General features: G+C 39.8%; 43 protein-coding genes (1 of these 43 running past the window's edge). 34 read left to right on the top strand and 9 right to left on the bottom strand.

Annotation, left to right across the window (positions count from 1 at the left end):
- Positions 1 to 89 precede the first annotated feature (89 nt).
- The 11 genes from MKX73_RS19060 (at position 90) to MKX73_RS19010 (ending at position 12,888) form a co-directional block, all read left to right on the top strand.
- A complete protein-coding gene (locus MKX73_RS19060; protein ID WP_340718814.1) occupies positions 90 to 434 on the top strand; it encodes a hypothetical protein in 345 nt (114 codons plus the stop codon).
- Positions 435 to 510: 76 nt separating this feature from the next.
- Positions 511 to 2,046: a tRNA (N6-isopentenyl adenosine(37)-C2)-methylthiotransferase MiaB gene (gene miaB, locus MKX73_RS19055; protein ID WP_340718813.1), complete on the top strand. Its 1,536-nt coding sequence runs from the start codon at positions 511 to 513 to the stop codon at positions 2,044 to 2,046.
- Complete coding sequence (locus MKX73_RS19050; protein ID WP_339172056.1) at positions 2,043 to 2,480, top strand: RicAFT regulatory complex protein RicA family protein; 438 nt, start codon at positions 2,043 to 2,045, stop codon at positions 2,478 to 2,480. Before miaB ends, MKX73_RS19050 begins: the two co-directional genes overlap by 4 nt.
- Positions 2,481 to 2,634: 154 nt before the next feature.
- Positions 2,635 to 4,824 (top strand): bifunctional diguanylate cyclase/phosphodiesterase, encoded by a 2,190-nt coding sequence (locus MKX73_RS19045; protein ID WP_340718812.1) that lies wholly within the window; start codon positions 2,635 to 2,637, stop codon positions 4,822 to 4,824.
- 223 nt (positions 4,825 to 5,047) lie between these two features.
- Positions 5,048 to 5,635: an outer spore coat protein CotE gene (gene cotE, locus MKX73_RS19040; protein WP_340718811.1), complete on the top strand. Its 588-nt coding sequence runs from the start codon at positions 5,048 to 5,050 to the stop codon at positions 5,633 to 5,635.
- A gap of 182 nt (positions 5,636 to 5,817) precedes the next feature.
- Positions 5,818 to 8,430 (top strand): DNA mismatch repair protein MutS, encoded by a 2,613-nt coding sequence (gene mutS / locus MKX73_RS19035; RefSeq protein WP_340718810.1) that lies wholly within the window; start codon positions 5,818 to 5,820, stop codon positions 8,428 to 8,430.
- Between the two features lie 17 nt (positions 8,431 to 8,447).
- A complete protein-coding gene (mutL, locus tag MKX73_RS19030; protein WP_340718809.1) occupies positions 8,448 to 10,361 on the top strand; it encodes a DNA mismatch repair endonuclease MutL in 1,914 nt (637 codons plus the stop codon).
- Positions 10,362 to 10,384: 23 nt separating this feature from the next.
- The gene (locus tag MKX73_RS19025) at positions 10,385 to 11,302 is read left to right on the top strand and encodes an alpha/beta hydrolase (protein ID WP_340718808.1); all 918 of its coding nucleotides are present in this window, start codon (positions 10,385 to 10,387) and stop codon (positions 11,300 to 11,302) included.
- Positions 11,295 to 12,203 carry a tRNA (adenosine(37)-N6)-dimethylallyltransferase MiaA gene (gene miaA / locus MKX73_RS19020; RefSeq protein ID WP_340718807.1) on the top strand — a complete coding sequence of 303 codons (909 nt, stop codon included), beginning with the start codon at positions 11,295 to 11,297 and terminating at the stop codon, positions 12,201 to 12,203. The genes MKX73_RS19025 and miaA overlap by 8 nt, the downstream gene beginning before the upstream one ends.
- A 78-nt stretch (positions 12,204 to 12,281) precedes the next feature.
- Entirely contained in the window at positions 12,282 to 12,506 is a 225-nt protein-coding gene (gene hfq / locus MKX73_RS19015) for an RNA chaperone Hfq (protein WP_340718806.1), read from the top strand.
- 79 nt (positions 12,507 to 12,585) lie between these two features.
- On the top strand, positions 12,586 to 12,888 hold the full coding sequence (locus tag MKX73_RS19010; RefSeq protein WP_340718805.1) for a rhodanese-like domain-containing protein: 303 nt from the start codon (positions 12,586 to 12,588) through the stop codon (positions 12,886 to 12,888).
- A gap of 50 nt (positions 12,889 to 12,938) precedes the next feature.
- On the opposite strand, the gene MKX73_RS19005 is transcribed toward MKX73_RS19010, so the two are convergent.
- On the bottom strand, positions 12,939 to 13,547 hold the full coding sequence (locus MKX73_RS19005) for a trimeric intracellular cation channel family protein (protein ID WP_340718804.1): 609 nt from the start codon (positions 13,545 to 13,547) through the stop codon (positions 12,939 to 12,941).
- A gap of 117 nt (positions 13,548 to 13,664) precedes the next feature.
- Here MKX73_RS19005 and MKX73_RS19000 point away from each other — a divergent pair, with 117 nt between their 5' ends.
- The 3 genes from MKX73_RS19000 to glnA all read left to right on the top strand — a co-directional run bounded on the left by MKX73_RS19000 (position 13,665) and on the right by glnA (position 16,853).
- Entirely contained in the window at positions 13,665 to 14,912 is a 1,248-nt protein-coding gene (locus MKX73_RS19000; protein ID WP_340718803.1) for a methionine gamma-lyase family protein, read from the top strand.
- 163 nt (positions 14,913 to 15,075) lie between these two features.
- Entirely contained in the window at positions 15,076 to 15,456 is a 381-nt protein-coding gene (locus MKX73_RS18995) for a MerR family transcriptional regulator (RefSeq protein ID WP_340718802.1), read from the top strand.
- 62 nt (positions 15,457 to 15,518) lie between these two features.
- Positions 15,519 to 16,853 carry a type I glutamate--ammonia ligase gene (gene glnA / locus MKX73_RS18990; protein ID WP_340718801.1) on the top strand — a complete coding sequence of 445 codons (1,335 nt, stop codon included), beginning with the start codon at positions 15,519 to 15,521 and terminating at the stop codon, positions 16,851 to 16,853.
- Between the two features lie 117 nt (positions 16,854 to 16,970).
- On the opposite strand, the gene MKX73_RS18985 is transcribed toward glnA, so the two are convergent.
- A complete protein-coding gene (locus tag MKX73_RS18985; RefSeq protein ID WP_340718800.1) occupies positions 16,971 to 17,387 on the bottom strand; it encodes a gamma-type small acid-soluble spore protein in 417 nt (138 codons plus the stop codon).
- 247 nt (positions 17,388 to 17,634) lie between these two features.
- On the opposite strand from MKX73_RS18985, the gene MKX73_RS18980 reads away from it, so the two are divergent.
- The 3 genes from MKX73_RS18980 (at position 17,635) to MKX73_RS18970 (ending at position 19,776) form a co-directional block, all read left to right on the top strand.
- A complete protein-coding gene (locus MKX73_RS18980) occupies positions 17,635 to 18,342 on the top strand; it encodes a DNA alkylation repair protein (RefSeq protein ID WP_340718799.1) in 708 nt (235 codons plus the stop codon).
- 78 nt (positions 18,343 to 18,420) lie between these two features.
- Complete coding sequence (locus MKX73_RS18975) at positions 18,421 to 18,966, top strand: 5' nucleotidase, NT5C type (RefSeq protein ID WP_340718798.1); 546 nt, start codon at positions 18,421 to 18,423, stop codon at positions 18,964 to 18,966.
- Between the two features lie 114 nt (positions 18,967 to 19,080).
- Positions 19,081 to 19,776, top strand: coding sequence for a gamma-glutamyl-gamma-aminobutyrate hydrolase family protein (locus tag MKX73_RS18970; RefSeq protein WP_340718797.1), 696 nt, complete (start codon positions 19,081 to 19,083; stop codon positions 19,774 to 19,776).
- A 193-nt stretch (positions 19,777 to 19,969) separates the two neighbouring features.
- On the opposite strand, the gene lexA is transcribed toward MKX73_RS18970, so the two are convergent.
- The gene (gene lexA / locus MKX73_RS18965; RefSeq protein WP_340718796.1) at positions 19,970 to 20,593 is read right to left on the bottom strand and encodes a transcriptional repressor LexA; all 624 of its coding nucleotides are present in this window, start codon (positions 20,591 to 20,593) and stop codon (positions 19,970 to 19,972) included.
- A gap of 160 nt (positions 20,594 to 20,753) precedes the next feature.
- On the opposite strand from lexA, the gene yneA reads away from it, so the two are divergent.
- From yneA to MKX73_RS18935, 6 genes are all read left to right on the top strand, one after another.
- On the top strand, positions 20,754 to 21,101 hold the full coding sequence (gene yneA, locus MKX73_RS18960; protein WP_340718795.1) for a cell division suppressor protein YneA: 348 nt from the start codon (positions 20,754 to 20,756) through the stop codon (positions 21,099 to 21,101).
- On the top strand, positions 21,088 to 21,744 hold the full coding sequence (locus tag MKX73_RS18955) for a YneB family resolvase-like protein (RefSeq protein WP_340718794.1): 657 nt from the start codon (positions 21,088 to 21,090) through the stop codon (positions 21,742 to 21,744). The genes yneA and MKX73_RS18955 overlap by 14 nt, the downstream gene beginning before the upstream one ends.
- A gap of 64 nt (positions 21,745 to 21,808) precedes the next feature.
- The gene (locus MKX73_RS18950) at positions 21,809 to 22,045 is read left to right on the top strand and encodes a DUF896 domain-containing protein (protein WP_340718793.1); all 237 of its coding nucleotides are present in this window, start codon (positions 21,809 to 21,811) and stop codon (positions 22,043 to 22,045) included.
- A 139-nt stretch (positions 22,046 to 22,184) separates the two neighbouring features.
- The gene (gene tkt / locus MKX73_RS18945) at positions 22,185 to 24,179 is read left to right on the top strand and encodes a transketolase (RefSeq protein WP_340718792.1); all 1,995 of its coding nucleotides are present in this window, start codon (positions 22,185 to 22,187) and stop codon (positions 24,177 to 24,179) included.
- Between the two features lie 229 nt (positions 24,180 to 24,408).
- On the top strand, positions 24,409 to 24,972 hold the full coding sequence (locus MKX73_RS18940) for a DNA helicase (protein ID WP_340718791.1): 564 nt from the start codon (positions 24,409 to 24,411) through the stop codon (positions 24,970 to 24,972).
- 13 nt (positions 24,973 to 24,985) lie between these two features.
- Entirely contained in the window at positions 24,986 to 25,633 is a 648-nt protein-coding gene (locus tag MKX73_RS18935; RefSeq protein WP_340718790.1) for an alpha/beta hydrolase, read from the top strand.
- A gap of 23 nt (positions 25,634 to 25,656) precedes the next feature.
- On the opposite strand, the gene MKX73_RS18930 is transcribed toward MKX73_RS18935, so the two are convergent.
- The 3 genes from MKX73_RS18930 to MKX73_RS18920 all read right to left on the bottom strand — a co-directional run bounded on the left by MKX73_RS18930 (position 25,657) and on the right by MKX73_RS18920 (position 28,837).
- On the bottom strand, positions 25,657 to 27,840 hold the full coding sequence (locus tag MKX73_RS18930) for a sensor domain-containing protein (protein ID WP_340718789.1): 2,184 nt from the start codon (positions 27,838 to 27,840) through the stop codon (positions 25,657 to 25,659).
- 201 nt (positions 27,841 to 28,041) lie between these two features.
- Positions 28,042 to 28,242, bottom strand: a complete 201-nt coding sequence (locus MKX73_RS18925; protein ID WP_339172000.1) for a CsbD family protein — start codon at positions 28,240 to 28,242, stop codon at positions 28,042 to 28,044.
- Between the two features lie 103 nt (positions 28,243 to 28,345).
- Entirely contained in the window at positions 28,346 to 28,837 is a 492-nt protein-coding gene (locus MKX73_RS18920; protein ID WP_340718788.1) for a 23S rRNA methyltransferase, read from the bottom strand.
- 540 nt (positions 28,838 to 29,377) lie between these two features.
- On the opposite strand from MKX73_RS18920, the gene MKX73_RS18915 reads away from it, so the two are divergent.
- The 11 genes from MKX73_RS18915 (at position 29,378) to MKX73_RS18865 (ending at position 41,103) form a co-directional block, all read left to right on the top strand.
- Positions 29,378 to 30,424, top strand: coding sequence for a DmpA family aminopeptidase (locus tag MKX73_RS18915; protein ID WP_340718787.1), 1,047 nt, complete (start codon positions 29,378 to 29,380; stop codon positions 30,422 to 30,424).
- Between the two features lie 309 nt (positions 30,425 to 30,733).
- Entirely contained in the window at positions 30,734 to 31,528 is a 795-nt protein-coding gene (locus tag MKX73_RS18910) for a M55 family metallopeptidase (RefSeq protein WP_340718786.1), read from the top strand.
- A 12-nt stretch (positions 31,529 to 31,540) separates the two neighbouring features.
- Positions 31,541 to 32,626: a dipeptide epimerase gene (locus MKX73_RS18905; RefSeq protein ID WP_340718785.1), complete on the top strand. Its 1,086-nt coding sequence runs from the start codon at positions 31,541 to 31,543 to the stop codon at positions 32,624 to 32,626.
- Between the two features lie 54 nt (positions 32,627 to 32,680).
- Positions 32,681 to 34,459: a peptide ABC transporter substrate-binding protein gene (locus MKX73_RS18900; protein ID WP_445783332.1), complete on the top strand. Its 1,779-nt coding sequence runs from the start codon at positions 32,681 to 32,683 to the stop codon at positions 34,457 to 34,459.
- A 173-nt stretch (positions 34,460 to 34,632) separates the two neighbouring features.
- Positions 34,633 to 35,577, top strand: a complete 945-nt coding sequence (locus MKX73_RS18895; RefSeq protein WP_340718783.1) for an ABC transporter permease — start codon at positions 34,633 to 34,635, stop codon at positions 35,575 to 35,577.
- On the top strand, positions 35,577 to 36,563 hold the full coding sequence (locus tag MKX73_RS18890) for an ABC transporter permease (protein WP_340718782.1): 987 nt from the start codon (positions 35,577 to 35,579) through the stop codon (positions 36,561 to 36,563). The genes MKX73_RS18895 and MKX73_RS18890 overlap by 1 nt, the downstream gene beginning before the upstream one ends.
- A 15-nt stretch (positions 36,564 to 36,578) precedes the next feature.
- Positions 36,579 to 37,625 (top strand): ABC transporter ATP-binding protein, encoded by a 1,047-nt coding sequence (locus MKX73_RS18885; protein WP_340718781.1) that lies wholly within the window; start codon positions 36,579 to 36,581, stop codon positions 37,623 to 37,625.
- Positions 37,618 to 38,562, top strand: coding sequence for an oligopeptide/dipeptide ABC transporter ATP-binding protein (locus tag MKX73_RS18880; protein WP_340718945.1), 945 nt, complete (start codon positions 37,618 to 37,620; stop codon positions 38,560 to 38,562). Before MKX73_RS18885 ends, MKX73_RS18880 begins: the two co-directional genes overlap by 8 nt.
- A 3-nt stretch (positions 38,563 to 38,565) precedes the next feature.
- Positions 38,566 to 39,504 (top strand): S66 peptidase family protein, encoded by a 939-nt coding sequence (locus MKX73_RS18875; RefSeq protein WP_340718780.1) that lies wholly within the window; start codon positions 38,566 to 38,568, stop codon positions 39,502 to 39,504.
- Position 39,505: 1 nt separating this feature from the next.
- Complete coding sequence (locus MKX73_RS18870) at positions 39,506 to 40,294, top strand: serine hydrolase (RefSeq protein ID WP_340718779.1); 789 nt, start codon at positions 39,506 to 39,508, stop codon at positions 40,292 to 40,294.
- A complete protein-coding gene (locus tag MKX73_RS18865) occupies positions 40,291 to 41,103 on the top strand; it encodes a C40 family peptidase (RefSeq protein ID WP_340718778.1) in 813 nt (270 codons plus the stop codon). The genes MKX73_RS18870 and MKX73_RS18865 overlap by 4 nt, the downstream gene beginning before the upstream one ends.
- Before the next feature lie 75 nt (positions 41,104 to 41,178).
- Here the strand turns inward: MKX73_RS18865 and MKX73_RS18860 are convergent, their stop codons facing one another.
- From MKX73_RS18860 to MKX73_RS18850, 3 genes are all read right to left on the bottom strand, one after another.
- Positions 41,179 to 41,754 carry a 5' nucleotidase, NT5C type gene (locus tag MKX73_RS18860; RefSeq protein ID WP_340718777.1) on the bottom strand — a complete coding sequence of 192 codons (576 nt, stop codon included), beginning with the start codon at positions 41,752 to 41,754 and terminating at the stop codon, positions 41,179 to 41,181.
- An 18-nt stretch (positions 41,755 to 41,772) separates the two neighbouring features.
- Positions 41,773 to 42,882 (bottom strand): flavodoxin-dependent (E)-4-hydroxy-3-methylbut-2-enyl-diphosphate synthase, encoded by a 1,110-nt coding sequence (ispG, locus tag MKX73_RS18855; RefSeq protein WP_340718776.1) that lies wholly within the window; start codon positions 42,880 to 42,882, stop codon positions 41,773 to 41,775.
- A 127-nt stretch (positions 42,883 to 43,009) separates the two neighbouring features.
- A protein-coding gene (locus MKX73_RS18850; protein ID WP_340718775.1) for a hypothetical protein crosses the window boundary here: on the bottom strand, positions 43,010 to 43,083 show its 3' portion. 262 nt of this gene lie beyond the right edge of the window; 74 of the gene's 336 nt are visible here — the last part of the coding sequence; the start codon falls outside the window, past its right edge; its stop codon occupies positions 43,010 to 43,012.

The raw sequence follows: 43,083 nt of genomic DNA, 5'->3' as shown, positions 1-43,083 counted from the left end.
TTTTGTAAAAGGCAGATAGAGCAATCTTTCTGCCTTTTATTTTTAGATGCTGATTTACTGAAATGTTTTTTAAAAATGAGGTAGAAAATATGACCGATATTTTAAATTTTTTGCAATATAAAAATGAAAAACTGGAAAGTGAATTGAATAAATTGTTTGAACGTGCCAACTCTCCCGGAAGCCGGGTAGATGCACTGCTGGAAAACAAAGCATTGCAACTGGAGGACCATAAGCTGTTTTTGGCGTTTTTAGCGTATTTAGCACAGCAAAACATTGAAGCTAAACAACTTTTTCAAGATGTTCTGCGCCTGCCGAAGCATCAATTCGAAATGAAATATGAAATGAACTGGGCACAAGTCATCAAATTGAGTGTCACATTTTTTACAATTTTACGCGCTAATGACCTGAATAGTTACAAACAATTTATCGACTAGCTTGTAACAACCAGTAACAGTTCGCTATAATGATGAAATGAATAAAGGTAATAAATGATAGGGGGGCAAGTAGTCGATGAATGAAGAACAACGACTAGCTAGTCAGCAGATTAAACAACCTAAAGAAGAAAAAGACTATAGTAAATATTTCGAGAAAGTATTTACGGCTCCTTCACTAAAAGACGCGAAAAAACGCGGTAAAGAAGAAGTAAAATATCATAAAGATTTTGATATCGAAGAAAAGTTTTTAGGAATGGGACAGGATCGTAAGTTTTATATTCGAACGTACGGCTGTCAAATGAACGAGCATGATACTGAAGTAATGGCTGGTATTTTCATGCAGCTTGGCTATACACCGACTGAAATGATAGAAGAAGCGGATGTCGTTTTACTAAACACGTGCGCAATCCGTGAAAATGCGGAAAATAAAGTATTCGGTGAGCTGGGCTTCCTGTTAAAATATAAACGTAAAAATCCGGAAATGCTGATCGGTGTCTGCGGATGTATGTCGCAAGAAGAATCTGTCGTGAACAAAATATTAAAACAGTATCAGCATGTCGATATGGTGTTCGGCACACATAATATCCACCGATTACCGAATATTTTACACGATGCTTATATGTCTAAGGAAATGGTTGTCGAAGTATGGTCAAAAGAAGGCGATGTCATCGAAAACCTTCCGAAAAAACGTATTGGTTCGATTAAAGCCTGGGTGAATATTATGTACGGCTGTGACAAGTTCTGTACATATTGTATCGTTCCATATACACGAGGCAAGGAACGTTCCCGCCGTCCTGAAGAAATTATCCAGGAAGTGCGTGAATTGGCAGCACAAGGCTATAAAGAAATTATGCTGTTGGGTCAAAATGTAAATGCATACGGAAAAGACTTTGATGATATTGAATACCGACTAGGTGATTTAATGGATGAACTCCGTAAAATCGATATTCCGCGTATTCGCTTTACGACAAGTCACCCACGCGACTTCGATGATCAATTAATCGAAGTATTGGCAAAAGGCGGAAATCTCGTCGATCATATCCATTTACCGGTACAGTCGGGTTCAAACGAAATATTGAAGATTATGGCACGTAAATATACACGTGAACATTTCCTGCAATTAGTAGACAAGATTAAAGCGGCAATTCCGGGAGTAACATTGACAACGGATATCATTGTTGGCTATCCGAATGAAACAGAAGAGCAATTCCAGGAAACGCTGGATTTGTACCGTCAAGTTGGCTTTGATATGGCGTTCACGTATATTTATTCGCCCCGTGAAGGAACACCGGCTGCTAAAATGGTCGATAATGTAACAGAGGAAGAAAAGAAAGACCGTCTGCACCGTTTGAATGAGGTTGTCGGAGAGTATTCTGCAAAAGCGCTCAAAGACTTGGAAGGTCAAACAGTAGAAGTTTTAGTTGAAGGCAGCAGTAAAAGACGCGATGATGTGTTAGCTGGCTATACGCGCAAAAACCGTCTAGTTAACTTTAAAGCAGATCCAAAATATATTGGAAAGCTTGTAAATGTAAAAATTTTAGAAGCAAAATCATACTCTTTAATGGGTGAGTTTGTAGAAGAAGTGACAAAAGAGGGGGAGTTCGTAAGATGACAACAAAATTGTATACAAAAGATGAGATTGTAGAAAAAGCAAAAGAAATTGCCCACATGATTGCGAATACAGAAGAAGTGGAATTTTTCAAAAAAGCGGAAGAACAAATTAACGAAAACCAATTCGTACGCGAAAAGATCGCTTCATTGAAAGCACTGCAAAAGCAGGCCGTTAATTTCCAGCACTTAGGGAAAGAAAAAGCGCTTAAAATGATCGAAGGTAAGATTACAGGAATTGAAACAGAAATCGACGAATTACCAGTCGTTCAACAATTTAAACAATCACAGACTGAAGTAAATGAACTGCTGCAATTAGTATCCAACGCCATTGCGAATAATGTCACAGATGAAGTCATTGCTTCTACAGGCGGCGATCTGCTAAAAGGCGAAACAGGATCGAAAGTACGTAATAGTACACCGGGCTCATGTTCTTAAATGGATTTAAAAAGATATCCTTCATGGATATCTTTTTTGTTTAGGTTTAATATTCTTAAATGCTTAACAGGATGTGTAAATAATGGTGTCGATATTACTAGTTGGTTTTGTTATAATTTAAGTTAGTTAGGACTACTTAGGAAGGACTTTGGCTATGAACGAATTTGACAATCTAAGTGTAAGTGATGAAGGGATGTACGTTTGGTTATGTCAGATGGCCCGGCAGATTGATGCGGCAATAGCAATTATCAACCCGAATAAAGGTTATACAATTGACTTTGTAAACCAGCTCTTTCTGCAAACAACCGGATATGATGAAGATGATGTGATCGGGTCAACATTTTCATTACTACAGGGGCCTCTTACCGACATGTTGAATGAGAATTCGATTCAGGAAAGTATTAAACATGGACTTACTTTTAAAACTTCATCATTCCATTACCGAAAAGATGGTTATGCATTCTGGAACGAAGTCCGTCATTTACCGATGTTCAATCAGCAGGGGATACTCCAATATTGTGTAATCATAATGAAGGATGTCACAGACTCCATGAATATCGAATCGTTGATTGAGCTGGAACGTGAAGTCTACTTTAGTCTGGAAACAGGGCATCCGCTTGAAAATGTATTACGCAATATTTGCAGATCGGTTGAAATAACCTTCGGAAAGAAATGCCACTGTTCCATCGTCCTTGTTGATGAAAATGACCGGATGATTAATATTTACGGTGAAATGTGGAGAGACCTGAAAAAGCTCGATGAGAATATTTTATTAATGGATATCGAAGACAAAAGTAAAATCAATAAACCGCTCATTATAAAAGATTTGGAGCAATCGGTCTATCATGAAGCATATCGGCCGATTATTGAAAAGTATCATTTAGTTTCAATGTGGAGTCAGCCGATTTTAAATACAGAAGGGAAAACGATCGGCTTATTTACAATGTATTTTGAACAACGTGCGGAACCAAAAACGATTGAAATCAAATATATGAATCGAGTTGCACCAATTGTTACACTCGCATTAAAATATTTTGATCAGAAAAGTGCCATTCGCCGTCTTGCTTTTCGGGATGTTGCATCCGGATTAAATAATTATGAACGCTTTAAAATCATTTTAAATGATTGGGCTGCTGAACAGTCAAGAGGGCATTTATATATTATAGAACCGGGAGAATATCAGAAAATAATTGATTTATATGGCCGACAAGGCGGGGATGAGGTATTGCGTCAGCTTGCGAATCGAATTCAGAATATCTCGACATTCGGGGATTCAATCATTGCAAGATATACACATTCAGCGATTATTGTAGCGACACGCCTGTCATTACACGAAATGAATATTCCTCAATTTGAAGGTGAACAGGTTTTATCCGAGCCATATTATATTGATGGAAAAGAAGTGTATTTAACATTAAAAATAGGAACTTCGTCTTTTAGTTCCGGTATTAACTACATAGAAGCAGTCCGCCAGGCGGATAATGCATTATCAAGCGCGCTTAAAGTAACGGGCAGTGTTATTAAAAACTTTAATATGGGTTTAATTGAGTCGGTCGAACAGGAAATGAATATACTGGCCCATTTTACACGCGCTCTAAAAAATAGCGAATTTTTCCCGATGCTCCAGCCGAAAGTGAATATGGTGACAGGAGAAATCGAAAGTTTTGAAGCGTTGGCGCGCTGGAATTCGGCGGAATTAGGTTTTGTCTCGCCAATGTTATTTATTCCGGTTGCAGAAAATACCGGCAACATTTATAAAGTGGATCTCGAAATTTTCAAAAAGGTGCTCCAGTGGCAAAAACAACGACAAGATGCGGGTATGAAATTGTATCAAGTATCGATCAATATTTTACCGAGCCATTTTTATAATCCGGCATTTGTGGAAAGTTCCATTGCCCTTATTGAAAGCTATAATATCAATCCGAAATTTATCAAATTTGAAATAACCGAAAGTGTCGAACTGGAAGACGTCTTAAGGGCCAAAAAAATAATCGATGAGCTGCAGCGGTTTGGGATTGAAACTTCGATTGACGATTTTGGTGTTGGTTATTCCTCGCTCAGTTATTTGCAGGAACTGCCGTTTAAAGAAATAAAAATCGATAAAAGTTTTGTCGATGATTTAGCGAACCCTCGGATGAATGCGGTCATCAAAACCATTATTCAGCTTTCGGATAACTTGAACATGATGTCGGTAGCAGAAGGGATCGAAACAGAAGCACAGCATCTCGAGCTGAAGCGATTAGGCTGTCAGATTGGACAAGGTTATTATTATTATAAACCACTGCCAATTCAACAAATTAATGAATTGCTGGATAATAAAATAAAAATTTCTTTCAGCAAATGAAACTCTCAGTGAAATAAATTACGTGCTAAACCTCAAAACACTTTGTAGGCCATATCCCGTATAGGAATAAAAATGCACTGAGGAACATTTGAGCGAAGCAATAGCAAAAGCGCTACTACAATAAAGGATTGTAGTAGTTTTTTCTTTTCTAAAAACTCATTTCACCCTTTAGGCACCTGCCGCATACAATAAGTCGAGCAGTTGAAGAAAGGAGAGATGTTCGGTGAAGCGTTTACGTCAAATTGTGACGAAAGCAGTTATTGCGAAAGGAAAGAAGCGTACCGAATGTGTAGAAACGCTCTGTCCACCGAATGCACCAACGAGCATATTAGGTTGTTGGGTAATCAATCATCAATACCAGGCGAAACGTAATGGTAAATTTGTTGAGGTGACAGGGAAGTTCGATGTGAATGTTTGGTATGCATATAACAATCATTCAAAAACGGCAGTGCATACAGAGACTATTTCCTATAAGGATCGTGTCAAGCTGTCATTCCGTGATGGAGAAGAAGTAGAGTCAAATGATGTGAAAGTCCGTGTATTACAAGCGCCGAATTGTATTGAGGCAATCATTACGAAACAAGGCGACAAAATCCAGGTAACGGTTGAGCGTGAATTTTTAGTGGAAATCATTGGGGAAACGACAATTGTCATTAATGTACACCCGATCGATTTTGAAGATGAATGGTCGTTTGAAGAAAGTTCACAACAGCCATCCAGCAGTTCTTCATCTTCGTCATCATCCTCATCTTCGTCCGATTCCGGAGGCAAAGGTTTTGGCAAAGATTATGATTCCTCATCATTTTCATAAGAGCCTCTATCTTTTAACAGGAAATGATTAGTCATAAAAATATTGTAAAGCTCTATCATAAACAGTTGGGAATTGTTTGAAGATTACTTTCAGACAATTCCTTTTCTTTGCGTTTGCAAGGCAAAATGCAAGTCAAATGGTATAATACTTGTACAAGTTTTAGCAAGTGAGGGAAATAAACTATGACTACATATACACCGATGATGCAACAATATTTGCTCGTAAAACAAGATTACAAAGATGCTTTTTTATTTTACCGTTTAGGCGATTTCTATGAACTGTTTTTTGATGATGCGATTAAAGCGTCGCAGCTGCTGGAAATTACATTAACAGCTCGCGCAGGTAATACAGATAATCCAATACCGATGTGTGGTGTGCCGCATCACTCTGCGCAGGGATATATCGAAACACTTGTCGCAAAAGGTTTTAAAGTGGCGGTATGTGAACAGACGGAAGATCCAAAGCATGCAAAAGGTGTAGTGAAACGTGAAGTCGTACAAGTAATTACACCGGGTACGATTACAGAAGGAAAAGCAATTGACGGGAAATCGAATCATTTTATTGCAGCGGCTGAAAGCAATGAAGATGATGAAATCGTATTTGCCTATTTGGACGTATCGACTGGCGAAGCAAACTGTTCGGTTATTGAAGGAAGTGCAAAGCAGTTAATTCAGCAAGTACAAGCATATGCAATAAAAGAACTTATTGTGACGGAACAGCTGCAGTTGCTGCTTGCCGAGTATGCGGAAGCGGGCGGTATCGTTCTGTCACTTGAAACGGAAGAAATGGATACGGTTAAGGCAGATCAGTATATTGCACATTTGCCGGTTCGGCTGCAAGGTGTGGCAAAGAGACTACTGCAATATGTGGAACGTACTCAAATGCGCTCTTTATCGCATATTCAGCCTTTTGCCTATACTGAAGCTGATAATTTCCTTCGTATCGATACGAATTCCAAACGTAATTTGGAGTTGATCCAATCGATACGCGGCGGGGATTCGAAAGGTACATTGCTTTGGCTTTTGGATGAAACAGTAACAGCAATGGGAGGGCGAAAACTGAAACAGTGGATGCATCAGCCGCTCGCAAAGAAAAATGCGATTGAAGCGCGGCAGACGATTGTAACAGAGTTGCTGGAAGACTTCTTTTTACGCGATGAATTAACGGCACTGCTGAAAAATGTCTATGATTTAGAGCGTCTGGCAGGGCGTGTAGCGTTTGGTTCTGTTGGTGGACGCGATCTGGCACAGCTGCGCGAATCATTACGGCAAGTACCAATGATTCAGCAAAAGCTTGTAAACAGCGGTTTGGAAAAATGCATGGCGCTTGGTCAAAAGCTGGACGTATGTACCGATATTGAACAATTGCTGGCAGAAGCAATTACCGATCATCCGCCAATTTCGATCAAAGAGGGAGATGTCATTCGCGATGGCTACAATGCACAGCTGGATGAATACCGTGATGCTTCCCGAAACGGGAAAGACTGGATTGCCCAGCTTGAGCAGAAAGAACGTGAACTGACAGGGATTAAAAATTTAAAGATCGGCTATAACCGGGTGTTTGGCTACTATATTGAAATTACAAAGTCCCATTTGAATAATACAGACCTGGCACGTTTTGAACGAAAACAAACTTTGGCGAATGCCGAGCGTTTTATTACGGAAGAATTAAAAGAAAAAGAAGCACTGATTTTGAATGCAGAAGAGCAGAGCCTTGCTTTGGAATATGATTTATTTGTAGCATTGCGGGAACAGCTAAAAGGGTATATACCTCGTGTCCAGGCATTGGCTGCCCAAATCAGTGAGCTTGATGTTCTGATGAGCTTTGCGGCGGTAACGGACAAATACCGTTTTACAAAGCCGGTATTCCATGAAGGGCGTGCACTGAAAATTATTGAAGGAAGACATCCGGTCGTAGAAAAAATGCTCAATAAACAAAGTTATGTACCGAATGATTGTGTGCTGACGGATGATAAAAATATGATGCTGATTACCGGTCCGAACATGTCGGGTAAAAGTACGTATATGCGCCAAGTTGCACTAATTGTCGTTTTGGCACAAATGGGGTGCTATGTACCGGCCGATGAAGCGGTACTACCGATTACAGACCAGATTTTCACACGAATCGGTGCAGCCGATGATTTAGCGGCAGGCCAATCGACATTTATGGTGGAAATGCTTGAATCACAGCATGCCATTACACATGCAACCAAAAACAGTTTGCTGTTATTTGATGAAATCGGACGAGGTACTTCAACATATGACGGGATGAGTCTGGCACAAGCAATGATGGAATATATTCATGATGAAATCGGGGCGAACACATTATTTTCAACTCACTATCACGAATTGACGGATTTGGAAAACGAGCTGGCAAGACTGCAAAATGTCCATGTCAGTGCCACCGAGCAGGACGGCCGAGTGGTATTTTTGCATAAAGTGAAAAAGGGTGCCGCAGATAAAAGCTACGGTGTGCATGTGGCGGAACTTGCGGAAATGCCGGAAACGATTTTACAGCGTGCCCGTATATTACTGGAGCAGTTTGAAGCAACGAATGCTGAAAAGCCGCAAGCTCTCAATTATGAACAGCAACCACCCAAAACTCCGCAAATAGCGGAACAGGTGGCGGAGGACGATTTGCAGCTTTCATTGTTTACAATGGAGGAAGCGCCATCAATCGCACCGGAACAACAAGAAGTGCTCGATGCATTGAAAAAACTGAATGTGATGGGTACAACACCAATGCAGGCAATGACATTATTGCATGAACTGCAGCAAAAATTATTAGGAAATTAATAAAGGAGGGAACGGCTTTGGGAAAAATTCACATAATGGATGAGTGGCTATCGAATAAAATTGCAGCCGGTGAAGTAGTAGAACGTCCTTCATCTGTTGTAAAAGAGCTAGTAGAAAATGCAATCGATGCGGGCAGTACGTCAATCGAAATTTTCCTGGAAGAAGCTGGCCTTCATTCAATACAAGTCATTGATAACGGAAGTGGTATGGACGAGGAGGACGCGCTTAAATCCTTTTCGCGCCATGCCACATCAAAAATAGAAAAAGAACAGGATCTGTTCCGCATTCGCACACTTGGTTTCCGTGGTGAAGCATTGGCATCGATTGCTTCGGTTTCCAAATTAACATTACGCACATCCGACGGGAATGGCGGTGTCCATTTGTATATGGAAGGCGGTCATTTGAAGGAACATCAGCCGACCGCACTGCGTAGGGGAACAGATATTACTGTTGCACAGCTGTTCTTTAATACACCGGCACGACTGAAATATTTAAAAACGATTCAGACCGAGCTTGGGCATACAATCGATTTTGTTAACCGGATTGCACTTGGCTATCCTACGATTGCGGTTAAACTTGTGCATAATGGGCAAACATTATTGCAAACGAACGGGCGCGGCCAAGTTCAGCAAGTATTGGCAGCCATTTACGGTGCACAAAATGCGAAGAAAATGCTGCCGTTTGAAGGTCAAAATCAGGATTATAAAATTCATGGTTTTGCAAGTTTGCCAGAAGTGACGCGTGCTTCGAAAAACTATATGTCCCTTTTCGTCAATGGACGCTGGGTCAAACATTTTGTGATTCAGAAGGCAATTACAGATGCCTATCATACGTATTTACCGATAGAGCGTTTTCCGATTGTACTTTTGTATGTTGAGGGAGATCCGCAATTAACTGATGTCAATGTGCATCCTGCGAAGCATCAGGTCCGCTTAAGTAAAGAACCGGAACTGCTGAAGCTTATTGAAGATACGATCCGTACTGCAATCCGTGATGTTATTCGCATTCCACTCGCTGAAAAAAAGGAGAAGCCGATCCGGACGCCGACTGAACAGATGAATATTTGGAACCCGGTAGCTGCACCTTCAACACAGCCGACATTCAATGAAGAAAAGTTGTCGACAATTGTTGATCGATTATCAAGTGAAGCCTCTGTTGTAAAAGAACCATATGCGCCAGTACCGACTTCGACTAAGCAACAACCGGAAATGCATCCAGTTTCAACCGTTCAGGAAAGCAGTGAACAGCCTAATCGGTCCGATTTCGATGATCTACCAACTGTTGAAGAGGAAACCTATCAAACCTATCCGCAAGAAACAATACAGGTAGAAGCCGAATCAAAAAGGCATTTCCCGCAAGTTGAAATTGTCGGTCAGATTCACGGGACGTATATTGTGGCCCAAATGGAAGACGGATTTTATTTAATTGACCAGCATGCAGCACAGGAGCGGATCAAGTATGAGTATTTCCGTGATAAAGTCGGGGAAGTGAATGCGAACGAACGGCAGACACTCCTTATGCCATTGACATTCCATTATGCGGCAGATGAGGCTTTGCGATTAAAAGAGTCGAAGGAGGCACTTGAAGAAGTAGGTGTTTTCCTGGAAGAATTCGGACTTTCTTCATTTGTTGTCCGCGAATACCCGACTTGGTTCCCGAAAGGTGAGGAACAGGAAATTATCGAGGAATTGATCGAGCAAGTGTTAAGTGCAAGGAAAACCGATATAAAAAAATTACGAGAAGACGCGGCCATTATGATGAGCTGTAAAAAGTCGATTAAAGCGAATCATTATTTGAATAAAGAGCAGATGGAAAGACTGATCCATGATTTACGAAATGCCGACAATCCGTTCACATGTCCACATGGACGACCTGTATTAATCCATTTTACGTCATATGAAGTGGAAAAAATGTTTAAACGTGTAATGTAATTCATAAACGAGGGGATGGTTTTATGGAGCAACGGTCATTTTTTGTCACAATGTCAGACGGTCACGATATTTTCGTCCGTACTTATTCACCAAGTAAAAAGCGAATTGGACATGTTCATATTTTGCACGGGATGTCGGAACATAGCGGGCGTTATGAAAATTTCGCGGAAAAGCTATGTGATGAAGGGTATTTTGTAACAGCCCATGATCATCGCGGACATGGTTATACAGCGCAAAAAAATGGCATGTTCGGCTATTTCGGACCTGAAGAGGGTTTTGAACTTGTTGTTGATGATGTTGTAGAAGTGCTCTCTTTTTTAAAGAAAGAAACAACGGAACGGCCTATTTTATTCGGTCACAGTATGGGGTCGTTTATAGCGCGCCGTTTTATTCAACAGCATAGCGATAAAATTGAACGGCTGATTTTATCGGGGACGGGATCACCGACATTGCTTCATAAGGCAGGGCATATTATCGCGAAGCAGCTGGTAAACCTGCAGGGGGCACAAATTCAGAGCGATTTCATGAATGATCTTAGTTTTAGCAGTTTTAACCGAAAAATTAAGGATGCGAAAACAAATTTTGACTGGCTTACTACCGATGAAGAAGAAGTACAGAAATATATCGATGATCCATTTTGCGGATTGATTCCGACAAATCAATTTTTCGTTGATCTAACGGGTGGCATGCTTAAGATGGAAGATGAACAGGCCAATGCGCGCATACGCTCTGATCTAAAAATACTCGTTGCAAACGGGACATATGATCCGATCGCCGGACCTGAAGCTGAAGGAGCGCTTCGGGTAGGGAAACTGCTTGCACGTGCCGGTGTGGAGCATGTGAAGGTGCATATATTTGAAGGAATGCGCCATGAAATTCTGAATGAAAAAAAGAAAGAACAAGTAAGAGAAATAATTGTACGGTGGTTAAAAGATGAATAATAAAATCGATGTCGTGGCCATTATCGGTCCTACTGCATCCGGAAAAACAGCGCTAAGTATCCGCTTGGCAAAAGAGATTGACGGCGAAATAATAAACGGAGATTCCATGCAGATCTATCGTCATATGGATATTGGAACGGCCAAAATTACCGAAGCCGAAATGGAAGGTGTTCCACATCACTTGCTCGATATTAAGGAACCGACGGAAGGATTTTCGGTTGCGGAATATCAGCAGCTTGTTCGCGGGAAAATTGAAGAGATCCAAGCTCGAGGTAAAATGCCGATTATAGTTGGAGGAACGGGGCTATATGTACAATCTGTCCTGTATGATTTTCAATTTGCGAAACAGGAAGTCGATGAAGCAGCACGCGAAAACTATTATAAAGAACTTGAAGTATTAGGCCCGGAAGCGATGCATGCAAAACTTGTGCAAATCGATCCGGAAACTGCTGCAACCATCCATCCGAATAATACAAGACGTGTTATTCGAGCATTGGAAATGGCGGAACTTTCAGGGGTTTCTCGAGCAGAAGAACAATTCAATCGAGGGGACATTCCGTTATATAACCATTTAATCATCGGGTTGGATATGGACCGTGAAAAGTTATATGAAAGAATTAACTTGCGTGTGGATTTGATGATGAAAGCAGGTCTTGTTGAAGAAGTACAGGCATTGTATGATGCAGGGATACGTGATGTCCAGGCGATAAAAGCAATCGGCTATAAAGAATTGTATGCTCATTTTGATGGACTTGTGTCACTTGATGAAGCAGTGGAGCAGATTAAACAAAACTCCAGACGCTACGCGAAACGCCAGCTTACCTATTTCCGTAATAAAATGGATATTGCATGGATCGGAAATGATTGGAGTAAAATAAAAAGTTTATTTGAAAAGCATTAAAAATTAAAGGGAAATTTTGTCCGAATAACGAATAGGTAACTATTGCATGTATTTTATGGTAAGGGAGATTGAACGACGATGAAATCGATTAATTTGCAAGATACTTTTTTAAACAATTTACGTAAAAATAATGTTTTTGTAACAGTATTTTTGTTAAATGGTTTCCAATTAAAAGGACTTATAAAATCATATGATAATTTTACCGTACTTTTGGAGTCGGAAGGAAAACAGCAGCTTATTTACAAGCATGCAATTTCTACTTTTGTACCGTCCAAAACTGTATCTTTATCGGAAGAAGAGTAACAACACAGCCAAACTTGTAGCGAATTTTGGTCTGATTGATTATAATGACTAAGATGTTATAAGTATTGGAGGATTTTTGATGAAAACGATGACAACAGATGAACTGATCAATTTACTCGATGCAAATGAAGATTTAAATGTAATCGATGTTCGTGAAGATTTTGAAGTGGAACACGGAATGATTCCAGGTGCTGTACATATTCCACTTGGCTCAATCCCTGAACGTACTAATGAATTGGACAATTCAAAATCCTATATTGTCGTATGTAAAGGCGGCGTACGTAGTGCAAATGCATGCGAATATCTGGAAGAACAAGGTTTTGATGTAACGAATTTAGATGGCGGAATGATGGCCTATGATGGAGAGTTAGAATTTAAATAACGTCCAAGAGAAAGGGAGTGTCGATCTGTTCGACGCTCCCTTTATTTATGCTATTTATTATAATGGATTTTTTTCGATGGCAGTCTCCAGCCTTTTGTGTAGGAACATATGCGCAAGAAGGTAATGATAATAAATAATATATATAAAAACAGATCGCCTGCAAAAATTTCAAGGCCGATTAAAAATCCTGCACTGGCCGCCCACACCCCATAAATTTCATGCCGTAGTACAATGGGTTTTCTACCGGCAAGCAAGTCGCGAACAACCCCACCTCCGGCACCTGTCAACACAGCCGCTACAATGACGGCTACAATCGGTAAATCCTGATGGACCGCATGCATTGCCCCTTGAATGGCAAACGCGGATAAGCCGATTGCATCGGTCATATTACCCCAGCGGTTCCAATGTTTAATTAAATGATGAGGAATCAGAAAGAAAATCGTAATCGCCAAAAGGGCAATCTGAAACAGAAACTCCTGGTTCCATAATGTCGAGACAGGAAGGCCGATCAAAATATTCCGGATGGCCCCGCCTCCAAAAGCTGTAACAATTCCTAATATGTACACCCCAAATAAATCATACTCTTCTTCCATTGCCACAATGGCCCCGGAAACGGCAAAGGCAATGGTTCCAATCAAACTGAAGACTTCCCAAGCCATACACATCTCTCCCTTAATGTCCTTTCGACCATGACAATAGCAGTTTTTCAAACATTCGTCAAAACTATTTTTTTTCATGTATAATGGATACAGTTTGAACAGAATGGAGTAGTAAAAATGGCATTTCAATCAATTTTAACAGCTGAAACATTAACACTTGTAGAAAAAGTGGAAGATAAAGTCCGCACTTATCATCAGGAAGTGGATAAACGTGCATTTTATAATCAGCAAAAGGTGCTTGCAGCTTTTCGTGAACATCAAGTTAGTGACTTTCATCTGCATCCTTCAACAGGGTATGGTTATGATGATGAAGGCCGTGATAACCTAGAGCGTGTATATGCGCAAACATTCGGGGCGGAGGCGGCTATCGTACGTCCCCAAATCATTTCAGGTACACATGCAATCACATTAAGTTTATTCGGTGTATTACGACCGGGTGATGAATTGGTCTATATTACAGGTAAGCCATATGACACACTTCAGTCAATCGTTGACGGTGGCGAAAAGGATACAGGTTCTTTAAAGGACTTTAAAATAGGCTACGCCCATGTCGATTTAATAGATAATAAGGAAATCGATTGGGAAGGTGTAAAACAGGCTGTAAACGAAAATACCAAGATGATTGCGATTCAGCGGTCAAAAGGCTATGCGACGCGCCCGTCGTTTACGGTTGAACAAATTGCCGAAATGGTTGTAAAAATACGGACAATCGCGCCAGACGCCGTTATTTTTGTTGATAACTGCTACGGGGAATTTGTAGAATTGCTTGAGCCGACAGAAGTGGGTGTCGACCTAATGGCCGGTTCATTAATTAAAAATCCGGGTGGAGGCTTTGCGAAAATCGGCGGATATATTGCAGGTCGCGCGGATTTGGTGGAAAAATGTGCATACCGTATGACGTCACCTGGAATCGGTGCGGAAGCAGGGGCTTCTTTAAATACGTTAGCGGATTTTTATCAGGGTTTCTTTATGGCGCCACATATCGTTGCACAAAGTTTAAAAGGTGCAATTTTTACATCGGCAATGCTTGAAGAAATCGGTATGACAACATCACCGCATTACACGGATGTCCGCACGGATCTTATTCAATCAGTTTCATTCCAAACGGCTGAACAAATGGTAGCATTTTGTCGTGAAATTCAAGCTGCTTCTCCTATTAACGCACACTTTGCGCCGGAGCCTGCCTATATGCCGGGCTATGAGGATGATGTCATAATGGCGGCAGGTACGTTTGTACAAGGTTCAAGTATTGAATTAACAGCGGATGGCCCAATTCGCCCTCCCTTTACCGCATTTATCCAAGGTGGTTTAACATATGAGCATGTAAAATATGCCATTTGTTCTGCTGTTCAAAAACTGAAGTAACATCTAAAGAATCGCCCATTTTATGGGCGATTTAATTTATGTGTAAAATTCGCTTTATTCTGTCAATTATTTGCTCACTTAAAAAAGTTATGTTAGTTTTTCTGACATACATTTGACATTGTAAATAACAAGTCGTAATATAGCGGTAAGGGAGGTGAATTAAATGAGTAGTGAAATTCGACGTTCAATGCCACTATTATCGATAAGTATCGTCATGCAATTAACGGATCTGACAGCAAGACAAATCCGTTATTATGAAGAGCATGATTTAATTCAGCCGCACCGGACAGAAGGAAATCGACGCATGTTTTCTTTAAATGATGTCGATACTTTACTGGAAATCAAAGATATGCTTGAACAGGGCATTAATATGGCAGGAATCAAAAAAGTATTTGCTTTGAAAAATGATCCGGCAGCCCAACAGGCTAGTAAAGATATTTCAGATTCGGACTTACGCAAAATTTTACGTGAAGAAATGCGTCAGGCACAACGCATGCAGAAAACATCGTTACGTCAAGGGGATTTATCGCGCTTTTATCAATAGCGCGTAAATTATAAAAGGTCGAGTAAAATCGGTACTGAACAAATTTAGGAGTGTGGAATTTAGTGGGCAAATATACAAAAGACGATATTAAACGTCTAGTAGAAGAAGAACAAGTAAAATTTATTCGTTTACAGTTTACAGATATTTTAGGAACAATTAAAAACGTAGAAATTCCTGTAAGCCAACTAGATAAAGCATTGGACAATAAAATGATGTTTGATGGTTCATCAATCGAAGGTTTTGTACGTATTGAAGAATCAGATATGTACTTATATCCGGATTATGATTCATTCATGATTTTCCCATGGACAGCTGAAAAAGGGAAAGTGGCACGTTTCATCTGTGATATCTACAATCCGAACGGCACACCATTTGCAGGGGATCCACGTAACAACCTGAAACGTGTATTAAAAGAAATGGAAGAGCTAGGATTCACAGATTTCAACTTAGGGCCAGAACCGGAGTTTTTCTTATTTAAACTGGATGCAAAAGGTGAGCCAAGCTTGGAAGTAAATGACCACGGCGGTTATTTCGACTTAGCACCAACAGATTTAGGTGAAAACTGCCGTCGCGATATCGTATTGGAACTGGAAGAAATGGGCTTTGAAATTGAAGCATCTCACCATGAGGTTGCACCGGGACAACATGAAATTGACTTTAAATATGCGGATGCGATTACAGCTTGTGATAATATCCAAACATTTAAGCTAGTTGTAAAAACAATTGCACGTAAACACGGTTTACACGCAACATTCATGCCAAAACCTTTATTCGGTGAAGCCGGATCAGGAATGCACTTCAACGTTTCATTATTTAAAGGAAAAGAAAATGCCTTTTATGATGATTCTACTGAGTTAGGTCTTTCTGAAACAGCGATGCAATTCATGGCAGGTGTACTTGATCATGTTCAAGGCTTTACGGCAATTACAAACCCGACTGTAAACTCTTATAAACGTTTAGTACCAGGTTATGAAGCACCATGTTACGTAGCATGGTCTGCGCAAAACCGTTCACCATTAATCCGTATTCCTTCTTCTCGCGGAATTTCAACACGTGTAGAAGTTCGTTCGGTCGATCCATCAGCAAATCCATATTTGGCGATGGCGGTAATCTTAGAGGCAGGTCTGGAAGGTATTCGCAAAAAATCAACGCCACCACCTGCAATTAACCGCAATATTTATGTAATGAGCGAAGAAGAGCGTAAAGCAAATGGCATCGACAACTTGCCTCCAGCTTTAGATGACGCATTAAACCTTCTTGCAAAAGATGAAGTTGTTCAACGAGCATTAGGCAACCACATCTATGCTAACTTTAAAGAAGCCAAAGAAATCGAGTTCGATATGTACCGTTCAACTGTTCATCAGTGGGAACGCGACCAATATATGAAAATGTACTAAGAAAAAAGCGCTGGAGCAAAACTCCGGCGCTTTTTTTGCATAGTATTTTGTCTGAAATTTATCACATATTTAATGACAAAGAAACCGGCAAAAAAATGCCGGTTCTAAGTATTACTTTTATTTATTCCCGTTTTGGAAACGGTTTTTATTGAATGAACCAGAAGCTTGCTGTTTTTTAGCTTCAGCCTGCTGGTTTTGCTGTTTCACCTGGTTGACATCAGTTTCCATGCCAAACTCAGAGCCCATTGAAGAAAGTTTCTTCTGTAAACCGCTGTTTGCGAACAATCCAGAAGATTGTTGCTTTTTCGCTTCAGCTTGCTGATTTTGCTGCTTCACTTGGTTTACGTTTGTTTCCATGCCGAATTCAGCATTGTAGGAACTTGATTGCTTCTGTAAACCGCTGTTTGCAAACGCACCGGAAGCTTGCTGCTTTTTCGCTTCAGCTTTTTGGTTTTGCTGCTTCACTTGATTAACGTCCGTATCCATACCGAATTCGACGTTTTTATTATTGATGTTGTTTTTATTTTTTGACATCAATATCACCTCCTGAGATTATTCTGTTCAGAGGATGTTTTATTATTCGGAAAATAATTTGCCAATTTTTTTTAAATTTTAAAAGTACCGAGCATCAATTCTGACGTTTGAATTCGTTGTTGAATATATATTGTAAAAATTGTTTAAAATAGGATATAAAATATAATTGAGAAGAACGCTATGTATGGCTTGCGATTAAATCCTATAATAGTAAGAGACAAGTAATATAATATAAAAGGAGGAAATTATGGAATTCGATACAATGATGCAAGAGTTGGAAGCACTAGGGAAAGAGCGTACAAAAAAGATTTATATGTCCAACGGGGCAAAGGAACCGGTGTTCGGTGTAACGATTGGCTCAATGAAACCGTATGTAAAACAAATAAAAATTGATCAGGAACTGGCAGAACAGCTCTATGCTACAGGCAACTATGATGCGATGTATTTTGCGGGAATTATTGCAGATCCGAAAGCTATGACTGAGGAAGATTATGACCGCTGGATGGAGCAGGCCTATTTCTATATGATTTCCGATTATGTTGTTGCCGTAACATTGGCGGAATCAGATATTGCGCAGGAAGTGAGCGATAAATGGATCGCCAGTAATGAGGATCTGAAAATGTCGGCAGGGTGGCATTGTTACTGCTGGCTGCTTGGAAATCGTAAAGACGAGGAATTCTCAAAGGAAAAGTTAATGGATATGCTTGAATATGTAAAACAAAATATTCATCATGCACCGCAGCGTACTCAAGTAGCGATGAACAATTTTGTCATGACAGTCGGTGTTTCATTTAAACCTTTACATGATGAGGCAAGGGAAATTGCTAAAGCAATCGGACCTATTAAAACGAAACGTGAAGGAAAAAAACCGGGTGAACTGCATGCATATGCGGAAATTGAAAAACAGGTGGAAAAAGGGCGGATCGGTTTTAAACGTAAATATGTACGTTGTTAATTGTAAAGAGTTATACCTTGTTTTTTCACAATACAATTGTATAAACTAAAATTAGGAAATTTCAAGGAGGCTTATTACATGAAAAAAAGTATTGCTATCGATATGGACCAGGTGCTGGCTGACTTTTATTCGAAATTACGAGTTACATATAACGAGAATTTCGGCACAAATTTTACAGATGAAGAGTTTCTTCTGACGACACAGCGTGATTTGCCTCGAGAAGATGCGAAAAAATTATTTGCTTTATTAAATGAGCCGGACTATTTCAGAGATTTAAACGTACTGGATGTAGATGCAATTGAAGTCATTCGTGAACTGCAGGAACATTATGAAATTTTTATTGCGACAGCAGCAATGGATGTACCGGGTTCATTTACAGCGAAATACGACTGGTTAATGGAGCATTTGCCCTTTATTAAAACACAAAACATTGTCTTTTGCGGAAATAAAGCGGTAATACATACCGATTATTTAATCGATGACAGCCCACGCCAACTAGCAGCATTTAAAGGAACAGGCATATTGTATTCGATGCCCTACAATCGTTCAGAAGAGGGTTTCATCCGTGTTCAAAATTGGAAAGAAATTAAACAGTATTTTATAAAACAACTGGAAATTGTTTGAATGTAAAGGATTGCCAATGTGCAGTCCTTTTTTATTTTTGTAGTCATTTAGTATAACGAAATAGTATAATTTAAATTATTGGAATTATCTATAAATAATAAGGGGATAAAGAGAATGAAACCGATTATTGGATTGACAATGTATGATTTTGACAAAAAGTTGGATATTAACAATGGATATTTAACTTCAATTGAACAAGCGGGAGGTATCCCTATCTGTATACCGAATGCTACAGAAGAAAACGTAGAAGCGTTATTAAATCTAATTGATGGTCTCGTATTGATTGGTGGAGCCGATATAGATCCATTGCTGTTCGATGAAGAACCGCACCGACTTATCGGAAGTGTTGTACGGAAACGTGATGACAGCGATCTTTTACTAATGAATGAAGCCTATAAAAGACAAATGCCTGTTCTTGGTATTTGCCGAGGACAACAGATTATGAATGTCGCATTTGGGGGAACAATCATTCAGGATATCCCTTCACAAGTAGAAAACACAATTTTACATAAACAACCTTCAAAGCGCGGGGAATTGGCACATACAGTTGAAGTAATGACACCGAAATTTAAAGAGATTTTTAAAGAAGACTTATTCCGTGTTAATACATTTCACCATCAATCGGTCGGAAAGCTTGGGGAAGGGCTCATCGTTTCGGCAGTTGCTAAAGACGGTATCATTGAAGGGATCGAACATGAAGCACATCCATATTGTGTCGCGGTGCAATGGCATCCGGAAGAATTGGCGACAAACGGGGATATATATGCACAGCGATTATTTAACAGTTTTGTAGAAGCATGCAATAAATAATAAAGAAGATTGGGACGTAACCCAAAATGCTATTTTTCTCTAAGAGGAAAAATAGCATTTTTTTTGATTTCAATTGGGATGCTTTTCGCTGGGACGGCCTTACAAGAACCTCTCAGGCGTCGGTGCTATTGCCGGTTCGCTTTCATCGCAAAATAAAAAACTTGCCGATTCAATTAGAACGGCAAGCTTATGATTAATGGATATTTCGGTAGAGGCCGACTACTTTACCTAAAATAGAAACCTGGTTGACAATGATCGGCTCCATCGAGCTATTCTCAGGCTGTAGACGGAAATGAGTTTTTTCTTTGTAAAAGCGCTTGACAGTCGCTTCATCATCTTCGGTCATTGCTACAACAATCTCTCCATTGTTCGCAGTAGACGTTTTTTTAACGATAACATAATCCCCATTTAAAATCCCTGCTTCAATCATGGATTCTCCCATGATTTCAAGCATAAACAATTCCTCTTCCGGTGAGCCGTAAGCATCAGGTAACGGGAAATATTCCTGAATATCCTCGATTGCGGAAATAGGCAGACCAGCTGTAACTTTACCGATTAACGGAACATGAATGACACCTTGTTTCGCGACGTTCATCTCTTCCTGGTCCAATATTTCAATTGCACGCGGCTTTGTAGGATCACGGCGGATAAGCCCTTTACTTTCTAAACGGGCTAAATGCCCGTGGACAGTTGAACTGGAAGCTAATCCTACTGCTTCTCCAATTTCACGAACTGATGGCGGATAGCCTTTAGCACGAACTTCCTCTTTTATAAAAGTTAGAATAGCTTGCTGCCGTTTTGAAATTTTTTGTGTCAACTAACTCACCTCTTTATCATGCTATTTTTCTTAAAGTAAGTATAGCAGTATGCGAACATGAATGCAAACATAAGTTCGAAAAAACGGTTGACAAAAACATATGTTCGTATTATTATGAGAACAAATATTCCGAACATACATTCGAAAGAGGGTTTTTCTAATGAAAAAATTTAAATTAAACGGCTTCACATCAATGTTTCTACTATTCTCTGTACTTATGATGGCTTTATTCATGATGCAGGATGATAAAATCGAATTATACGAACACGTAAGCATCGAACATGGCGATACTTTATGGTCGTTGGCAGAACAATATCGTGGTAAAATGGCTAAGCATGATTGGATCGATGAAGTGAAAAAGGAAAATGGAATGCTGGATGAAAAAGTTCTTTTAGGACAAGTATTGGTTGTACCTGTAGAAAAAGATTCACAATACATTGCTCAGCTGAATGAATCCTCCGATATGCAATTGATTAAAGTAGCGAGAGGGAACAATGATAAAAACTAAAGCAGTAATTTATTGCCGTGTCAGCACGGATAAAAATACACAAGAAACATCACTGGTGCGTCAGCAGGAGGAGCTGACCAAATATGCCAAATCATTCGGCTATAAAGATGTGGAGATTTTTACGGATCAGCATAGCGGATATGATGTCGATCGGGACGGATTGCTCGACATGCTCGACTATATGAAAGAGTATGGCATTAAAGCACTCTTTGTACAGGACGAGACTCGTTTAGGGCGAGGGAATGCCCGGATGGCAGTGCTTCACCTGCTGCAAAAATATGAAGCGACAGTTTATACTTTGAATGATGCAGGTCCTGTCGTATTAAACGAAATGGATACAATGCTGCTCGAAATTTTGGCGATTGTCGAAGAGTATCAGCGTCGTATGCATAATGCAAAAATTCGACGGGGAATGCGCCGCGCTGTTGAAAATGGCTACCAGCCGCAAAATAATTTAAGAAACCGCGGCAATATTGAAGGGCGTGAACGAAAAGAAGTACCAGTCCAAGAAATTGTTCAGCTGCGCCAGAAAGGCTTAACATTTGCGGAAATTGCTACAACTTTGTCCGGCTTGGGAATTTCTATCAGTAAAGCGACCGTACATAGAAGATATATTGAATATATGGAGCGACTTGAAGAGTAAACACTTGTTTTCAAGTCGTTTTTTTTATACCTTTGTAATAGGTAGGAAGAAAGGTGAGATTCAAATGTTATCAAAAGAAAAATTAGCTCGTATTAATGAGCTTTCTAAATTAGCGAGAGAAGGCAAATTGACGGAAGAGCAGGCAAAAGAACGTACAGCACTGCGCAAAGAATATTTAGATACTTTCCGTTCAACAATGCGCGATACAATCGAACATGTGAAAGTAATTGATGAAGAAGGCAATGATGTGACACCTGAAAAATTAAAACAAATTAAATCACAGAAAAAATTCCTGAACTAATAACTTTTCATTAATATGTCACATTTAATATAAAGTATGACATATTTTACGGGACGTTTTTAGAAATTATTGTTTTCTTGTGAAAATTTGTCTACACTATAAAATGTATAAATATCGTACGAGGAAAGGATGTCACATAATGACACAACAGTTGGATCAGTTAGCAATTAACGCAATCCGTACACTATCAATCGACGCAGTAGAAAAAGCAAATTCAGGTCACCCTGGTTTACCAATGGGTGCTGCACCTATGGCCTATACTTTGTGGACGAAGCAATTACGCCATAACCCGCAAAACCCTAATTGGTACAATCGTGACCGTTTTGTATTATCGGCTGGACATGGTTCCATGCTTTTATATAGCCTATTGCATCTAGGTGGCTACGGTTTAGAGATGGAAGAGATCAAAAACTTCCGTCAATGGAATTCAAAAACACCGGGACATCCTGAATATGGTCATACAGTTGGTGTAGAAGCGACAACGGGTCCATTAGGACAAGGTATTGCAATGTCAGTAGGTATGGCTATGGCTGAACGTCACTTGGCGGCAACATACAACAAGCCAGGTAAAGACATTGTAGATCACTATACATTTGCACTATGCGGTGACGGAGATTTAATGGAAGGTGTAGCTGCAGAAGCAATTTCTCTTGCAGGTCACTTAAAATTGGATAAATTAATCGTACTTTATGATTCAAATGATATTTCACTTGATGGTGATTTAGAAAAATCATTCTCGGAAAACATCCAAAAACGTTTCGAGTCATACGGTTGGAACTATTTAAAAGTTACTGACGGTACAGATATCGTGGAAATTAATTCAGCGATTGAAAAAGCGAAACAAAATACTGGCGGCCCAACAGTAATTGAAGTGAAAACTGTCATCGGTTTTGGTTCTCCTAACAAATCCGGTAAAGCAGATTCACATGGTGCGCCACTAGGAACTGATGAAGTTACGCTAACAAAAGCTGCATATGCGTGGGAGCATGAGCCATTCTACGTTCCAGCTGAAGTATATGAAACATTCAAAGCGGCAAGCGAAGTACAAGGTGTACAAGCAGAAGCGGCATGGAACGAGTTATTCGAAAGCTACAAAAATGAATATCCTGAACTGGCTGAACAATTTGTAAATGCAATGGAAAACAAATTACCGGAGAACTTTGCTTCTGAATTACCTGTATATGAAGCGGGTACAGCAGTAGCTACACGTTCATCATCTGGTGATGCAATCAATGCAATTGCAAAAACAACACCATCATTCTTCGGTGGTTCGGCTGACTTGGCAGGATCAAATAAAACAACAATTAAAGGCGCTGGCGATTTCTTTGCTGAAACTCCGGAAGGCCGTAACATTTGGTTTGGTGTCCGTGAATTTGCAATGGGTGCTGCGCTGAACGGTATGGCGTTACATGGCGGCTTAAACGTATTTGGCGGTACTTTCTTTGTATTCTCTGACTATGTACGTCCAGCAATTCGTTTATCTGCATTAATGGGACTGCCTGTAACCTATGTGTTTACACATGACTCCATTGCTGTAGGGGAAGATGGTCCTACACATGAGCCAATCGAGCATTTAGCATCACTACGTGCAATGCCGAATCTTTCAGTAATCCGCCCTGCAGATGCAAATGAATCTGTAGCAGCATGGAAATTAGCTGTAGAGAGCAAATCAACGCCAACTATTTTAGTATTATCTCGTCAGAACTTGCCGGTATTGGATGTTGCAACAGAAACAGTATACGAAGGTGTTGAAAAAGGCGCTTATGTTGTTTCAGCTTCATCTAAAGAAACTCCGGATGCCCTGTTAATTGCAACAGGTTCTGAAGTTGGTTTGGCTGTAGAAGCGAAAAAAGCATTGCTTGCAGAAGGAATTGACGCATCTGTTGTATCAATGCCATCAATGGACCGTTTTGAGAAACAGTCGAAGGAATACAAAGAATCTGTATTACCAAAAGCTGTGACGAAACGTTTAGCAATTGAAATGGGTGCATCACTAGGCTGGCACAAATATGTTGGTTTTGAAGGTGATGTATTGGCAATCGATAAATTTGGTGCATCGGCTCCAGAGAAAATTGTATTAAAAGAATACGGCTTCACAGTAGAAAATGTAGTTGCGAAAGTAAAAGCACTTTAATTCGAAGCTAAAATGTCACTTGTCTACTATGGCAAGTGGCATTTTTTCATTCCTATACCAGCCGGAACTCCGGCGACATGTTAGTTAGCTAAGAAAAAAGTTTTGGCAAAAGGGATAATTTCAGATACAATATGCCCATACAAATAATTGGATAACGTGCGATTTTGCTGAAGGAATGGTACGATAAAAAAGCAATATGGAAGTATCAGATGAAGGATGTGGATGAATAATGACTGCAGAGAATAAGCAAAAAGAAATTACTACATATATTGAACAGACACTTTATTTCCTATCGAATAAAGCGGATCTTGAAAAGTTCCAAATAATGCTTCAAAAAAATATTGATGAAAAAAGAGCTTCCTCCACATCAACGACTGATTTTTATGATCGACTAATGTTAAATATTGCGTATTATGTGGAAAGTAAAATGGCATGGACAGATCTTGTTCGGGAAACATTCAGTTCAGGAAAAGTTCCAACCGTTTCTTATATCGAAAATGAACTGATGGCACAGCAAATGCAAATCCGCAACAGTGTCGGAGAGAAAATGGACGATTACAAGAAAGCATTTCATCAGCAATATGAAGCGTTGAAGGTAGAAGATGAAGATGTGATATACGATTATGCATATGCATCCGTGGAGCATGCATACCGTATTGATTTTTTAACAGTTGCCTGTGCTAAAAATGCAAATATTTTAGCTGAAGGCGATATTGAGGAAACAATCAAAATGCTGGATGGCTATATGGCCTACTATACGGACCAGCTTGTCAATAAAATGACGCTTTCTTAAAAGGAGATATAAAATGAACACACCATTTATTTATTTACACAAAGCACCTAAAGTAGATGCAGATAAGCAACCTGCGATTTTCTTGCTGCATGGGTTAGGGAGCGATGAAAACGATTTACTGCAACTTGTTGATTCGTTTTCAACAAATTGCCATATTTTTAGTTTGCAAGGGCCGATTAAACATCGTCCCGGCTATGCATTTTATACATTTGAAGAAGAAGGTAAGCCGAATCGTGCCATTTTTGATAAAGTGCTGAAAGGTATTGAATTATTTATTAAAGAAGCCATTTGGGAATTTAATCTGGATGAACAGCAAATTTATGTTGTCGGCTTCAATCAGGGGGCAGCGATGGCACAGTCACTAGCTATGGTGATGGGCAATGCCATTCGTGGAACAGCTGCATTAAGCGGTTATTTACCGGAATTTGCTGCGCTTGAATACAGTAAAAAAACGATGGATAAATCTAAAATCTTTATTTCCCACGGGGAATATGATTATGATTTTCCAATTGAATGGGCAGAACATGCCGTCCGTTTTTTCAACGACTATGATACGGACGTAACATTCAGAACTTACCCGGTAGGCCATGGAGTGAGCGAGCAAAATCTGCATGATTTAATCGCATTCTTATCGAAAGATTTACCGAACACTATTAACTAAAAAAACAGCTGACGGAAGTTGATTTACTTCCCGTCAGCTGTTTTATTTGTGTCCAGCAATTGTTCTGCTTCGGTAATAGACATCGGTTTATAGAAATAATAGCCTTGACCAGCAGGACAGCCGAGTTGTTGAAGCATTGCCAGTTGTTCTTCTGTTTCAATTCCTTCGGCAACGGGGCGCATCTGAATGTTCTTCGCCAATTGGATGATCGTTTGTACGATGGCATACATCCCGGGTTCATTCATTGCACTGACAAAGCTGCGGTCAATTTTGATTTCAGAAAAAGGCAACTGCGGTAAATAACTTAATGAAGAAAAGCCGATTCCAAAATCGTCGATCGAACATTCAATGCCCATAAGCCTTAGTTGATTTAAAATCTCTTTTGCTTTTTTAAAGTCCACCAATTCAATGCTTTCGGTTACTTCCAGCTTTATATAATGCGGCGGGACGTTATATTGATAAAATATATCTCTAATATTTTGCAGGAAATCCGGATCGTAAAAATGGTCCGGCGAAATATTGAGTGCAATCGGTAAAATCTTTTTATTCTCATTTATACGATTTTGAAGCCAGACAAGGATCTGTTTAAAATTCAGTAAATCAATCGCCTTAATTTTCCCGGTTTGTTCAGCAATCGGGATATATTTTACCGGTGAAATAAAACCAAGTTTGCTCGAGTTCCAGCGTGATAGTGCTTCAAAACCTTCCACTTCAATCGTCTGGAAGTTAATTTTAGGCTGTAAAAAGACTTCGAATTCTTCATGCAAAAGCCCATAAGCTAATTGATTGAGGATATCCATTTCTTCCGTCAATTGTCTCGTACTATTATCTTCGTAAACGGAATAGCTTGTCCCAGTTCGCTTCTGTGCATTGGAAAGGGCGATATCAGCCTGGTGAATGCTTTCCTCGACTGTCATCGACTGATTAAAGACTGTATAACCGATTTTTAATGTAATATAGATTTCTTTTCCATCGATTATATAAGGCGATTGTGTAATTGATTCAAGTTGCTGATTATAGGCAATGAAGCAATCATTTTCATCGACTATTCCTAAAATAAGTGAATTTGAAAAACGTGAAATCCGTGAATCACTTTCCTTGAAATATATTTGCATACGGTCTGCCAATTGCCGCAGTAAATCGGCTCCGGCATTTCTTCCGTATAAATCAACGACCTTATTAAATTCAGAAGGATGCAGGATTGCGACTAATCCAGAGTTGCCCCTATTAATCCATTCTAATAGTTCTGATTTGAAATAGTGGAGGTTCGGTAAATTTGTTTCAACATCAAAAAACGCAAGTCTTCTAAGCTCAATTTTCTGTTCGGCATATTTAATTGCTAACTGGATCAGTAAAGTCAACCGGTTTAAGTAATTAATATCAATTTGCTTTAACTCTGTTGCATCCTGATTGAACAGTGTCAAAATGCCGCTTACTTCATTTTGAGGTGTTAAAATAGGCTTTGTCCATGAGCCTTGGACAAAATTAAGATGCCAGTGTTTAAAAAGATCTATATGGTAATCTTCGGGAGCAAAGTCCTTTAAATAAACTGCATTCGAATTTTGGCTTAGATGGGGAGTAATTTGCAAAATATCCAGTTTGTTTATAATCTCCAATGGTAATGAATAAGAGCCTAATGATTTAATTTCACCATTTTCATTAAAAATATGAATGGTACAATACACATCACGAATATAGAAAAGTTCAATTTTCTCGGTAATTAAATTTAAAATCGATTGCAGATTGTCTTCATGATCGATTGCTTCATAAACTTCATGTTCCAGTTTATAAACCATTTTATTTAACTCAGCTTCTGTAGTATCTTCACAAGTTAATAAAATATATTGTATGATATTATCTTCATTTCGAATCGGATGCAATGTCAGGGAGTTCCAAAAAGCGGACCCTTCTTTTGTATAATGCAAAATCGTAAATTTTTTTGCAATCCCTGACTTTAAATGCGAATTTAATTCTTCAATAGATGTCTGATTCGTTTTATGTCCGTTAAAAATAGTGATATTTTGATGCAGTAATTCATTTATTTCAAATGATGTAAATTTTAAAAAGTTTGGATTAGCATGTAAAATAGATAAATTTTCATCATTTATATCAATGATGAGCGATCCTTTCGAAAGCTGGTTACTTAAGGTTTTTAGCCAATTAAATAAGCGGTCTTTTGATAGGGGTATAAATTGATCGATGGTCATTCTAACTTCCCCTTTAAAAAGTAATGTGTATTTTAAATAAAGTATATCAAAATTCCTATTAATTTAAAGGTATATTATATTAATATAAAAAAATCCCTTTTAAATAAGTCAAAAGTACTTGTTTGGGGGACCTGATTTATAAACTATTTTAATGTAAAAAAAGAAACTGGTAAATATGGAATTTACCAGTTTCTTTAAATCTTATTTTCGATATTCATCGATTTTAGTTGTGATTTTATCCTTTACATCAGCAACTCTTTCCTGTGCTTCACCCTTAAGCTGATCGCGCTGACCTTCAACTTGTAAAGAAGGATCATTGGTATTTTTACCGATTTCTTCTTTTACCTCGCCTTTAATTTTATTTCCTGCACCTTTAAGTTTATCTGTAAATCCATTTGACATAAGATGACCTCCTATTAAGTTTAGATAGAAATCATATTCCCTCATATACTAATACTAAACAAGACGAACCGAAAATTCGGATCAAAACAAAAGAACGAAAGTGTTATTGTATGTAGGTTTTATACATATGATGAAGAACTTCCTGACCCTCTTCTTTTATAAATGTCCGTCCATTCAACTCCATCGTTACCTTTGTTCTTGATTCATCTAAAATGTCATTGTCAAATGAAAGCAGAACTTCTACTTTACCATTTTCCTTTACCAGTTCTTTTTGCCCCGCAGAAAAAGAGTGCTGGGCGAATAAACCGTTATCCTGCCAAGTGCCTGTGATTTTTAACTGCGGGTTTTTACCGCTGTCGTCATATTCCCATTGGACATCGCGTAATATAGTCTTAAATAAGTCGTTAATAGTAAAAGTTTGGTTGTCGTATTTGATTTCAGTAGCTCGAACGGAATGGATATCGATTGAAATCGCAGAAGCTGCTTCATTTGCCTTTGAATTAATACCTGCCGCCGCCTCCTTTAAATCTGCAGCCATATCACCACATCCTGCCAATAAAGCGGCCGTAAATAATACTAAACTAAATCTCCTCATTAGAGTCCCTCCAATGCTGTCCTTTCATTCATCTTACTAAATTGCGCTGAAAGATTCGCACCGATTTTAATACAGATTGTGAAAAAATTGTAACAGTTATTAATCAGTTGAAAGAAAGAGATTCTTTTTTCGAAATTGTTCGCCTTGTCTGTTCATGAATAATGTTCGCAACTCTGGGTATGATTAGAAATAGATACGAATTGCCTGGCACTGAAAAGTCCACTATCTAAATAATCGAAAGCGAGTGATTTTAATGCGGATTAATGATGAATTGCTAGACAAACTTGGAATTTACTTTGTTTATCATGAAGTGTATAACAAATACGGCATTACTTTTGAAAGCTTTGTTGATCGTTGGACAAGAGGAATTCTGGAAATATAATTTTGTGTAAGTAAGAATTATTAATGGAACACAAATTTAAAAGGATATGATGATAAAGATGCGGCCTTGCGGGAGGTCGTGTCTTTTTTCTGTTTTCTTTTTGGAAAAAGTTGTTTACGATAAAACAGACTATTTAAATGATTAAAGGAGAACAGACAATGAAAGTACGCGAATTGGGTATAACGATTGGACAACTGCCTACAGGTGAAAAAAACTGCATTACCGATATTGAAGGAGTAAGTGTGGGACATGTGACATTGGATTATCCGTTAAATGATTCAGGTGATGCTGCCTGTACCGGAGTAACGGCTATTTTACCGCACCAAGGCAATCTATTCCGGGAAAAGGTGACAGCAGCCAGCTATGTATTAAACGGTTTTGGAAAAACAACCGGTCTCGTTCAATTGGATGAACTTGGCGTAATCGAATCACCGATTATGCTGACTAATACTTTTGGGGTACCGAATGTATCACAAGGGACGCTCCAGTATTTACTTGAACAAAACGAAGAAATAGGAATTTCAACTGGTACAGTTAATATCGTTGTAGGAGAATGCAATGATAGCCATCTAAACTCCATCCGTCATTTTCCTGTAACACCTGAACATGCAATTGAAGCAATACAGCAAGCTAAAACTCATATTGCTGAAGAGGGAGCAGTCGGGGCAGGAAAAGGTATGGTTTGCTTCGGGTATAAAGGAGGGATTGGCAGTTCTTCCCGCCTCGTTGAAAATCGGACTGGCAAAAAATATACTGTCGGATGCCTTGTATTGAGTAACTTTGGAAAGGCAAGCGAATTTCTGACAGACCGGTATAAGATAACGGCTGCCAATGGAGAATCGACGATTAGTCCAACAGACGGCTCTATTATCATTGTGATGGCGACAGATATTCCATTAAGCAGCCGCCAGCTGAAACGAGTTATAAAACGCTGCGGGATAGGGTTAGGGCGAACAGGCAGCAACTTTTCCCATGGTAGCGGAGATATTGTCGTCGGTTTTACAACAGCTCGTACAGTACAACATCAATTTGTGGGAGAACTGGAAAGTCGCCAACAGATTAGAGAAGACCATGACATCATGAACACGTTATTTATGGCAGCTGCAGAAGCAACTGAAGAAGCAATCCTGAATTCCTTGTCGCAGGCTAAAACCACAACGGGAAGAAATAATCATCAAGTCCAAAAATATAATTTTGTCGAATAATGTATTTTTTCATAAGTAATTTTTCTCAGCCTTTTACAGCGTTTCTATGTAAAAGGTCTTTTTCTTATGAAAATATAATAACCATTGGGATAATATGTTTTGAAATTTTTGAAATAACGCGATTAATCTAAGGTTTTAGCGATTTACAATTTTAATATTTTATTAAAAAAACTATTAGAAAAAACTTCCACAATCGAAATAAGTATGGTATTTTATAGATTATAAATAAAAGACTGAAAAATCTAAATCTTCGAAAATGTTATTCTCTACTGGTTAATGAAATACATGATGAAAGGAAAATCACTATATATGAAAGTATATATAAGTGCTGATATTGAGGGCATCACGGGCACAACGGTATGGAGTGAAACCGAACTGAGCGCTCCTGATTACGCCCAGTTTCAAAAACAAATGACAAAAGAAGTGCTAGCCGCAATTGATGGAGCCTTTGCAGGTGGGGCTACTGAAATTTTACTGAAAGATGCACATGATTCCGGCCGCAATATTCTTATAGAAAACTTGCCGGAGAATGTTAAAGTCATTCGCGGCTGGACCCAAGAGCCGATGTGCATGGTTGCAGGATTGGACAGCAGTTTTGACCGGGCGATATTTATTGGCTACCACAGTGAAGGTGGCAGTGAGAAGAACCCGCTTGCACATACATTGAGCTTATTGGCGGATATCAAAATAAACGGGGAATATGCCAGTGAATTTTTAATAAATACATATGCAGCTGCCCTCCATGATGTACCGGTTGCTTTTGTCAGCGGAGATCAGGCTTTGACAGAACATATCTCCCGATACAATGACCGAATCATCACATTCGCGACAAAAGAGGGAGTCGGTCATGCAACGATTAGTGTAAGCCCGCAAACGACATTAAAACAGACAAAACGTCTTGTAGAACAGGCAATGAAGATTGAACGTTCAAAGCTTCTAATAGAATTGCCGAAACACTTTACGGTAGAAATAATTTACAAGGATCATATTAAAGCCTACCGCAATTCATTTTACCCAGGCGCAACGTTTAAACCGCATAATACAGTCCAGTACGAAACGAACGATTATTTTGAAGTGTTGAGACTGTTACAATTTTTAACTTAAGCAGGTGAATTTATGAAAATATCAAAAGTTGAGGTGGGGCTAGTCGAGGCACCTCTTATTACCCCATTTAAAACAGCACTACGTACAGTACATAGTATACGAAATATCGCGGTCTTTATTTATACCGACAACGGGCTAATCGGCATTGGTGAAGCTGCGCCGACCCATGTCATTACTGGCGAGACACTTTCATCAATCCGCTATGCGATAGAAGAAGTGATCGCACCATCGATTATCGGAATTGAAATTGATGAGATTGCACTGCTTTGTCAAAAGATCGATGCGTCTCTCTACCAGAATACAAGTGCTAAAGCGGCGGTCGAAATTGCGCTTTATGATTTATGGGCGAAACAATACAATGCCCCTCTTTATAAATTGCTGGGAGGCTACCGGAAGAACATTACAACGGACATTACGATTAGTGTAAATGGTACGGATGAAATGGTGAAAGACAGTTTAGCGGCTGTCAAACGGGGCTTTTCCATTTTAAAAGTGAAAGTGGGGAAAAATCCTGTAGAAGATGTTGAACGGGTTATGGCTATCCGAAAAGCGGTAGGACCTGATACTACATTAAGAGTTGATGCCAATCAAGGTTGGACAGCAAAAGAAGCTGTAAAAATCATTGGACAGCTTGAAGATAAAGGGGCAGATATTGAGCTCGTAGAACAGCCTGTACACTACAGTGATGTAAAGGGCATGCAATATGTCACAAGCAATACGTATACAAATATTTTGGCGGACGAAAGTGTATTTTCTCCAAAGCAAGCGATCGAGGTCATTGAAAAGCGGGCCGCGGATTTAATAAATATTAAGCTGATGAAAACAGGGGGTATTTCCAAAGCGCAGCAAATTAACCACATTGCGGAGGCAAATGGTGTTGCTTGTATGATTGGCTGTATGCTCGAAACAAAAATAAGTGTCAGTGCAGCTGCGCACTTTGCCGCAGCGAGCAAAAATATCACAATGGTCGATTTAGATGGACCAAGTTTGTGCATTGAAGATCCAATTGAAGGGGGGCCGATCTTCAAAGGGGAAAATATTCAGATGACCGATGCTCCCGGTATCGGGTTATTAATAGAGGCTTACTTAGCCAGATAGAAAAAAGAATTGGGGGAAATGACTTTGAAAAAATCTTTGTTAGCGTTACTTTGTATGTTTGTACTCGTACTGGCAGCTTGTGGTGATTCATCGGAATCCGGTGAAACATCGGAATATCGAACAGTGTACTCAGGTGAAATTAAAACGCTGAACTATTTAAAAACAGCAGAAACAAATGAATTTGCTTTATCGGCGAATTTAGTTGAAGGATTAATAGAATATGACCAATACGGAGTCGTGAAGCCAGGATTAGCAGAAAGCTGGGAATCCAATGAAGATGCGACTGTATGGACATTCAAACTTCGTGATGATGTAAAGTGGGTAGACCATGAAGGTAAAGATGTAGAAAATGTTGTGGCACAGGACTTTGTAGACGGTTTAAATTATGTACTTGATGCGAAAAACGAATCATCGACAGCATGGATTGCAACAGTCGTGAAAAACGGTGATGCCTTCTATAACGGTGAAGTAACGGATTTCTCTCAAGTAGGTATTAAAGCGATTGATGAAACAACGCTTGAATATACATTGGAAGCCCCGACGCCATACTTTTTATCGATGCTGAACTATGTATGTTTCTTCCCGGTAAACGGGGAATTTTTAGCTGAAAAAGGCGATGCATTTGGAACGACTCGCGAGAATATTTTATATAACGGCGCATATATTTTAGATAAATTCGAACCTCAAAATGAGCGTGTACTTGTGAAAAACGATGCTTACTGGGATAAGGAAACAGTGAAAATCGATCGTATCCGCTATAAGTACAATAAAGAAGCAGCAACAGTTGCACCTGAACTGTTCTTACGTGATGAGATTGATGGGGCATTGATTCCGACGTCCATTTTAGATGAATGGTTAAACAGTGACGACAAAAAAGATTTAGTACGTCAAAACACAAACAACTTCTACACATACTTCTATGCATTAAACTTCGATCCGCAATATGATGCAGAGTATGAGCCTGAAAACTGGAAAGTGGCAGTGAACAATAAAGATTTCCGTAAATCGCTTTATCATGCGCTTGACCGTGTATCGGCGATGTTAACAATCGAGCCTTACAATCCACAAGATTTATTGTCAAATACAATTACACCAAAGAACTTTGTTGATGTTGAGGGTGTAGATTACACAATGCTTGAGCCATTAAAAGCAATCACAGAAACAGATTCATTTAACAAAGATTTAGCGCTTGAACATAAAGAAGCTGCATTGGCTGCATTAGCTGGTAAAGCAACATTCCCGGTTAAGGTATTATTACCTTACAACTCTGGTTCACCGGAATGGGCAAACCGTTCACAAGTAGTGGAACAGCAGCTTGAAAACCTATTAGGTGCTGATTACATCGATGTGGAGCTTTATGCAGGTCCTGCGACAGGATTCCTTGGTGAAATCCGTCGTCCTGGTAAGTTCTCGATGATCGAAGCAAACTGGGGTCCGGACTTTGCTGACCCGTCAACATATACAGATCCATTTACAGAAGGCGGAACATATAACAAGCCGGAAATGGCAGAAGGTTATAACAGTGAATATAACAAGCTAGTCGAAGCAGCAAAAGCAGAAGTGGATCCGGCAGTGCGTTATGAGCTATTTGCAAAAGCAGAGGCATTTTTAATTGAAGAAGCATTTGTTATTCCGTACGCTGTAGGCGGCGGCGGTTACACTGCTTCAAAATTGAATCCATTTGAATCACAATATTCGCCATTTGGTGTTACATCCGAGAAGTTTAAAGGTCAGTCTATCCTAGAAAAGCCAATGAGTAATGAAGAATTCAAGTCTGCTAAAGAAGCATGGGAAAAAGAACGTGCGGAAGCATTAGCAAACACTTCTAATTAATACGAAGGCATTTTAAATGGAGGTAGATTAGGAGATGACAGGATGTTTCTGCATCTCCTTTCTGCTTTTATAACTTTATTCGACCTACGGGTTCAATAAGGGGTAATGAGCACTAGCGACAGACAAGACACCGGACGTCATTACGCCGAGGAAATACTGAGGAGGGAACGTGTTTGTTAAAGTATATTGCGAAACGATTCGCGCAATCCATATTTACGTTATTTATCATCGTGACAATAGTTTTCTCCCTGTTACGATTAATGCCTGATGAAGGCTATTTAGGTGCAGCAGCAGAAAAAATGTCGGCAGAACAACAGGAGATTTATTTAACAAATCTGGGCTTACGGGATCCGTTATTAGTCCAACTTAAAAACTTCTACATCGACCTTATTCAGGGTGATTTAGGAAAATCGATTACATACCGCACAGATGTACCAGTACTTGACATTATTCAGGATAAAATGATGTATTCTATATTGTTTGGATTAGGTGCTGTAGCGCTGTCTTTATTAGTTGGTGTACCGTTGGGTATTTTGATGGCCCAGTTTAAAGGACGCTGGCTCGACCGGCTCGGCACAGGCTATATCGTTATTGTAGTAGCAGTTCCGGCGATGGTGTATTTCCTTATGATTCAAATGTATATTTCGGAATGGTTCAACTTGCCGATGCTGTTTGATGAATATAACCCGCGGAGTTTCATTTTACCGTTAATCTGTTTGGCACTTGGTCCGATTGCTTCTTATGCAATGTGGATGCGACGCTATATGGTAGATGAGCTGAACAAGGATTATATTAAGCTGGCTCGTGCAAAAGGTGTGACAGAACGTACGATTATGTTCCGCCATGTGATGAGAAATGCGTTCATCCCGATGGCGCAATATTTACCTGCAACGATTTTATTTACGATTACCGGTTCGATTTACATTGAATCATTATTTTCGATTCCAGGTATGGGTGGATTGCTCGTAGATGCGATCCAGCGTCAGGATAATAATGTCGTACAAGGTTTAGTGCTTGTATTTTCTTCACTAGGGATCATTGGTTTAATTTTGGGGGACTTACTGATGGCAATTGTTGACCCTCGAATTAAACTAGGGAAAGGGGACAGTGTACGCTAATGGGAATTTTCACGAAAGAGATTCAGAATATTTCGGAAAAATCAACAGAACAGCTGCATGATCATATGTTTGACTTTGCCGCTGTCGATGATGCAAAAGCGGAAGAAACAGCTTATTCCAATTACTCTTATTGGCGTTCGACCTTCCGCTCCTTCAGGAAAAATAAAATTGCTGTATTTTTGCTTGTTTTTGTCATCGTCTTGATTGCATTTACATTTGTCCAACCTTATTTACCAGATCAGAAATCACCGACTCAAATTTACTTGAATCCGGATACAGGAATGCAGGACCGGAATGTTGCACCAAATGATGAATATATTTTTGGGACAAACTCCATCGGTCAGGATTTATGGTCCCGAATTTGGGAAGGTACAAGAACGTCTTTATTTATCGGTTTTGCTGTAGCAATTATCGAAGTGCTGATCGGTTTTACAGTTGGGGCTTTATGGGGCTATTCGCGAAAACTCGAAGCACCGATCACCCAGCTATACAATATCGTGGATAACATTCCGACAACAATTGTGCTGATTTTGATGGCGTATATTTTACGACCAGGCGTATCGACGATCATTATCGCCATGTGTATTACAGGCTGGGTTGAAATGGCACGCTTCCTGCGAAATCAGATCGTCATCCTGCGCGATCGTGAGTACAATCTGGCATCCAAAACATTAGGAACACCGGGTTATAAAATCATCTTGAAAAACCTGCTCCCGTATCTAATTTCGGTTATTATGCTGCGAATGAGTTTAGCGGTGCCGGCTGCAATTGGTGCGGAAGTGTTTTTAACATATATCGGACTAGGGTTGCCGGTTAGTGAACCATCATTAGGAAACTTGATCAATGAAGGGCGCGTACTGATGATGTCGCCGGATTTACGTTATCAGCTTATTTTCCCAAGTATCGTGCTAAGTGTCATTACGATTGCCTTTTATATTATCGGGAATGCATTTGCAGATGCGGCAGATCCGAAAAATCACGTTTAAGGAGGAGGGCGTTATATGGAACAGGAAAAAATATTATCCATCGAAAATCTAGTCATAAAATTTAAACTGCGTGGACAAACATTGACGGCTATCCGTGATATTTCGCTCGATTTATATAAAGGAGAAAGTCTTGCAATCGTAGGGGAATCCGGTTCAGGGAAATCCGTGTTAGTTAAATCCATCATGGGTCTGCTTGATAAAAACGGCTATATTGCGAATGGACAAATCCACTTTGACGGACATGATTTATCGAAGTTTAAAACAGAGAAGGACTGGCTGAAAGTTCGCGGCAAAAAAATTGCCATGGTGACACAGGACCCGATGACATCGCTTAATCCGCTGAAAACAATCGGAAAACAAATTGAAGAGAGTGTCGTACTGCATCAAGGGCTAAAAGGAAATGATGCGTATGAAAAAACATTACAGCTGCTGCGCGATGTGGGAATTCATGATGTTGCACGCCGCTATAAGCAATACCCGCATGAATTTTCAGGCGGGATGCGTCAGCGCATCGTCATCGCAATTGCTGTTGCCTGCAATCCGCAAATCCTTATTTGTGATGAGCCGACAACCGCACTCGATGTAACAATCCAGGCACAAATCCTCCAGCTGTTAACAAATTTGCAGGAGAAGTATTTGCTGTCGACAATTTATATTACGCATGATTTAGGTGTCGTTGCAAAAGTCGCCGACAGAATTGCGGTTATGTATGCAGGGGATATTATTGAAGTTGGACAGACTGAGGAAGTATTTTTTGACGCGAAACATCCGTATACATGGGCCTTGATTTCATCACTTCCTCAATTAGGAAACAAAGGCCAAGAATTGTATTCGATTAAAGGAACACCGCCGAACTTATTTAAAGAAATTAAAGGGGATGCATTTGCACCGAGGAATCAGTATGCACTCAAAATCGACTTTGTTGAACGTCCACCTTTTTTCAAAGTGACCGATACCCATTATGCACGAACGTGGCTGCTTGATCCAAAGGCACCGAAAGTAGAGCCTCCTGAAGTGCTGCAAGCCTTTTTCGCAGAAGGGAGACAATATGCAAATGACTAATAGAGAAAAACTGATTGAAGTGAAAAATATTGATATCGTTTTTGGACAAGGTAAAAAACAGTTCAAAGCGGTAGATAATGTGAGCTTCGATATATATAAAGGGGAAACATTCGGGCTTGTAGGGGAATCCGGTTCGGGAAAAACGACAATCGGCCGTGCGATTATGCGCATTAACCCGATAACAAACGGAGAAATTCTATTCCATGGAAAACCGGTTAATGGCCGGATATCCAGTGCATGGGACCGCGAAATTACACAAAAGATTCAAATGATTTTCCAGGACCCGGGCGCATCTTTAAATGAACGGGCAAAGGTTGACTATATTATTTCGGAAGGCCTGATCAATAATAAAAGATACAGCAATGAACAGGAGCGGATCGATAAAGTTAAAAAAGCATTACTGGAAGTCGGACTGCTGCCGGAATTTGCATCGCGTTTTCCGCATGAGTTTTCAGGCGGGCAGCGTCAGCGGATCGGTATTGCAAGAGCACTAGTCATGGAACCGGAATTTATCGTAGCAGATGAACCGATCTCTGCACTGGACGTTTCAATTCGTGCCCAAGTATTGAACTTATTGTCCAGCTTACAGGAACATCGTGAGTTAACATATTTATTTATTGCTCATGACCTGTCGATTGTCCGCTTTATTACAGATCGTACGGCGGTCATTTATAAAGGGAAAATCGTTGAACTCGGTGAAACGGAAAAGCTGTTCAACAATCCGCTGCATCCTTATACTAAGGCATTACTGGCAGCTGTACCGGAACCGAATCCGCTGAAAGAACGCAGAAAAAAACTGCAAGTGTATGATCCGACTGTCCATCAGTATGAAATGGACCCACCCGAATTTGTTGAAATTGAAGAAGGACATTTCGTATTGGCCAATCAAGAAGAGCAGGCGCAGTATCGGGCAGTGCTTGCCGGAAGTGGAGTGTAGGCGATGGCAATGACAATTCCGAAGTCACTGAAAAAAGGCGATACTGTAGCATTAATCAGCGCATCCGGAGCAACGCCTGAACATCGGATTGAACGGGCGATCCAGGCAGTGGAGCAACTCGGTTTCCGTGTAGTTGTAGGGGAAACCTGCAGAGCGCGACACGGTTATTTTGGAGGCAGTGATGAGCTGCGCGCAAAAGAATTAAACGACATGTTCAGAAATCCTGAAATCGACGGTATTTTTTGTATTCGCGGAGGCTATGGGGCGACACGGATTTTACCGATGCTTGATCTGGAGATGATTAAAGAAAACCCGAAAGTATTTGCAGGCTATAGTGATGTGACAGCACTGCATATTGTATTCAATCAGCACTGCGGTTTTGTAACGTACCATACACCGATGCCGTCAACTGAATTTATTAAGCCTGAAATGGATGATTATACATGGAAGTATTTCATCAATAGTGTGACAAATACGGGATGGAGTGATTATTTCCTGGAAAATGCCAAGGGCCAGAATATGAACACGGTTTTTCCCGGCACTGCTACCGGCGAGCTGGCTGGAGGTAATTTAACACTTGTGGCAGCATCTCTGGGGACACCTTATGAGATTGATCTGAACGGCAAAATTCTATTTTTGGAAGACATCGATGAAAATGTGCAACGGATTGACCGGATGCTGACACAACTGTCATTATCGGGGAAACTTCGGCAGCTGTCAGGTATTTTACTGGGTGCTTGGACCGATTGCGGGCCGATGGATGTAAATAATGCAGAAAATAATTTGAGTTTGGATACGGTATTTGAAGAAATTTTATTGCCTTTGAATATTCCAATAATAAAAGATGTAACATGTGGTCATGTGCTGCCGACGATGTCATTGCCGCTCGGTAAAACCGTCACAATGGATGCGACGAAAAAATCAATTCGGGTTGTAGGTTAGTATGATGCATGAACAACTTGATCGCATTATTGCACAGTGCCCATATAAAATACATGTCATTGTCGAAGATTACAATACAAACGATATAGTCTGGAAAAGTCGGGACGAGGAAATTTTCAGCAGTGCAAGTATTATCAAAGTTCCGATTCTCATAGCTATTTTGGCTCATCTGCAAAAAACGGACGGCAATTTGAATCGCATTTGCGAAATTGCACCGGAAAATATGGTTGACTTCAGTGTGATAACTGAGCAGGGGCAAACCCGGGCAACCCTGCATGAGCTATTACTTTGGATGACGATTACGAGTGACAATACAGCAACGAACGTATGTATTGATCTATTAGGAATGGATGCAATCAACAACTATTTTAAAGAAATCGGATTACATAATACCCGGGTCCAGCGGAAGATGATGGATTTTGAACGTCAAAAGCTCGGCTTTGATAATGAAACAACAGCGCGGGACATGCAGCACCTTTTCCGGCAAATATATAGGGGTACGCTGCTGACAAAGGAATGGAATTCGGTGGCACTCGATATTTTAAGCAGGCAGCGCAGTCACGAATCACTCAAACGCTATATCGTAGATGATGTGAAAATGGCGCATAAAACAGGCGGACTCGATGCTGTCGACCATGACGCTGGAATTATTTTTGCGAAAGAACGAGATTATTTTATCGGAGTTTTCATTACAGAAGTGACGGACAATGAAAACGCGAGACAAACGATTGGGACTATTTCTAAAATCGTCTATGATCATTTTACAAAACTGGAGGAGGGACTCGATTGAATGCCGTTGTAAAAACAAAGATAGCGAGTTTACATGCAGCACCAGACCGACATTCAGAGTTAATCGATGAGGTATTATACGGGATGCCGGTCGAAGTACAAGAAGAAGTTGATGAAAATTGGGTTAAAGTACGAACATTTTACCGTTACGAAGGCTATACACTAAAATCCGACTTGCATCTTGGAAGTGAACCTACTGTAAACTGGGTATATGAAGCAAATGATGTCGTTATACAAAGTTTTGCCGATGTCCTTAAAGCTCCTGAAATTCAAAGTGAAAACATCCTTACATTGACACGGGGCGCTTTTATTAAAGTTGTACTGGAAGCAGGACTTGATCCAGCTTGGGCAAAAGTGCAGCTTGTTACAGGTGAAGTAGGGTATGTGCGCTCGGCCTGGATTCAGGACCGTGTTAAAGTGTATACGACAAATGAAGAGGTATTTCGCAAGCAAGTCGTGGAAACTGCTTTTCGCTATATGGGAACACCTTACCGTTGGGGAGGAAAGACGCCTTTAGGCATTGACTGTTCAGGTCTTGTATCGATGGCATATATGCTGAATGGTGCTTATATTTACCGTGATGCGAAAATAGAGGAAGGTTTCCCGTTAAGGAAAATAGAAGGAGACAACTTAAAGCCCGGAGATCTCATTTTCTTCCCTGGCCATGTAGCAATGTATATCGGTAATGACGAGTATATTCATTCCTCGCTAGGCGGGAACGAAGTCAATGTGAATAGCCTTAACTTGCAGCACGGGAATTACCGTGAAGACTTGGCGACAACGATTACAGAGTACGGCAGTATTTTTTAAGAAAAAATAAATAAAGGGTCAACTCAGCTAGATTACTCTGAGTTGACCCTTTTTCATGGAAATTGGTTTATTCAATTAAAAGTTTTTAAGAACCCAATCGTTTGCTTCTACCCAATTATTAACGCGAATAACGTTATTTGGTACAGGCATTTGATTGTACGGTGTATCGAACAAAATGACAGGGATTTTAAGCTCTTCGGCAATTTCCACTGCATTATCATGCTTGTCTTCGAAAAAAGCTTCTACCGCATGCATTTTTGCGATGGCAATTTTGTTATGACTGCCGATACATTCGATATGGTCGTATGGTACTTTAAACTGATCAAACCAGTTTTTCGTAATATCGAAAACATTTTCTCCACGTGCAGAAATATAGTAAAGCTCATACTGGTTTTGCCAGGCTGTTAAAATGCGGTGCGCATCCGCAGCAAGCTCGCTCACTTCATACATTCGCGGCTCGTTTTCTTTAAACCAGGCCTGAAACTGTGCACGGTCTACAGGGTGCGGAAAACCACTTAAAAAATCATATTCCGTTACATCTTGTAGCGTCATATTAATATTGTACTGTTTATTAATATGTGGAATCAATGTGGCAGGACATGTAACTGTTCCGTCAATATCAATGCCGAACCGATGTTTTAAGTTTGCCATTTCCATTACCTCATTTCTTTACACAGTTGCATTAGCTTCTGCTTCGCGCTGTGCTACCATTTCAGCAGCTAATTTATCGATTTCTTTTTTCAGTTCTTCCACCATTGTTTCTTCCGGAACTTTACGAACTGTTTTACCTTTCATGAATAGAAGCCCTTCACCACGTGCACCGGCAATACCGATATCCGCTTCACGTGCTTCACCAGGACCGTTTACCGCACAGCCTAGAACAGCCACTTTTAACGGAACATTCAGTTTTGAAATATATTCTTCTACTTCATTCGCAATTGAAATCAGATCAATTTCGATACGGCCGCAAGTTGGACAAGAAATTAATGTCGCCATATTTGATGCCAAGCCAAATGATTTTAATAATTCACGGGCTACTTTAATTTCTTCCACTGGATCTGCAGATAATGAAATACGTAACGTATTACCGATGCCTTTAGATAAAATCGCACCTAAACCGGCAGCTGATTTAACAGTACCGGCAAATAATGTACCTGATTCTGTAATACCTAAGTGCAGTGGATAATTGAATGCTTTTGATGCTTTTTCATATGCTTCGATAGCCAGGTTTACGTCCGATGCTTTCATCGAAACGATAATGTCATGGAAATCCAGGTCTTCTAAAATTTTAATGTGGTGCAATGCAGATTCTACCATTCCATCTGCTGTAGGGTAACCGTATTTTTCGAGGATATGACGCTCTAAAGAACCGGCGTTAACACCGATTCGGATTGGTATACCTTTTGCTTTCGCCGCATTTACAACTGCCTCTACTTTTTCGCGGCGCCCGATGTTACCCGGGTTGATACGTACTTTATCGATGCCACCTTCAATGGCTTTTAATGCTAATTTGTAATCAAAGTGAATATCCGCTACTAATGGGATATTAATTTGTTTTTTTATTTCAGGTATTGCATTTGCAGCACGCTCATCCGGTACTGCAATACGTACGATCTGACAACCTGCCTCTTCCAAACGTTTAATTTCGGCAACTGTTGCTTCTACATCATGTGTTTTCGTCGTACACATACTTTGGATTACGACTTCGTTGTTCCCACCAATTGTTAAGTTACCGACACGCACAGGACGTGTTTTCGTACGGTGAACGATTTCACTCATGAAAAATTCTCTCCTTTTCAGGCTTTTAATGTGTTACATCTCCAATAGATATAACGATATGTAAGCCGTCACTGTTCCTTATTTTATCAGTGTATGAAAAGAAGAACAAGGAAGAAACATTATGAATTCAATTTAGACAGTTTTCCTTCTCGTTCGAGATGATTGGGATGAGGACAGTATCTCCTGGTACAAGTGGCTGTA

Source organism: Solibacillus sp. FSL W7-1436, assembly GCF_038007305.1.
Lineage (GTDB): Bacteria > Bacillota > Bacilli > Bacillales_A > Planococcaceae > Solibacillus.
The sequence above is the reverse complement of the archived record's forward strand: the minus strand, read 5'-3'. Positions and strand labels throughout refer to the sequence as shown.

What these genes read in the sequence shown, in the direction of transcription:
- MKX73_RS19060 (WP_340718814.1), top strand. Translation starts at nt 90, where the DNA reads ATGACCGATATTTTAAATTTTTTGCAATATAAAAATGAAAAACTGGAA.
- miaB (WP_340718813.1), top strand. Translation starts at nt 511, where the DNA reads ATGAATGAAGAACAACGACTAGCTAGTCAGCAGATTAAACAACCTAAA.
- MKX73_RS19050 (WP_339172056.1), top strand. Translation starts at nt 2,043, where the DNA reads ATGACAACAAAATTGTATACAAAAGATGAGATTGTAGAAAAAGCAAAA.
- MKX73_RS19045 (WP_340718812.1), top strand. Translation starts at nt 2,635, where the DNA reads ATGAACGAATTTGACAATCTAAGTGTAAGTGATGAAGGGATGTACGTT.
- mutS (WP_340718810.1), top strand. Translation starts at nt 5,818, where the DNA reads ATGACTACATATACACCGATGATGCAACAATATTTGCTCGTAAAACAA.
- MKX73_RS19025 (WP_340718808.1), top strand. Translation starts at nt 10,385, where the DNA reads ATGGAGCAACGGTCATTTTTTGTCACAATGTCAGACGGTCACGATATT.
- miaA (WP_340718807.1), top strand. Translation starts at nt 11,295, where the DNA reads ATGAATAATAAAATCGATGTCGTGGCCATTATCGGTCCTACTGCATCC.
- hfq (WP_340718806.1), top strand. Translation starts at nt 12,282, where the DNA reads ATGAAATCGATTAATTTGCAAGATACTTTTTTAAACAATTTACGTAAA.
- MKX73_RS19010 (WP_340718805.1), top strand. Translation starts at nt 12,586, where the DNA reads ATGAAAACGATGACAACAGATGAACTGATCAATTTACTCGATGCAAAT.
- MKX73_RS19005 (WP_340718804.1), bottom strand. Translation starts at nt 13,547, where the DNA reads ATGGCTTGGGAAGTCTTCAGTTTGATTGGAACCATTGCCTTTGCCGTT.
- MKX73_RS19000 (WP_340718803.1), top strand. Translation starts at nt 13,665, where the DNA reads ATGGCATTTCAATCAATTTTAACAGCTGAAACATTAACACTTGTAGAA.
- MKX73_RS18995 (WP_340718802.1), top strand. Translation starts at nt 15,076, where the DNA reads ATGAGTAGTGAAATTCGACGTTCAATGCCACTATTATCGATAAGTATC.
- MKX73_RS18985 (WP_340718800.1), bottom strand. Translation starts at nt 17,387, where the DNA reads ATGTCAAAAAATAAAAACAACATCAATAATAAAAACGTCGAATTCGGT.
- MKX73_RS18980 (WP_340718799.1), top strand. Translation starts at nt 17,635, where the DNA reads ATGGAATTCGATACAATGATGCAAGAGTTGGAAGCACTAGGGAAAGAG.
- MKX73_RS18975 (WP_340718798.1), top strand. Translation starts at nt 18,421, where the DNA reads ATGAAAAAAAGTATTGCTATCGATATGGACCAGGTGCTGGCTGACTTT.
- MKX73_RS18970 (WP_340718797.1), top strand. Translation starts at nt 19,081, where the DNA reads ATGAAACCGATTATTGGATTGACAATGTATGATTTTGACAAAAAGTTG.
- yneA (WP_340718795.1), top strand. Translation starts at nt 20,754, where the DNA reads ATGAAAAAATTTAAATTAAACGGCTTCACATCAATGTTTCTACTATTC.
- MKX73_RS18955 (WP_340718794.1), top strand. Translation starts at nt 21,088, where the DNA reads ATGATAAAAACTAAAGCAGTAATTTATTGCCGTGTCAGCACGGATAAA.
- MKX73_RS18950 (WP_340718793.1), top strand. Translation starts at nt 21,809, where the DNA reads ATGTTATCAAAAGAAAAATTAGCTCGTATTAATGAGCTTTCTAAATTA.
- tkt (WP_340718792.1), top strand. Translation starts at nt 22,185, where the DNA reads ATGACACAACAGTTGGATCAGTTAGCAATTAACGCAATCCGTACACTA.
- MKX73_RS18940 (WP_340718791.1), top strand. Translation starts at nt 24,409, where the DNA reads ATGACTGCAGAGAATAAGCAAAAAGAAATTACTACATATATTGAACAG.
- MKX73_RS18935 (WP_340718790.1), top strand. Translation starts at nt 24,986, where the DNA reads ATGAACACACCATTTATTTATTTACACAAAGCACCTAAAGTAGATGCA.
- MKX73_RS18930 (WP_340718789.1), bottom strand. Translation starts at nt 27,840, where the DNA reads ATGACCATCGATCAATTTATACCCCTATCAAAAGACCGCTTATTTAAT.
- MKX73_RS18925 (WP_339172000.1), bottom strand. Translation starts at nt 28,242, where the DNA reads ATGTCAAATGGATTTACAGATAAACTTAAAGGTGCAGGAAATAAAATT.
- MKX73_RS18920 (WP_340718788.1), bottom strand. Translation starts at nt 28,837, where the DNA reads ATGAGGAGATTTAGTTTAGTATTATTTACGGCCGCTTTATTGGCAGGA.
- MKX73_RS18915 (WP_340718787.1), top strand. Translation starts at nt 29,378, where the DNA reads ATGAAAGTACGCGAATTGGGTATAACGATTGGACAACTGCCTACAGGT.
- MKX73_RS18910 (WP_340718786.1), top strand. Translation starts at nt 30,734, where the DNA reads ATGAAAGTATATATAAGTGCTGATATTGAGGGCATCACGGGCACAACG.
- MKX73_RS18905 (WP_340718785.1), top strand. Translation starts at nt 31,541, where the DNA reads ATGAAAATATCAAAAGTTGAGGTGGGGCTAGTCGAGGCACCTCTTATT.
- MKX73_RS18900 (WP_445783332.1), top strand. Translation starts at nt 32,681, where the DNA reads ATGTTTGTACTCGTACTGGCAGCTTGTGGTGATTCATCGGAATCCGGT.
- MKX73_RS18890 (WP_340718782.1), top strand. Translation starts at nt 35,577, where the DNA reads ATGGGAATTTTCACGAAAGAGATTCAGAATATTTCGGAAAAATCAACA.
- MKX73_RS18885 (WP_340718781.1), top strand. Translation starts at nt 36,579, where the DNA reads ATGGAACAGGAAAAAATATTATCCATCGAAAATCTAGTCATAAAATTT.
- MKX73_RS18880 (WP_340718945.1), top strand. Translation starts at nt 37,618, where the DNA reads ATGACTAATAGAGAAAAACTGATTGAAGTGAAAAATATTGATATCGTT.
- MKX73_RS18875 (WP_340718780.1), top strand. Translation starts at nt 38,566, where the DNA reads ATGGCAATGACAATTCCGAAGTCACTGAAAAAAGGCGATACTGTAGCA.
- MKX73_RS18870 (WP_340718779.1), top strand. Translation starts at nt 39,506, where the DNA reads ATGATGCATGAACAACTTGATCGCATTATTGCACAGTGCCCATATAAA.
- MKX73_RS18860 (WP_340718777.1), bottom strand. Translation starts at nt 41,754, where the DNA reads ATGGCAAACTTAAAACATCGGTTCGGCATTGATATTGACGGAACAGTT.
- ispG (WP_340718776.1), bottom strand. Translation starts at nt 42,882, where the DNA reads ATGAGTGAAATCGTTCACCGTACGAAAACACGTCCTGTGCGTGTCGGT.